The 57,671-nt window shown below is 35.2% G+C and carries 56 protein-coding genes (1 of these 56 only partly in view); 27 read left to right on the top strand and 29 right to left on the bottom strand.

Going from position 1 to position 57,671, the window contains the following annotated elements; translation table 11 throughout:
- Positions 1–115 precede the first annotated feature (115 nt).
- The 3 genes from BUB25_RS12255 to BUB25_RS12245 all read right to left on the bottom strand — a co-directional run bounded on the left by BUB25_RS12255 (position 116) and on the right by BUB25_RS12245 (position 2,428).
- Entirely contained in the window at positions 116–961 is an 846-nt protein-coding gene (locus BUB25_RS12255) for a hypothetical protein (protein WP_072944750.1), read from the bottom strand.
- Positions 962–978: 17 nt separating this feature from the next.
- Complete coding sequence (gene kdsA / locus BUB25_RS12250; RefSeq protein WP_072944748.1) at positions 979–1,797, bottom strand: 3-deoxy-8-phosphooctulonate synthase; 819 nt, start codon at positions 1,795–1,797, stop codon at positions 979–981.
- 178 nt (positions 1,798–1,975) lie between these two features.
- The gene (locus tag BUB25_RS12245) at positions 1,976–2,428 is read right to left on the bottom strand and encodes a 2-dehydro-3-deoxyphosphooctonate aldolase (protein WP_072944839.1); all 453 of its coding nucleotides are present in this window, start codon (positions 2,426–2,428) and stop codon (positions 1,976–1,978) included.
- Between the two features lie 403 nt (positions 2,429–2,831).
- Between BUB25_RS12245 and BUB25_RS12240 the strand changes: the two genes are divergently transcribed.
- Positions 2,832–4,721: a peptidase U32 family protein gene (locus BUB25_RS12240; RefSeq protein WP_072944837.1), complete on the top strand. Its 1,890-nt coding sequence runs from the start codon at positions 2,832–2,834 to the stop codon at positions 4,719–4,721.
- An 84-nt stretch (positions 4,722–4,805) separates the two neighbouring features.
- Here BUB25_RS12240 and BUB25_RS12235 read toward each other — a convergent pair whose 3' ends face one another.
- The 4 genes from BUB25_RS12235 to BUB25_RS12220 all read right to left on the bottom strand — a co-directional run bounded on the left by BUB25_RS12235 (position 4,806) and on the right by BUB25_RS12220 (position 10,767).
- On the bottom strand, positions 4,806–4,991 hold the full coding sequence (locus tag BUB25_RS12235) for a YgaP family membrane protein (protein ID WP_072944746.1): 186 nt from the start codon (positions 4,989–4,991) through the stop codon (positions 4,806–4,808).
- 13 nt (positions 4,992–5,004) lie between these two features.
- Positions 5,005–8,226 (bottom strand): efflux RND transporter permease subunit, encoded by a 3,222-nt coding sequence (locus BUB25_RS12230; protein WP_072944744.1) that lies wholly within the window; start codon positions 8,224–8,226, stop codon positions 5,005–5,007.
- Positions 8,227–8,288: 62 nt separating this feature from the next.
- The gene (locus BUB25_RS12225) at positions 8,289–9,371 is read right to left on the bottom strand and encodes an efflux RND transporter periplasmic adaptor subunit (RefSeq protein ID WP_072944742.1); all 1,083 of its coding nucleotides are present in this window, start codon (positions 9,369–9,371) and stop codon (positions 8,289–8,291) included.
- A gap of 82 nt (positions 9,372–9,453) precedes the next feature.
- On the bottom strand, positions 9,454–10,767 hold the full coding sequence (locus tag BUB25_RS12220; RefSeq protein ID WP_072944740.1) for a TolC family protein: 1,314 nt from the start codon (positions 10,765–10,767) through the stop codon (positions 9,454–9,456).
- Between the two features lie 235 nt (positions 10,768–11,002).
- Here BUB25_RS12220 and BUB25_RS12215 point away from each other — a divergent pair, with 235 nt between their 5' ends.
- Positions 11,003–11,560: a YeeE/YedE family protein gene (locus tag BUB25_RS12215; protein WP_072944835.1), complete on the top strand. Its 558-nt coding sequence runs from the start codon at positions 11,003–11,005 to the stop codon at positions 11,558–11,560.
- Between the two features lie 3 nt (positions 11,561–11,563).
- On the top strand, positions 11,564–11,977 hold the full coding sequence (locus BUB25_RS12210; RefSeq protein ID WP_072944738.1) for a DUF6691 family protein: 414 nt from the start codon (positions 11,564–11,566) through the stop codon (positions 11,975–11,977).
- 50 nt (positions 11,978–12,027) lie between these two features.
- On the opposite strand, the gene BUB25_RS12205 is transcribed toward BUB25_RS12210, so the two are convergent.
- The 8 genes from BUB25_RS12205 to BUB25_RS12170 all read right to left on the bottom strand — a co-directional run bounded on the left by BUB25_RS12205 (position 12,028) and on the right by BUB25_RS12170 (position 18,718).
- Positions 12,028–12,699, bottom strand: a complete 672-nt coding sequence (locus BUB25_RS12205; RefSeq protein WP_072944736.1) for a lysoplasmalogenase — start codon at positions 12,697–12,699, stop codon at positions 12,028–12,030.
- Between the two features lie 33 nt (positions 12,700–12,732).
- Complete coding sequence (locus BUB25_RS12200) at positions 12,733–14,004, bottom strand: sterol desaturase family protein (RefSeq protein WP_072944734.1); 1,272 nt, start codon at positions 14,002–14,004, stop codon at positions 12,733–12,735.
- Between the two features lie 95 nt (positions 14,005–14,099).
- Positions 14,100–14,375 (bottom strand): ATP-dependent Clp protease adaptor ClpS, encoded by a 276-nt coding sequence (locus tag BUB25_RS12195; RefSeq protein WP_072944732.1) that lies wholly within the window; start codon positions 14,373–14,375, stop codon positions 14,100–14,102.
- 190 nt (positions 14,376–14,565) lie between these two features.
- A complete protein-coding gene (gene prmA / locus BUB25_RS12190; RefSeq protein ID WP_072944730.1) occupies positions 14,566–15,399 on the bottom strand; it encodes a 50S ribosomal protein L11 methyltransferase in 834 nt (277 codons plus the stop codon).
- A gap of 106 nt (positions 15,400–15,505) precedes the next feature.
- A complete protein-coding gene (gene tpiA / locus BUB25_RS12185) occupies positions 15,506–16,258 on the bottom strand; it encodes a triose-phosphate isomerase (RefSeq protein WP_072944728.1) in 753 nt (250 codons plus the stop codon).
- Positions 16,259–16,297: 39 nt separating this feature from the next.
- Positions 16,298–16,798 (bottom strand): TlpA family protein disulfide reductase, encoded by a 501-nt coding sequence (locus tag BUB25_RS12180; protein WP_072944726.1) that lies wholly within the window; start codon positions 16,796–16,798, stop codon positions 16,298–16,300.
- 261 nt (positions 16,799–17,059) lie between these two features.
- A complete protein-coding gene (locus BUB25_RS12175; RefSeq protein ID WP_072944724.1) occupies positions 17,060–18,160 on the bottom strand; it encodes a BT_3928 family protein in 1,101 nt (366 codons plus the stop codon).
- 15 nt (positions 18,161–18,175) lie between these two features.
- Positions 18,176–18,718, bottom strand: coding sequence for a DUF1599 domain-containing protein (locus BUB25_RS12170; protein ID WP_072944722.1), 543 nt, complete (start codon positions 18,716–18,718; stop codon positions 18,176–18,178).
- Between the two features lie 163 nt (positions 18,719–18,881).
- Here BUB25_RS12170 and folP point away from each other — a divergent pair, with 163 nt between their 5' ends.
- Both folP and BUB25_RS12160 read left to right on the top strand, forming a co-directional pair.
- Complete coding sequence (folP, locus tag BUB25_RS12165; protein WP_072944720.1) at positions 18,882–19,706, top strand: dihydropteroate synthase; 825 nt, start codon at positions 18,882–18,884, stop codon at positions 19,704–19,706.
- A 1-nt stretch (position 19,707) separates the two neighbouring features.
- The gene (locus tag BUB25_RS12160) at positions 19,708–20,340 is read left to right on the top strand and encodes a hypothetical protein (RefSeq protein WP_072944718.1); all 633 of its coding nucleotides are present in this window, start codon (positions 19,708–19,710) and stop codon (positions 20,338–20,340) included.
- Between the two features lie 73 nt (positions 20,341–20,413).
- Here the strand turns inward: BUB25_RS12160 and rlmH are convergent, their stop codons facing one another.
- The 3 genes from rlmH to BUB25_RS12145 form a co-directional block, all read right to left on the bottom strand.
- Positions 20,414–20,887: a 23S rRNA (pseudouridine(1915)-N(3))-methyltransferase RlmH gene (gene rlmH, locus BUB25_RS12155; RefSeq protein ID WP_072944716.1), complete on the bottom strand. Its 474-nt coding sequence runs from the start codon at positions 20,885–20,887 to the stop codon at positions 20,414–20,416.
- A 4-nt stretch (positions 20,888–20,891) separates the two neighbouring features.
- Positions 20,892–22,310, bottom strand: coding sequence for an amidohydrolase family protein (locus BUB25_RS12150; protein ID WP_072944714.1), 1,419 nt, complete (start codon positions 22,308–22,310; stop codon positions 20,892–20,894).
- Positions 22,311–22,582: 272 nt separating this feature from the next.
- Positions 22,583–25,576 carry an endo-alpha-N-acetylgalactosaminidase family protein gene (locus tag BUB25_RS12145; protein WP_072944712.1) on the bottom strand — a complete coding sequence of 998 codons (2,994 nt, stop codon included), beginning with the start codon at positions 25,574–25,576 and terminating at the stop codon, positions 22,583–22,585.
- A gap of 279 nt (positions 25,577–25,855) precedes the next feature.
- On the opposite strand from BUB25_RS12145, the gene nadC reads away from it, so the two are divergent.
- The 4 genes from nadC to priA all read left to right on the top strand — a co-directional run bounded on the left by nadC (position 25,856) and on the right by priA (position 30,794).
- On the top strand, positions 25,856–26,713 hold the full coding sequence (gene nadC, locus BUB25_RS12140) for a carboxylating nicotinate-nucleotide diphosphorylase (protein ID WP_072944710.1): 858 nt from the start codon (positions 25,856–25,858) through the stop codon (positions 26,711–26,713).
- A gap of 18 nt (positions 26,714–26,731) precedes the next feature.
- The gene (locus tag BUB25_RS12135; RefSeq protein ID WP_072944708.1) at positions 26,732–27,658 is read left to right on the top strand and encodes a YihY/virulence factor BrkB family protein; all 927 of its coding nucleotides are present in this window, start codon (positions 26,732–26,734) and stop codon (positions 27,656–27,658) included.
- A 152-nt stretch (positions 27,659–27,810) separates the two neighbouring features.
- Positions 27,811–28,242: a DUF2147 domain-containing protein gene (locus BUB25_RS12130; protein WP_072944706.1), complete on the top strand. Its 432-nt coding sequence runs from the start codon at positions 27,811–27,813 to the stop codon at positions 28,240–28,242.
- Between the two features lie 101 nt (positions 28,243–28,343).
- Positions 28,344–30,794, top strand: a complete 2,451-nt coding sequence (priA, locus tag BUB25_RS12125) for a replication restart helicase PriA (protein ID WP_072944704.1) — start codon at positions 28,344–28,346, stop codon at positions 30,792–30,794.
- A gap of 12 nt (positions 30,795–30,806) precedes the next feature.
- Here priA and BUB25_RS12120 read toward each other — a convergent pair whose 3' ends face one another.
- Complete coding sequence (locus BUB25_RS12120) at positions 30,807–31,502, bottom strand: LytR/AlgR family response regulator transcription factor (RefSeq protein WP_072944702.1); 696 nt, start codon at positions 31,500–31,502, stop codon at positions 30,807–30,809.
- A 166-nt stretch (positions 31,503–31,668) separates the two neighbouring features.
- On the opposite strand from BUB25_RS12120, the gene rpsF reads away from it, so the two are divergent.
- From rpsF to BUB25_RS12090, 6 genes are all read left to right on the top strand, one after another.
- On the top strand, positions 31,669–32,010 hold the full coding sequence (rpsF, locus tag BUB25_RS12115; RefSeq protein WP_072944700.1) for a 30S ribosomal protein S6: 342 nt from the start codon (positions 31,669–31,671) through the stop codon (positions 32,008–32,010).
- A gap of 5 nt (positions 32,011–32,015) precedes the next feature.
- Positions 32,016–32,312 (top strand): 30S ribosomal protein S18, encoded by a 297-nt coding sequence (rpsR, locus tag BUB25_RS12110; protein ID WP_007138295.1) that lies wholly within the window; start codon positions 32,016–32,018, stop codon positions 32,310–32,312.
- Positions 32,313–32,378: 66 nt separating this feature from the next.
- Positions 32,379–32,816 (top strand): 50S ribosomal protein L9, encoded by a 438-nt coding sequence (gene rplI / locus BUB25_RS12105; protein WP_072944697.1) that lies wholly within the window; start codon positions 32,379–32,381, stop codon positions 32,814–32,816.
- Positions 32,817–32,997: 181 nt separating this feature from the next.
- A complete protein-coding gene (locus tag BUB25_RS12100; protein ID WP_072944695.1) occupies positions 32,998–33,471 on the top strand; it encodes a DUF6495 family protein in 474 nt (157 codons plus the stop codon).
- 73 nt (positions 33,472–33,544) lie between these two features.
- Positions 33,545–35,542 carry an NAD-dependent DNA ligase LigA gene (gene ligA, locus BUB25_RS12095; protein WP_072944692.1) on the top strand — a complete coding sequence of 666 codons (1,998 nt, stop codon included), beginning with the start codon at positions 33,545–33,547 and terminating at the stop codon, positions 35,540–35,542.
- Between the two features lie 17 nt (positions 35,543–35,559).
- The gene (locus BUB25_RS12090) at positions 35,560–36,273 is read left to right on the top strand and encodes a hypothetical protein (RefSeq protein WP_072944690.1); all 714 of its coding nucleotides are present in this window, start codon (positions 35,560–35,562) and stop codon (positions 36,271–36,273) included.
- Here the strand turns inward: BUB25_RS12090 and BUB25_RS12085 are convergent.
- Both BUB25_RS12085 and BUB25_RS12080 read right to left on the bottom strand, forming a co-directional pair.
- Entirely contained in the window at positions 36,259–37,170 is a 912-nt protein-coding gene (locus tag BUB25_RS12085; RefSeq protein WP_072944688.1) for a bifunctional metallophosphatase/5'-nucleotidase, read from the bottom strand. The genes BUB25_RS12090 and BUB25_RS12085 overlap by 15 nt on opposite strands.
- Before the next feature lie 160 nt (positions 37,171–37,330).
- Positions 37,331–38,110 carry a 5'-nucleotidase C-terminal domain-containing protein gene (locus BUB25_RS12080; RefSeq protein WP_072944686.1) on the bottom strand — a complete coding sequence of 260 codons (780 nt, stop codon included), beginning with the start codon at positions 38,108–38,110 and terminating at the stop codon, positions 37,331–37,333.
- A gap of 47 nt (positions 38,111–38,157) precedes the next feature.
- Here BUB25_RS12080 and BUB25_RS12075 point away from each other — a divergent pair, with 47 nt between their 5' ends.
- The 12 genes from BUB25_RS12075 (at position 38,158) to BUB25_RS12020 (ending at position 50,022) form a co-directional block, all read left to right on the top strand.
- The gene (locus BUB25_RS12075) at positions 38,158–38,679 is read left to right on the top strand and encodes a DUF6913 domain-containing protein (protein ID WP_072944684.1); all 522 of its coding nucleotides are present in this window, start codon (positions 38,158–38,160) and stop codon (positions 38,677–38,679) included.
- Between the two features lie 5 nt (positions 38,680–38,684).
- Positions 38,685–39,572: a 4-hydroxy-tetrahydrodipicolinate synthase gene (dapA, locus tag BUB25_RS12070; RefSeq protein WP_072944682.1), complete on the top strand. Its 888-nt coding sequence runs from the start codon at positions 38,685–38,687 to the stop codon at positions 39,570–39,572.
- Between the two features lie 130 nt (positions 39,573–39,702).
- A complete protein-coding gene (locus tag BUB25_RS12065) occupies positions 39,703–40,497 on the top strand; it encodes an outer membrane protein assembly factor BamD (RefSeq protein WP_072944680.1) in 795 nt (264 codons plus the stop codon).
- A gap of 8 nt (positions 40,498–40,505) precedes the next feature.
- Entirely contained in the window at positions 40,506–40,823 is a 318-nt protein-coding gene (locus tag BUB25_RS12060; RefSeq protein ID WP_026709525.1) for a DNA-directed RNA polymerase subunit omega, read from the top strand.
- A gap of 7 nt (positions 40,824–40,830) precedes the next feature.
- Complete coding sequence (gene coaBC, locus BUB25_RS12055) at positions 40,831–42,042, top strand: bifunctional phosphopantothenoylcysteine decarboxylase/phosphopantothenate--cysteine ligase CoaBC (RefSeq protein WP_072944678.1); 1,212 nt, start codon at positions 40,831–40,833, stop codon at positions 42,040–42,042.
- Positions 42,035–42,919 (top strand): type IX secretion system protein PorD, encoded by an 885-nt coding sequence (porD, locus tag BUB25_RS12050; protein ID WP_072944676.1) that lies wholly within the window; start codon positions 42,035–42,037, stop codon positions 42,917–42,919. Before coaBC ends, porD begins: the two co-directional genes overlap by 8 nt.
- 55 nt (positions 42,920–42,974) lie before the next feature.
- Positions 42,975–44,627 carry a DNA repair protein RecN gene (recN, locus tag BUB25_RS12045; protein WP_072944674.1) on the top strand — a complete coding sequence of 551 codons (1,653 nt, stop codon included), beginning with the start codon at positions 42,975–42,977 and terminating at the stop codon, positions 44,625–44,627.
- A gap of 104 nt (positions 44,628–44,731) precedes the next feature.
- On the top strand, positions 44,732–45,922 hold the full coding sequence (fabV, locus tag BUB25_RS12040) for an enoyl-ACP reductase FabV (protein WP_072944672.1): 1,191 nt from the start codon (positions 44,732–44,734) through the stop codon (positions 45,920–45,922).
- Between the two features lie 146 nt (positions 45,923–46,068).
- A complete protein-coding gene (locus BUB25_RS12035) occupies positions 46,069–47,067 on the top strand; it encodes a glycosyltransferase family 2 protein (protein ID WP_072944670.1) in 999 nt (332 codons plus the stop codon).
- A 1-nt stretch (position 47,068) separates the two neighbouring features.
- Complete coding sequence (gene coaE, locus BUB25_RS12030) at positions 47,069–47,665, top strand: dephospho-CoA kinase (RefSeq protein WP_072944668.1); 597 nt, start codon at positions 47,069–47,071, stop codon at positions 47,663–47,665.
- A gap of 59 nt (positions 47,666–47,724) precedes the next feature.
- Positions 47,725–49,308, top strand: coding sequence for a sensor histidine kinase (locus BUB25_RS12025; protein ID WP_072944666.1), 1,584 nt, complete (start codon positions 47,725–47,727; stop codon positions 49,306–49,308).
- A gap of 3 nt (positions 49,309–49,311) precedes the next feature.
- Positions 49,312–50,022: a response regulator transcription factor gene (locus tag BUB25_RS12020; protein ID WP_072944664.1), complete on the top strand. Its 711-nt coding sequence runs from the start codon at positions 49,312–49,314 to the stop codon at positions 50,020–50,022.
- Positions 50,023–50,067: 45 nt separating this feature from the next.
- Here BUB25_RS12020 and BUB25_RS12015 read toward each other — a convergent pair whose 3' ends face one another.
- From BUB25_RS12015 to BUB25_RS11980, 8 genes are all read right to left on the bottom strand, one after another.
- The gene (locus BUB25_RS12015) at positions 50,068–50,808 is read right to left on the bottom strand and encodes an acyl-[acyl-carrier-protein] thioesterase (RefSeq protein WP_072944832.1); all 741 of its coding nucleotides are present in this window, start codon (positions 50,806–50,808) and stop codon (positions 50,068–50,070) included.
- A 34-nt stretch (positions 50,809–50,842) separates the two neighbouring features.
- Positions 50,843–51,772 (bottom strand): tRNA (adenosine(37)-N6)-dimethylallyltransferase MiaA, encoded by a 930-nt coding sequence (gene miaA, locus BUB25_RS12010; RefSeq protein ID WP_072944662.1) that lies wholly within the window; start codon positions 51,770–51,772, stop codon positions 50,843–50,845.
- Position 51,773: 1 nt separating this feature from the next.
- On the bottom strand, positions 51,774–52,610 hold the full coding sequence (locus BUB25_RS12005) for an ion transporter (RefSeq protein ID WP_072944660.1): 837 nt from the start codon (positions 52,608–52,610) through the stop codon (positions 51,774–51,776).
- Positions 52,611–52,638: 28 nt separating this feature from the next.
- Positions 52,639–54,000 (bottom strand): exonuclease domain-containing protein, encoded by a 1,362-nt coding sequence (locus tag BUB25_RS12000; protein WP_072944658.1) that lies wholly within the window; start codon positions 53,998–54,000, stop codon positions 52,639–52,641.
- A gap of 75 nt (positions 54,001–54,075) precedes the next feature.
- Positions 54,076–54,732, bottom strand: a complete 657-nt coding sequence (locus BUB25_RS11995; RefSeq protein ID WP_072944656.1) for a YggS family pyridoxal phosphate-dependent enzyme — start codon at positions 54,730–54,732, stop codon at positions 54,076–54,078.
- A gap of 30 nt (positions 54,733–54,762) precedes the next feature.
- Positions 54,763–55,980 carry a DUF1015 domain-containing protein gene (locus tag BUB25_RS11990; RefSeq protein WP_072944654.1) on the bottom strand — a complete coding sequence of 406 codons (1,218 nt, stop codon included), beginning with the start codon at positions 55,978–55,980 and terminating at the stop codon, positions 54,763–54,765.
- Positions 55,981–56,059: 79 nt separating this feature from the next.
- The gene (locus BUB25_RS11985) at positions 56,060–56,947 is read right to left on the bottom strand and encodes a 3-hydroxyacyl-CoA dehydrogenase family protein (RefSeq protein ID WP_072944651.1); all 888 of its coding nucleotides are present in this window, start codon (positions 56,945–56,947) and stop codon (positions 56,060–56,062) included.
- Positions 56,948–57,006: 59 nt separating this feature from the next.
- Positions 57,007–57,671, bottom strand: partial view of a Gfo/Idh/MocA family protein gene (locus tag BUB25_RS11980; protein ID WP_072944649.1) — the 3' portion only. The gene runs 301 nt beyond the window's last position; only the last 665 of its 966 coding nucleotides appear in the window; its start codon lies beyond the right edge, outside the window; its stop codon occupies positions 57,007–57,009.

The following is a 57,671-nucleotide window of genomic DNA, read 5'->3' as shown; positions in this document are numbered from 1 at the left end:
TGACATTGCGCTAATAACAATGAAAAAACTGATTTAAATTTCGAACTAAAAAGAAGGAGGCTGCATATAAAATACAGCCTCCTCATTTTTAGATTGTTCCATTTTGTTAGTTAACTTAGATTCTAAAGATTCCGCCAAAAGCAATTATTCTTTGGAAAAAGAAGAAATCTTGGGAAGCACTATCATCATTACTTTGTGTTGTTCGGATATCTGGCATATTGATGTACCCGCCTTTAAGTTCTCCTTGAATATAGAAGTGTTTAAAGAAGGTAATGTTCAGACCCGTTTTCAACGAGGCTCCATAACCCGAGATATGAAAATCATCATGACGCTCTTTTCCTAAAAGTGTAGTATTTGTTTTGGGGTACAATACACCAAATCCAACTCCTTCAGTCAGGTTTATTTGAATTTTGTCGGTGTTTTCAATTTTAAACAGTGAAGAAATATCATCATGTCTTGAAAATTCAGTATTCACATAGTTCAAGCCATCCGTGTGCTCATACATTAAAAAATCAGCTGTCATCACGGTAGGAGTATGGTTGTAAATTCCATCAAAAGAACTTCCGGTATTAATTGTACCAGTGACATTTGCCGTTTGGTTTTGAGTCATCACATATTTCATGTGATCTACGCCAATAGCAATGCTATAATGGTCGTTAATGAAATAGCCCATTCTAAAATTGGTTTGGGGAATAGTCATTCTAGCAGGATTTACATAGTCGATATGCCATCCCTTCGGTTTGTCTTGTGCCATCATGTTTTCTACGGTAAAATTATAATCTTTACCCTTGAAAGTTACATCCGACTTAGAATAGCTTTCTCTGTTTCCTCCCCATGAAACAAAGAATTTTCCTTTATTGTGAGCGGTATATTTCTCTTGTATTTTGATTTCTTCTTGGGCATTGGCTCCATTGGAAAAAAGCAACACCAAGAATGCGGAATATAAAAGTATATTTTTCAATGAACGGGATATAAAAATTAAAAAGAATTTACTGTTTTTCTAATGGCAACCAGTTTAGTCATTAAAGCTTCAAAGTAATCCAAGTGTAGCATATTAGCTCCATCACTTTTTGCATTAGCAGGGTCAAAATGGGTTTCTATGAAAATTCCATCAACGCCCACGGCAATACCAGCTTTGGCGATGGTTTCAATCATATCAGGTCTACCACCGGTGACACCAGCAGTTTGATTAGGTTGCTGCAAAGAGTGCGTAACATCAAGTACCGTACTTGCATATTGTTGCATAGTAGGAATTCCTCTAAAGTCAACAATCATGTCTTGGTATCCAAACATTGTTCCGCGATCGGTAACCATCACATTTTGATTATTGCAATCCAAAACTTTTTGAACAGCATGTTTCATGCTTTCCGGACTCATAAATTGGCCTTTTTTCAGGTTAACTGTTTTTCCGGTATTGGCTGCTGCTACAACTAAATCGGTTTGACGAACCAGAAATGCAGGAATTTGTAAAATGTCTACATATTGGGCTGCCATAGCCGCATCTTCATTAGTGTGGATATCAGTTACGGTAGGAACCCCAAAGGTTTCCGAAACTTTTCTTAAAATTTTCAGCGCTTTTTCGTCTCCAATTCCAGAGAAACTGTCTATTCTAGAACGATTGGCTTTCTTAAATGAACCTTTGAAAACAAATGGAATTTGTAGATTGTCAGTGATGCCAACCAGTTTTTCAGCAATACGCATCGCCATTTCTTCACCTTCTATTGCGCAAGGTCCTGCTAGTAAAAAGAAGTTACCGCTATCGGTATGTTTAATTTGTGGAATATCGTGTATGTTCATAATAGTATTTTATTGAATTGGCAAAGTTAAGAATGAATTACGACTTTGGAATGATGATTTAGGATTTATTTAAGCAATTTCCTTGCTTCCCGGCAACGGTCAGGACGCTAACTGCTTTTTCTTTATTAAGGAAAAAAAAGATTTTACAGCTATCAGGGATAAGGTATTGGGCTTCAATTTATATTTTTTTCAAACTTAGCCCCATTGGCACCATCAAAAGACCTTTTTCGTAAATATTCATGTAGAGTAATAGAGGCTTTTTTTGTCCTTCCCATTTTATTTCATAGACATCGAGAAATCCGGCACCCAGTTCGGTTTTCTTAGTAGGAAAAGGACAACAGCTTTCTAATTTTTTGAAAGTGATTTTTTCGCCATTAGGTCCTGCCAAAGCATTTAAAAAGCGTTCTTGATTTATGGATTCATCTCGGGTATTTTGATAAAAGACATTGATAGGATAATCCTTGTCATAACCGTATTTCTTGTCCTTGCTGTATGCTGTAATCACAAAGGTATTGTCCTTGGTGAGTTTAGGAATTGGTGCATTATCATCAATATTCATAATAGTAGACTTGGTACTCACGCAGGAAACGCTAACAAATACTAAGGCAATACAAGCAATAATTTTTTTCATATTTTCAGTTGATTTTGAACGATTCAATACAGGATATTGATGGGCTTGATTTTAATTACAAATATAATCAGAACTTTAAAGCGGTTCACTATACTAACTTACTTTTTGTTGTAGCAATTATGGCTCTTTTGTTTTGAAATAGATTCTTATTGAAGGTTTTTTGAAACTTTTGTCCTGGATTTAGCTCTGATTACAGGGGTTTAAATACTAATTTCAAACATTATTCCGTCTTTTTCTGAAGTATTTAGTAATTTTGGGCGCTTAAATATTCGAATAAAAAAAATAGTAGTGTAATTTCCTGCTAAAAAAGCAGAATTGTATTGGTTCGCAAAGATCAAAAACAATCCGTAAATCTCAGTTGATGGTTATCAGGAAACTGTCAAAGGACCATAAAAATCCAATTATGAAAAAGAAAATAGAAATCCTTGCTCCAGCCAAAAATTTGGTTCAGGGAATTGCCGCTATCAATGCGGGTGCAGATGCCGTTTATATTGGAGCACCACAATTTGGAGCGCGTACTAATGCAACTAATTCTGTTGAAGATATTGCAGAAATGGTTAAATATGCACACTTGTTCAAAGCGCAAGTTTTTGTGGTTATTAACACCATTTTGTATGACAATGAATTAGAGGCTTGTAAGAAATTAATCTATCAGTTATACGATATTGGAGTTGATGCGCTTATTGTGCAAGACATGGCCATTATGGAAATGGATTTGCCTCCAATAGTGATTCACGCGAGTACACAAGCAAACAACCGTGATCCTAAACACGTTAAATTCTTGAAGGATATCGGGATGCAACGCGTGGTTTTGGCCAGAGAATTGAATTTAGACCAAGTAAGAGATATTGCCGCAGCTACTGATGTAGAATTAGAATTCTTTGTTTCAGGAGCACTTTGTGTGTCTTTTAGTGGAAACTGCTATATGAGTATTGCAGGAGGGGAACGCAGTGCCAACAGAGGTTCATGTGCCCAAAACTGCCGTTTGCCCTACAACTTGATTGATGGTAACGGAACCACCTTATTGACCGAAAGTCATTTGCTTTCGATAAAAGATTTGGATTTAAGTGACCAATTACCGAGTTTGATCGAGGCTGGAATTACTTCATTCAAAATTGAAGGTCGATTAAAAGATATTGTTTATGTAAAAAATAATACTTCTTTTCTAAGAAAGAAACTAGATGCTTTTTTAGAAAATAATGATAGTTTCCAGAAAGCGTCTTCGGGTAGAACCTTTTATAATTTCGAACCAGAAATGGACAGAAGCTTCAACAGAGGCTACACTGATTATTTTGTAAACCAACGTAAGGAGAAAATAGGAAACTGGGAAAGTCCAAAATCCCAAGGACAGTTAATAGGTAAAATAACCGAAATCAAGGCCAATGGTTATGTGATAGAAAATCACGATAAATTGAACAATGGAGATGGTTTGTATTTTATCAACGAAGAAGGTGTTGCTGATGGCGTTCAAATCAATATTATTGTAAATGATATTGTGGTGCCAAATACCTTTAAAAATATTGCGGTAGGAACGGTTATTTATCGAAATTCGGATGCAGAATTCAACCGAATTGTAGAAAAAGAAAACGCTGCGGTTCGAAAAATTGGTGTAAGTCTTCAATTTACGGAAATTCAGGATGGGTTTCAGTTAACTGCTATTGATGAAGACGGACACCGAAGTATATCAACTTTGATTACTGAAAAAGAGGCAGCTAAAAGTGAAGAATCTGTAATTCCAAATATCACCAAGAATTTGGCTAAAACAGGTAACACACCGTTTATTGTAGATGACATTCAAGTGGAATTTACTAACAATTGGTTTTTGCCAATTTCTAAAGTAAACGAAGTACGAAGAACGGTCTTAGAACAGTTGATTGACATTCGAATCCAGGAGTACCATAGGGAAGAATTTCAAATCACAAAATCAGATATTCCTTATCCTACGGAGAAATTAGATTTCACCTTCAATGTTTCGAACAAATTAGCCCGAGCTTTTTATAAAAGACATGGCGTAACCGAGATCGAAAAAGCATTTGAACTGCAATGGGATCCGGGGAAAGCTAGGGTAATGACCACCAAATATTGTGTGAAATACGAATTGGGTAAATGTGCCCGATTCCAGAGAGCGACTATGGGTGAAAAAGTGGTTGAACCCTTGACACTAAAGCACGGTGAAAACGAGTACAAACTGAAATTCAACTGTAAACCCTGCGAAATGGAAATTTGGGAAAAAGATGCCGAATTAGAGTTTGAAGACGAAGACGAACAACTGGGTTTGGTCAAAAAAAGATAAGATCACTACACTAAAATATTTATAAAAAGAGGCTGTCCGAAAAAGGGCAGCCTCTTTAGTTTGGTATGTATAATATGACTAAACTTAGTCTTTTATATTCAGTTTTTTCAGGATGTCTTCCAGCAAGCACCATTTGGTAATGGAGGATTGGAATAAATTGACACCTACAAAGGCGGTCATCCACAGCCAATTTTGGTCTACATAAACGGCCAAAAGCAAGCTGATCATTATAAATATTCCGGCTACTGCTCTTACAATTCTATTTTTCATAATTTCTATTTATTTATTCTTGATTGGTTTGATCTTCTTGGGTTGTTGTTGCCCATTTTTTTCGTTCGCTGATGTAATAAATCAGAGGCACTACTAGCAAAGTCAATAAGGTAGAAACGATAGCTCCAAATACCAGAGAAATGGCTAATCCTTGAAATAAAGGATCAAAAAGGATAATCGATGCTCCAATAACCACAGCTCCGGTAGTCAATAGAATGGGAGAGGTTCTCACTGCTCCAGCCTCAATAATGGCTTGTTTTATAGGAATGCCATCCTGAAGGCGGATTTCTATAAAGTCAATCAGCAAGACCGAGTTTCGGACCATTACACCCGCCAAAGCGATCATCCCAATAAATGAGGTTGCGGTGAAATAAGCACCCAATAACCAGTGTCCAAACACAATTCCAATGAGTGATAACGGAATCGCCAGCATCATTACAATTGGTGTTTTGAAGTTTTGAAACCAACCCACAATCAGCATATAAATAATCACGATTGCCACCATAAAGGCAACACCTAAATCACGAAATACCTCTAGGGTTATCTGCCATTCACCGTCCCATTTTACGGTAAAATTGCTTTCGTCTGTGGGTTGCTCCATATAAAGTTCGTTTACTTTATAGCCTTTTGGCACTTTCATCTTATCCAGTTTTTCGCTCATTCCCAGAATCGCATATACAGGGCTTTCTAATGCACCAGCCATATCGGCGGTTACATAAACCACGCGTTTTTGGTCTTTTCGGTAAATGGTTTTCTGCAAAGTATCCTGTTTTACTTTGACCAAATCACTCACAGGGAGCATGTTGCCCTGACTTCCTTTAATTTTTAAATTCTGAATGTCCTGCAAACTGGTTTTGTCTTTGTCGTCAAGCGAAAGCACAATTCCCACATTGTCAGTTGAATTTTCGTCATACAAGTTAGAAATCGGATATTCTTTCAGCAAATAAGTCAAATTCCCCACCACTTGTTGAGGTGCAATTCCGTTAAGCATTGCTTTTTCTTTGTCAATTTCCAGTTTGTATTCCGTTTGATGGTCTTCAACCATCCAATCGATATCGACTACATCTGAGGTTGTTTCTAAGATGGTTTTTATCTGTTTGGCCACTTTTATCTGTTCGTTGTAATCAGGACCATAAACTTCGGCAACTAGCGTAGAAAGTACCGGTGGTCCAGGTGGCACTTCAATCAGTTTTACATTTGCCCCGTATTTCTTAGCAATCTTTTGAACTTCGGGACGCAGGGCTTTGGCAATCGCATGACTTTGAATGTCACGGTCTTCCTTGTGTTGCAAATTTACCTGAATATCTGCCATATTGCTCCCGCCTCGCATATCATAATGACGCACCAGGCCGTTGAAAGTAATAGGTGCTGAGGTTCCAATGTAATTTTGGTAATTGACTACTTCGGGCTGTACCGACAGGTATTGTGCAATTTCTTTGGTTACGGCAGCTGTTCGTTCTAAGGTTGTTCCTTCAGGCATATCGATAACTACTTGAAATTCATTTTTATTATCAAAAGGCAGCATTTTTACCACCACTGTTTTGTTGAAAAACATCAAAACAGAACCAAGTAATAATAAAACGGTCACCGCCAGAAGGGCTCTTCTTTTGGAACTGCTTTCCAAAAACGGACGCTCCAGTTTATTGTATATTCTATAAATAAGGCTAGTTTCCAGTCCTTCGGCTTCTTTGTGTTGTTGCTCGTCTTTTTCTTGAAGCAAATGATAACCCAAATAAGGGGTCACGGTCAATGCCACAAACAATGATAACAGCATCGCAATCGAAGCCCCAATAGGCATCGGACTCATATACGGCCCCATCATTCCGGATACGAAGGCCATAGGCAGTATCGCTGCGATTACGGTAAAAGTGGCTAGTATCGTTGGGTTTCCCACTTCGTTTATGGCATAAATAGCCGCTTGCTTGAAAGGCAGTCGTTTCATCTTGAAATGACGGTGCATGTTTTCGGCAATGATAATACTGTCATCGACCACAATTCCCACCACAAAAACCAAGGCAAAAAGTGTAATCCTGTTTAAGGTGTAGTCCAATAAATAATAACTAAACAAGGTAAGTGCAAATGTCAGCGGTACGGAGAAAAACACTACTAATCCACCACGCCATCCCATGGCAAGCATCACCAGAATGGTAACAGCTATTATGGCAACGCCCAAATGTAACAGTAATTCTCCCACCTTATCCGAGGCTGTTTCGCCATAATTTCGGGTTACTTCAACATGAACATCTGTTGGAATTAAATTCTTTTTTAGCTGCTCAATCTTAGTGATGATTTTTTCCGAGATTTTCATCGCATCAGCTCCTTTTACTTTACCTACGGCAATAGTCACGGCAGGATATTCTGATTTTGCGGTTTCAAATTTTTCGTTGGCTTTGCCATATCCAAAAGAAACATAACTTCTGGCTGTTGCAGGACCGTCCTGTACTTTGGCTACTTGTTTTAAGTAAACCGGAAGGTTTTTATTGATACCCACGACTAAGTTCTCGACATCTTCAGCATTCGATAAAAATTGGCCTGTTGTCACTAAATATTCTTGGTCATTTTGTACAAAACTCCCAGATTGCGAACTGCCGTTGTTGGCTTGAATCATTTGCATAATTCCCAAGGCATCGATAGCATTTTCGGCCATTTTGTCCTTGTCTAAGATTACCTTCAGCTCGCGAGTGCTGCCACCAATTTCTTTAGTAATAGCCACATCTTTCACCTTTTCGATTTCTGATGTTACTTCTTCGGCAATTTGTCGCAATTGGAAATCATCTTGCGTTTCGCTCCAAAGTGTAATTCCCAGCATGGGTACATCATCTATAGAACGGGTTTTAACAATGGGTTTGTAAACACCTTTTGGAAACATATCTTCGTGTTTCGCCAGCTCGTCATATAATTTTACGTACGAACGCTCCACATCCTGACCTACATAGAACTGGACAATCAGCATTGCCTGACCGTTCATTGCCATGGTATGCACGTGTTCTACGCCTTTGATATTCGAAATGATTTTTTCCAAAGGTTTGGCTACGCGACTTTCAACTTCTGTGGGACTTGCTCCCGGATAACCCACCAGCACATCGGCCATAGGGACATTAATTTGCGGTTCTTCCTCTCTGGGAATCAGAAACGAACTGTATACACCAATGATCATCAAAGCAGCCATCAATAAAATGGTAAGTTTCGAATTGATGAAAAAATGGGCTATTTTACCTGAAATACCTTCTTGCATAATTTTATTTTTTAAGTTTTAAAGTCTCAGGTTATCCCCCAAAACCGCACACTATTTACTGATCACTTAATACTAACTAAAGCGCCATTGTATAACTTCCCTTCAGCCGAAACGATATAATTTTCGTTAGCCGATAAACCCGATAGTATTTCGACTTGATTGCCGATGTTTTTTCCGGTACGTAACCATCTTAAAATAGCAGTATTTCCTGTTCCGATGGTATAGATTCCAGTGAGCTGCCCTTGTTTGATTAATGCCGATTGCGGAACCCAAACCATTTCATTTGTTGGTGTTGTTGCTTTATTGGTAACGGGAAACTGCACGTTTACAAACATTCCTGATAATACCGTACTATCCGTTTTATCCAGATTGATTTTTACCAAATATTGTCCGCCTGTATTGGTGGCCGAAAGGCTCAGTTCGCTCACTTTTCCAGTTAGTTTTGTATTAGAAGATTTTACCAAAATATTTACCGGCATTCCTTTTTGTATCGAAGCAATATCATTTTCTGAAACCATTGCTGTTACCTGTAATTTTGAAGCAGCTTCGATGCTTAACAATGGCATTCCGGGATTAGCCATATCGCCTTCTTTTACAAAAGTATTGGTCACCACTCCTGAGAAAGGTGCCGTAATATTCGAATAAGAGAATTGGGCAGCTATTTCATTTCGCATTTGTCTGGCACCTTCAAGTCCGGCTTTGGCCATTTCATAACGAGCGGTCATGTCGTCGAGTTCTTTTTGGGATGCACTTTGTTGTTTGAATAAATTGACAAAACGCTCATAATCTTTTTTGGCATTAGTATAAGCAGCTGTGGCTTGTAGAATGCTGGCATCGACTTGTGCTTTTTTGGCTAACAAATCGGTGTTGTTGATGCTGACTAATAATTGTCCCGCAGTCACTTTTTGCCCCAGTTGCACCGGGATTTTAGTAACATAACCCATCATTCGTGTACTGATAGTAGCACTGTTTTCGGCCGTTATTTTTCCGCTGGCCGTTACAAATTGGCTGTCGTTGTTTTGAGTTGTCCCACTTACTTTTACGGGGATAGCAACTTCCTTAGCAGAGGCTTCTTTTTTTTCTCCATTACAGGAAGATAAAAAGGCAAGGGCTACAGCTAGGATTGGGATAAATATTTTTTTCATTTTTGTTGTTTTAAGGTTTTTCTTTAAAATCAGCTAACTTTTTTATGAGCTCGCAGTTATATTAGATTAAGAAATGGAATAACTATTTGGTTAAAAACTGTAAATATTCTTTGGTGAAATTGTATTCGAAAACGGCTTGCAGGAATTCCAATTCTTTTTGGGACATTTGGGTTTCAGATTGCAATAGATCTGTTGTTTTTTCGAGTCCTTGAGTAAATCGATTGCTTCGTATTCTATAGGCTTCCTGTGATTGTTCCAAAGCCAGTTTAGACAAATTCACTTTGTTTTCGGCATCTTTTAGCTGGCGATTGGTTTTACTCAGCTCCAGTTGGCTTTTGGCTTTGTATTCTTGGTTTTCAAGTGTTGCTTTCTGGAAATCGGCTTTGGCCTTTTCCATTTTCCCAATGGATTTGTAGCCATCAAAGACATTCCATGACAATTGGGCTCCTACTAAATAGCCTTTGGCATTGGTTCCAAATAAAGTATGATCATACAATTCATAACTTCCAAAAGCATTCAATCTGGGTAAGAAATTCATTTTGGTCGATTGCAACATTTTTCTGTAAGCTTCGGATGATTTATCCATTGCCTGAATGTCCTTTCTGTTATTCGAAAGCAGGGTAGGGGCATTTTCAATAGCAATTGTGTTTTCTAATGATTCGACTGGTTTATAGATTTTGTTACTCATTTCTTCATTCAAAAGAAATCCCAAATAATCCGAGGCATTTTGAACATTACTTTTGGCATATTGCCATTGATTTTTAATTTCATTGACACGAAGTTGCATCGAAAGCAGGTCTGTTTTTTGGAGAATTCCCTGCTCGAAATAATTTTTAATCAGTTTCATGTTGGCATCGGCTGTAGCAGAGGCTTTTTCTAAAACACTCACTGCTTTATAAGCCAATTGCAGTTCCATGAAAGCTTTGTTGACTTCGAGTTCCAGGTATTCTTTGCTGCGTTCCGTTCGCAAAGCAAAAGCATCCATTTTGGCTTTGGCAGCCTGACGTGCGTAGAATCCGTCCATATTGATTAAGGGCTGTAATACCTCAATTTTAGTGGCAAAATTTTGCGTTTTCACAGGATTGTTCAATAAGGCTGGATTAAAATCGGAAGCTGTCAGGATTTCCTGATTCAGTTTAGACCCAAAAGCCATCAACGGATTGGTGGTTGAAATTGCGGTATGAGATGCTGTAATATTGGGTAAGAATAATGAATTGGACTGGCGGTAATCCGCCTGAGCCGATTTGTAATCCTGTTGAGCCATTTTAATTTGTCTGTTTCTTTCGGAAGCTTTTTGCCAAATTTCTTTTTTAGAAATCGGTAAAGTATCCTGACCAAAGCCAAGGATGGGAAAAGAAAGCGTTCCCAGTAGCAGTATAAAATTTAGTTTCTTCATAATTTTTCTAATTGATGAAGCAAAGGTAGACGGACACAAAAGCATACACAGTAACATATGTCACACTCGAAGTATATTCTGAATTTTGATTTTTTTTTGAAGTGTTTAGATGTTTTCTAGGGTTAAGATTGTGATGGATTTTTCTCATTTTAGAGAAGACATAACAGGACTAAGTCCCCAAAGAACCAAGGATTGTTTAAAAAGGTTCTTATATTTGCCCCAAAAAATATGTAATATGGATTTTATTTTTCAAACATGGGCATGGTATGTCTCTGGTTTTTTGATTGGCGTAATTATGCTATCATTGATTTATTTTGGTAAGACCTTCGGGATGTCCTCTAATTTGCGATCACTATGTTCTATGGCAGGATTAGGGAAAAGAGTAGGTTTTTTTGATTTTGATTGGAAAGCGCAACGCTGGAACTTGGTAGTGGTTTTAGGAGCGATGTTAGGTGGTTTTGTGGCTGTTCATTTTATGGCAGATGCTTCAAATGTTAGCATTAACCCTAAAACAATTGAGCAGCTAGCCCAATTGGGAATTGATGCGCCAAATGGTAAATTAATGCCGGATGCCCTTTTTGGAAGTCAGATTTTTGAGTCGCCAAAACATATCATTCTCTTACTTATTGGAGGAATTTTAATTGGTTTTGGTTCTCGTTATGCCGGTGGCTGTACTTCGGGACATGCTATTTCAGGCTTGAGTAATTTGCAAATTCCTTCTTTGAAAGCCGTAATTGGTTTTTTTATCGGCGGCTTGATTATGGCTCATTTTTTATTACCCTTAATTTTTTAAAACATGAAAGTATTAAAATATTTACTAGTTGGTTTTGTTTTTGGAGTTGTACTTACAAAATCTGAAGCGGTTTCTTGGTATCGAATTTATGAAATGTTCCAGTTTCAGTCCTTCCACATGTATGGAATCATTATGGTTGCCATTCTTACGGGAGTTATTGGAATCCAAATTATAAAAAGGAAAAATATAAAAGATATTGACGGTGCTCCTATTGAGATCCAGGATAAAGAAAAAGGTTCTGCTCGTTATTGGATCGGTGGATTGTTTTTTGGATTAGGCTGGGCGTTGGTTGGTTCTTGTCCAGGACCAATTTTCATATTGCTGGGTGCCGGTTTTTGGAGTGTAGGCATAGTGCTTTTGGGCGCTTTAGTAGGAACTTTTATTTATGGATTATTCCAAAATAAATTGCCACATTAAAAAGCATAAAAAATTAAAATTACAAATAGCATTTTCTAAAAAAGAGAATGCTATTTTTTTTGATTTAATTTTAAAATACCGTTCACAATTAAAAATTGGGCTGCGAGATAAGTAACCATAATCAGGAACGAACTCATAGCAATAGGCTCATGGAACTTATCAAATGCCAGTATGCTATCAGAACTTACAAAAATAATAGCGCCCAGTAAAACGTAACTATTTGCGGGTTTTGTCCAGCTTAGAAAACCTTTGAAGGCAAACAATAACATCGTAGAAAGCACTATGGCATAAACCAAAACGGGAAGCTGTAAATCTCCAAGACTTGGTAATAAAATGGTAAGCATCACAAACAAATAGACAATAATTAAGGTCACGCCAATCCAATAAAAGGCTTTGTTTCTTTTGTTTTTTTCTTTTAGTTGCTTGTTAAATAAAAGAATGTAAACAATATGTGAAATCAAAAATGCAATTAATCCTGATATGAAAAACAATTCATCACGCTCTGCAAAAAGTAAAATAATATCTCCAATCCAAGAAAAGAACAAGGCTGTTAATAAGAATTTTTTGGATAAAAAATCATTATAAAAATAGACTGCAAACAGTAAAAACGGAATCAAAAACGGTTTTAAAAACCAGGCAACATCTTCCATTCCTATGAGAATGATAAGTAGGTAAATGAAACCAAAACCGATATAACTGAGTAAAAAAGTATTCGTTTTCATAGGTGCGAAATTGATGATTTTTTAGAAAGGATTTTAGGAATTGACAAGCATTTCTTTTTTAGTTTTAAATTCGAAAACAACAAAATAGACAGTCATTAGCAATGACATTAAAAGATAACTAGCAATGACGTAATTGACAGCTGGAAAGTGGTCGTTAAGCCCAAACCAATTGCCATAATGGTAAAGAATACCCATTCCAAAAAGGAATCGAAGGCTTTCCCAAAAAAGAGAAAAATTTCGGCAATCCATCAGTTCTGAATAGCTGTAGATGGTAATGAAAAGAAACAATCCATAAATAAATATATCCGGCAGACCAATTGCCGCGATATTGTTGAATAAAAAGCTGACAAATAATAAGGTAATCAAAACTTGGGCTACAGACCAAGATATTAATTTGGTTGAATTTTCAGTACCGTATTTATTAAAATTATATACATCTGTGATCTTATTTACGGGATATTTTTCTTCAAAATTTTCAGGACGCCAGCCTGTTGGTTTAAACCAAATAGTAAATTTATCCTTCCAGTTTTCTGCCCGCCATGCATCAGAAATTAATAAGCTCAAATGCTGAAAATTGATTCGGATGGGATTCCAGGTCTGGGCCGGTCTCGTAATTCCAAAAACGGCTGGTGCAGTCTCTAATTCTTCCTGAAAAGTACCAAACCATTTGTCCCAAAAAATAAATATCTGGGAATGATTTTTATCAATGTATTCCGGATTGATGGCGTGATGGACTCTATGATGCGATGGTGTAACCAAAATATGTTCCAGAAAACCCATTTTTTTAATGTGTTTGGTATGATACCAAAACTGCAAAAACAATTGGATAGGAAGCGTAATGGCAATGACTACTGCCGGAACGCCAAGAATGGCTGCCGGAATAAGTAAAAAGGTAAACAGATTTACAAAACTGGAAACCGTCTGCCTCAGAGCACAAGCCAGATTGAATTCTTCGCTGCTATGATGAATGGCGTGTTTATTCCAGAAAAAATTGATTTGATGTGCTAATCGATGGGTCCAATAGCCATAAAAATCAATGATAATAAAAGCAACCAGATAAGTAAAGATGCTGGTTTCCATATGAAAAACGGCTACTTTAGAAAGCATCCATTCATAGGAAATAAAAGTCAGACTGAGTCCCAAAACATCTTTTACGGCATTAGTCATTCCTGAGCTGATGCTGGAAACACTATCCATCAATGGCACATTATCTTCTTTAATGTAGATTCCATATGCTTTTTCTATCACTATTAGTAACAGAAAAATGGGCATAGCGATAATTAGTATTTTACCATATTCTTCCATAAAAAAACATTCTATTTATTCAAATATAGAATAAAATAGAATGTTTTGTGAATTATTTGGAATAAAAAATAATTTGTAAAGTGCGTTTTTGCGGATTAAATAATCTCAGCACTCAATCCTGCTTCGAGCAATTGGATGCATTGCGGTTTCAATTTGTCCAAAGGACCGGTTTTCACCGTACATTTCCCGTTGTAATGTACAATTAACGAGCATTGTTCCGCTTGCTCAGGAGTATGATCGCATACCCGCATTAAGGTGTCAATTACATGGTCAAAAGTATTCACATCATCATTGTAAACTATGATTTCGTTGTTTATAGATGTTACTTCTTTTACGCTGACTCTCTCTCTTATTTTTACTTTAGTGCTCATTTTTAATTAATTTTGGGGTTAAATAAAAATACAGTTGACTCTTCGTTTTTTAAAAATACAAAACACAAACTTTTGTATTGATTCAAAAGGGAATTTATGGTCTTCATTAATGCATTTAATTTTTCGAAAGTAACTAGGATTGTCTTTTAAGGTCTTTCTTGTTGATTTGTAATTGCTTACAATAGTGATACTAATTTACGAATTTTAAGGAAACCCAGTTATTCCTTTCAAATTTTTTAACATAAGTTAAGCCTTTTTCAACACAAGAAGCTTCGATAAATGGAATATCTTCTACATAAAAACCGCTTAAAAGCAGAATTCCTTTTGGATTCAAGCAATCGACATAACTTTGCATATCATTCAACAAAATGTTTCTGTTGATGTTGGCAATAATCAAATCGTATTTTTTGTCTTTCAATAAAGAAGCTTCGCCTTCATAAACGCTAATGTGCTTGCAGTTGTTGCGCTCAGCATTCTCAATCGAATTCAGATAACACCAGTTGTCGATATCAATGGCATCAATAGGTTGAGCTCCTTTCATTTCGGCAAGAATAGCCAAAATTGCCGTTCCGCATCCCATATCGAGTGTTTTCATGCCTCGAACATCGATTTCCAATAAATGCTGGATCATCATGTGAGTGGTCTCGTGGTGTCCTGTTCCAAAACTCATTTTAGGCTCGATTACGATATCGAATTCTGCATCAGTTTTAGGGTGAAAAGGAGCACGAACATGACAGTTTCCATCTACATCGATAGGTTCAAAATTCTTCTCCCATTCCTCATTCCAGTTGACTTGATCGATTTCTTCGAAAGTATAATCAATTTTAAATTCTTCGGATTTCAAAATATGGATGTTTTCCAAAATGGCTTCGTCCCACAAATCTTTTTGAACAAAAGCCGAAATACCGGTTTCAGTTTCTGTAAAACTTTCAAAAGCGGTTTCGCCTAATTCGGCTATTAATATCTCTGAACCCAGTTCTTTTGGTTCTATGTTGAAATGATAACCAATATAAATATTTGACATGTTTATTTTTTTTGCAAAGGTAGTATTTCTCTTTTATGGAATATTATAAAAATAAAAAAAGCGGTAAATACTATTTTACCGCTTTTTTATATATTTATTCGGATTGTTAGATTGCATTGACAATAGCGGCAAAATCATCTGCTTTTAGGGCAGCACCACCAATAAGACCACCGTCTACATCAGCTTTAGAGAAAATTTCTTTGGCATTTTCCGGTTTTACGCTTCCACCATAAAGGATTGATACTTCTTCAGCCACTTCTTTACCATAGTTTTTACGTACAATTTCTCTGATGAATTCATGCATTTCTTGAGCTTGTTCAGGAGAAGCAGTTTCTCCCGTTCCAATTGCCCAAACTGGTTCGTAGGCCAAAACAATATTTCCCCAGTCAGATTCTTTAGTATGAAATAATCCGTCTTTTAATTGGTTTTCCACTACATTGAAATGATTGGCAGATTGACGGTCTTTCAATTCTTCTCCAAAACAAAAAATAACAGTCATGTCATGTTCTAAGGCGGTATCTACTTTACTGGCAATTAAAGCATCAGTTTCATTGAAAATAGCTCTGCGTTCTGAATGTCCAAGGATTACAGTGTTTACACCTACATTTTGTAACATGTCAGCCGAAATTTCGCCAGTATAAGCACCTGCTTCTGCTTGATGCATATTTTGGGCAGCAACGTTTATGTTTGTGAATTCTAAGTGCGCTACCGCTGAGGCCAAATTAACGAAAGTAGGAGCTACGATTACTTGTGTTTCTGTATCTGTAGGTATTTTGGCTATCAATTCGTTCAATAAATCTTCAGTTTGTTCCGCATTTTTATGCATTTTCCAGTTTCCTGCTACTATCTTTTTTCTCATTTTCAGTTCGGTTATATTTAGATATTCTTTATTAGTTTTTTATTTTAATTTAGATAGGGTCTCATTGATTTTGTCAAAATCAGTTTCTATGGCGCGGTAAAGCACAATTTTACCTTTTTTGTCTACAATGATGTATCTCGGAATCCAATCGACATCGATAGCCTTGGCAAATACGCCTTTCATTTGGTCGTTTGCCATAAAATGATCTCCTTCGATCTGGTATTTTTCGATTCCTGCTCTCCATTTGTCAGCCGTTTTATCCATAGAGATAAATAAATAAGAGACATCAGGATTATTAGCTTGCAGTTCTTTTACTTTCGGCATTGCTTTTACACAATCACCACACCAGGAAGCCCAAACTTCGATCACTAAAGTTTTTCCTTTGTATTTTTTTAATATATCTTTAAATGCAACTTGACCATTATCAAGGGCTAATAATTTTTCGGACAATGCTTCTTTAGAAAAAGCAGTTTTTTGAGCATTTGTGTTGGAACAAGAAAATGTTGTTAAAACGACCAGTAAAGCGATTAATTTTTTCATTTTTAGTATAATTTCAGTAAAGTTAAACAAACAAATGGAATGGGATAAAGCTATTTAATGATTTTTGAAAGCAGAATTTGAAAATCAAAAAATGATAACGTTATAGTTAATAAATTAAGGAGTGTGTTTTGATTTTGGAACTGTTTTATGTCTTTTGGGATTCAGATAGCATTTAGATAAAAGAAAGATCTTTTCCCTTTTTTGTTTCTAAAAAAAGGTTTCAAGTTTCAACTATTTCGAAACTTGAAACCTTTTCTGTTTTTACAATTTCAAATCTTTGATGTCGTTGTAATGCACTTTTTGTTTTATGGTTCCTTTTTCAAGAAGTACAATGCTAGGATTGGATCTTTCAATTGTTTTTAAAGTGATGGCATCGCAGCTGTAGAAATCAAATGTAAGACCGTATTTTTTCTTTGTTTTTTCAATTTCTTCTTCTGAGGAATTGGTCATACCTATTACTTTATATCCTTTGGCCTTGGCTTCTTGGTTTAATTTTTCCATTTTCGACATACCGTCTTTTTCGGAAAGTGTCAAATCATAAGCGACTACCATTAATAATTTAGGTTCCAATAATAACTCGTCTTTATAATCAGAACCGTCTTTTACCATTGTGAAATCATGAATGGGAGGAACGTAGCCTTCGCTAATGACTTTGTCTTTACGGTCTACAAAGGTGGCTCCTTCAGGAATATTCATTAAATCTTTTTCAGAAAATTCTTTGTTTACTCCGTTCACATTGTAAATAAAGAGCATTTCCACGACCGATTTTGGCGCGCCTTCAGGAATTTCCATTCCTTTTTGGATATTGGAACCTACTTTATACGGTCTGAAATCAATTAGAGGCAAATGATTAAGAACCCAAACGGCCATAAACATGCATAAAATGATGGTTATGTAAGCGATTAGATTTTGAACCTTATTTTGAAATAATGGTTTTACCAATTTTTGATTAAGGAATAAAATAATAATGAAGAACAATAGAATAATATCCTTAGTAAAGGATTGCCAAGGAGTTAATTTCAAGGCGTCACCAAAACAACCGCAGTCTTTTACCACATCAAAGTAAGCGGAATAGAAGGTCAAAAAGGTGAACAGAACAATTAAAATTAATAAGCTCCATATTGTAATTTTAGACTTGTAACCAATTAATAACATAACCCCTAAAACCACTTCCAGAATCACTAAAAACAAGGCTAAAGCCAAAGAAAACGGAACTAAAAACGGCAGGTTGAAAACGGGTTCACTAAAATATTCGGCCAGTTTATAGGAGAATCCTACCGGATCATTTAGTTTTATTAATCCCGAAATAATAAACAGTAATCCAACGAACAATCGCGAAAATTGGGTAATTATATTTTTCATGTTTATTTTAAATTTTTATTTAGTAAATCCCATTAATATCAATGCAAAAATGGAGTAATTAATCATGTCTTGGTAATTGGCATCTATGCCTTCAGAAACGATTGTTTTTCCTTTATTGTCTTCTATTTGTTTGACACGAAGCAGTTTTTGCAGAATCAGATCAGTTAGAGAACTTACGCGCATTTCGCGCCAAGCTTCGCCATAATCATGATTTTTGGCTTCCATCAAGTCTTTGGTCAGCTTTATTTTGGCATCATACAATTCAGTTGCTTTTTCGACGTTCAAATCCGGTTGATCTGCTACGCCAAGTTCCAATTGAATCAAAGCCATAATCGAATAGTTGATGATTCCAATGAATTCGCCAGACTCGTCTTCGTCTACTTTTCTGATTTCATTTTCTTGAAGGCTTCTGATTCTTTGTGCTTTTATGAAAATTTGATCCGTCAGCGAAGGCAATCTCAATATGCGCCAAGCACTGCCATAATCTTTCATTTTATTGATAAAAAGGGAACGACAAGTCGTTATTACATTATCATATTCTTGAGAAGTATTATTCATTATTGATGTATATTTGTCTAAAATTTCTTCAAAAATAGCATATTTTTTTTGGAAAGAAAGTGGAAGTTCAAAGATTGTTGAATATAGCCGTTTTCGAGCTTACAGCGTTTAGAAAACGATTGCTGATCAAGAAACGATAAATAAGCCTAAAGAATAAAAAAGAATGACAATTAACTGCAAAGGACAATTAATCAATTTGTCAATTCCTAAAATAATGGGAATTTTGAATGTGACGCCCAACTCCTTTTTTGATGGAGGGAAATACAATCTCGAGAATGAAATCTTAGCCCGAGTAGAAAAAATGTTAGCCGAGGGCGCTACTTTTATAGATATAGGCGCTTATTCGAGCAAACCCAGCGCTGAGTTTGTTTCTGAAAAAGAAGAAATAGAGCGGATTGTTCCTGTGGTTCAATTGATCTTGAAAAATTTTCCCGAAGCCTTGCTGTCAATTGATACTTTTAGGAGCGAAGTGGCCAAAGCCTGCATTGAAAATGGAGCAGCGTTAATTAACGATATTGCGGCAGGAAATCTGGATGACAAGATGTTTGAAGTGATTGCCAAGTACAATGTTCCTTACATTATGATGCACATGCGCGGTACTCCGCAAACAATGCAAAGCATGACTCATTATGATGATATCATCAAAGAAATGCTTTTTTATTTTTCTGAAAAAATCAATAAAGCAAGAAGTCTTGGCATTAATGATTTGATTATCGATCCCGGTTTTGGTTTTGCCAAAACTCTAGAACAGAATTTTGAAGTGATGCAAAAAATGGAATTGTTTCAAATGTTGGAATTACCCTTGCTGGTTGGAATATCAAGAAAATCGATGATATATAAAGTTTTAAATTCCAATCCCGAAGAAGCCTTGAACGGGACAACTTTTTTAAATACTATTGCTTTGACTAAAGGTGCATCAATTCTTAGAGTTCACGATGTGAAAGAAGCGGTGGAATGTGTTCAATTGTGGAATAAAATGAATGTGTAAAATGAAATATTTAAGTTTAGCGATTGTTTTTTTATTGTTTTCTTGCGGAAATAAAGAGGATATATTATTAGCAAAATCCGATAGAACTGTTGTCAGTGAGGTGGTGGATCATTCGCCAATCTATATTTTTTTCAGAACAAAAGACAAAGATACCTTGGCAGAAGTCAACAGGAATAACAGCATCATTACAACCAATTGGATTCTAAATATTGATAAGCGTCTGCCTTTGCGAATCGTGATTCCTGAAGTCATTAAATTGCAAGAGAAAAAGCGAAAAGAGAAAGCCCATAAAAATGAAAAGGCCGAAAATTATTATGCCTATGCTGATAGTATTGGAAAGAATCTGGCCTTCATTCCTTTTACGAATGTGTATTATAAAACGGGAAAACCGAAGTTCGGAGTAGTTATCTTTTTTGATAAAAACAATGAAATTTTGGTAAATAATATTTCAGTAAAAAGAGAAAAAATTCAAAATTATTTAGACAGCTTATCAACTGACAAATCAAATAAATTCTTTTTTTGCTTTGCTGAAAATTTGCCCTACGAAAATTATATTCAAGATAAAATTTTAATCGAAACTTTAAAATTTCCGATGCCGGAATTGAATTTGACTAACGAAGAATTTATCTATTAAGAGATAGTTTTGTATTTCGCAATGACTGAATACTGCTCCCGAAAGCTTTCGGGACTGAACGCTGAACACTTTTTTACTGATGATGATACGGTTCATTTCTTAAAATGGTAAACCCGCGATACAATTGTTCGATAAAAAACAATCGCACCATTTGGTGGGAGAATGTCATCAGCGAAAGTGAAATTTTTCCTTGTGCTTTGGCGTAAACCGTATCCGAGAATCCATAAGGGCCGCCAATAACAAATACGAGGGTTTTGATTCCTGAATTCATCTTCTTTTGTAATTCTTCGGAGAAACCTACGCTGGAGAAATTTTTGCCGTTTTCGTCCAATAAAATAAGTTGGTCGGTAGGCGTTATTTTTGCTAAAATCAATTCGCCTTCTTTTTCTTTTTGTTGGCTTTCGGATAAGTTTTTTACATTCTTGATGTCAGGAATAATTTCCAAATCAAATTTGATATAAAAAGACAAGCGTTTGGTATAATCATCTATTAACGACTGCAGTGCTTTATTGTCGGTTTTGCCTATGGCGATGAGCTTGATGTTCATTGGATTATTTTAAAGGGAAATTAGCTTCAAAAGTCTTAAAACGGGAATCCAAATCTTTCAATAGTTGTTTTTTGACTGATTTGTCTTTGATAAAACTATAGTTGATGCTGTTGTAAACGTATTTTTTGATCTCTTCATAAGTTACGTCTTTGTATCTCTTGGCCAATAAAACATATTGTTCGGTCATGTTAGTTCTTAATATTCCGGCATCATCGGTACTGATGACAATAGGAACATTAAAAGCTCTGTACAAAGAGATAGGGTGACGGTTTTCTTTTACCTTCAAAATGAATTCATTGCTGACCAAATTAATTTCTACCGGAATGTCATTCTTTGCCATATGGCGCAACAATTCGTAAGATTTATTTTCGTAAGCGATATCTACTCCGTGACCAATGCGGTTTGCGCCGGCCGTATGAACCGCTTCATGAATGTGCCAAGTTAAATCTTCGGGCTGTACCAGTCCCAAGGTTAGTTCGCCGGCATGCATCGCATATTTTACATTTGGAAAACGACCGCTGCAGTATTTAAACATCAGCATGTGCAACCAATAATCTTTCATCGAAGTTTCGCCATCTTCCGGAGACACGATATTTACGCCTGCCATAAGCGGACTGGTATCGGCCGAGATGAAGGCAATCATTAAGTTTTTAAATAAATCTACCGGTTCCATAAATCGCAACACAAAATTTTGATAACGCATCGTAAAACGGGCGTCGTCAATCTTTAGTTCCTGATGCATTTTGCTAACAAAATTGTCATTAAAATCTTCGGCGTATTTTGCGGCTTCTCTTTTCAATAAAGTGGCGTAAAGAGAATCAAGAAGCGCTTTGATGCCTTTTTCATCTTTTTTAGCGGCTAATTCTCTTAATTTTATATTGAAGTCAGATAAGTCAGTAGTATTAATGTCGCAAGGAATTGTCGATAGTTGGGTTTCAATATAGCTCAGATTTTCGCTAATAGCCCTGTTTTTTAGTTCCAATAATCCTTCTCCAAAATGCCCTTCAATTGCGGGACTAAATTTTCCAAAAGATTCAAAAAACAATTTGTCTGAAGGATAGCTCACATGATTGTAATCTTTCACAGACCATTTTTCCATTATTTGCTGTTTGTAAAAATCAAGTTGACCTTTATTTCGCAGGCTGGAAAAAAGCTCCCAGTTTCCGCTCGATGGTTTTTCCTTGAGCACTTCCATAGTTGCGGTATTCAGGTAAAAATCGTCATTGATGGCATCTTGCAAGATAGGTTCGGCATAGATGGAACCGCTAAAATGATGGTGTAAGTCGCCACCTTTTGGCATTTGCGAAAAAAAAGCCGTCAGAGCTGCTTCGTTGTCTCTGATTTTTTCCAAATATAGGCTGGGAGATTGGGCGTAACCCAGATGCAGTACTGCTGAAAAAAGAAGCGTATAAATTATTCTCATAATGTCTTTTTTATCAAAAAGGTATTTTTCAAAGCGGTTTCAACTTTTCAATTGGGTTGCTGTTTTCAGTAAACAAAATCTGAAATAATTCTTCAAAAGTTGGCATTTGAATTAAATTGGGAGTAAATGTAATAGAAAATACAGACTAAAAAAAATCTTGATTTGGGATAAAAAAAAGCAAGCTCATCAGAACGAGCTTGCTTTTAAGGTTTAAAGAACAAAGTGTGTAAGTTCCTTTATTTATGTGATGATTTTTTTAAATGGTCACTCAATTAATTCTCCATGATAACTAAATCATCTAAAACAAAGTCAGATTGTTCACCGTTCAGTTTTTCGATTCCGAACCATGAATTTCCACTTTCAGATCCCAGGAAACTGAAAGAAGTTTGGGTTGGCGTGTTTGCTGCATTGATAGCAACAGCTATTTTGCTAACGGTTCCGTCACCCATTACTAAGGCATAATCGGCACCGGATGCTTCATAGTTAAAAGTTACAGTATAGGTTTTACCGGCTTTGAATCGAACGGTTTGCGGAATCGTTTGAAGCAAAAGTCCCTGTTCTTCGCCGTGGGCTTTCAGTGACCATTTTCCGTTGATTACATCGTCAATTGGTTTTTCATTCCATCCTTTTTGGGTATAAGGAGCATGCAATTCGGCTAAATGGGTTCTAGGGTCATTTACGCCTCCCGAAGGCCCTTTGATAAAAGGATACAATCCGTCAGGAATATTTTCAAAGTTTTCCGCAAAAAATACATTTGCCGGTTTAGCAGTTTGGGATATCGGAGCCACACGAATATCGTCAAACAGAACTTGTGAAGTCCCTGCTTCTGCACGAAGGAATAAATTCGCAGTGGTTTGTCCTTGAGGAACTTTAAAAAATACATACATACGTTGCATGTTGGTATCGTGCTTCGAATCGGCTGAAATATAGTTTTTCCACAAAGAGTTGTTGGCATAAGTGCTTACTTCCTGTCCTCCGTAATTGTTAACGCCCAGATAGGCTCTTCGGTCAGAACTTGTGGAAACATATACAGAAGCATAGTAAGTACCGGCCGTTAATCCGCTAATGGTTTGACTTATCGTTACCGGAGTTGTACCGTTAATTTCAAGTTCGTATTGACCAATTTTACTGCGAACCACAGCGGCTCCGTTGCCATCTACTTTCCAGTTTTTTAAGTTTCCGCTGTTGAACCCCGGATCTTTTATAAAAGTTCCTTCTCCAAAATTGGCCACGATATTGGAAGCAGTTTTCTTTTTGTATAAAACATAAGGTGTTTTTGGATCAGCTTCTATTATAAGTTGACCGTTTTTTAACTCAATTTCCTGTACAAATTCTCTTCCTTGATCGTTGAGTTTATACAATTGAACCGTTTTTAAATTCCCCCAACTTTTTGGTAATTCCCAAGTGGTTGTTCCTCCGGCTTTATTCCAATGATATAATTTTTCTTCGGTATAAGGATTCCAAGGTAAAAGGTAGCTATCGCCATTTAGTACCGTTCTGCCGTCTTTGTTAATGGTTCTTTTGCCTGAAATTAAACTTACGTTTACATTTTTGTCAAGAGAAATGGCGTTTTCTTCCCATTTAAGGATTGGAAAATGTTGCAAATATTTTGTTGGTAATCCAGTGCCGAAAGTCATTTCGATGGTATTATCGATATTGTTTCTTCCTTGCCAACCTTCAAAGTCATCCATTTCAGTCCCGCCTAACAAAGGATGTCTGGCAATCCAAGTGTCTTTTTGGTGATTGCGAATGAATCGCACAATTTGACTGTTGAATCCTTTGATGTCTTTTCCTCCGTAATTGTAATCAACGGCCCAGTGATTCCAAATAGCGTCGTACTCGTGATCATTAGGGAATTCGGTTGTCAATGTCAAGCCCAAAGAATGTATTTCTCGGCCTAATTTTCGGCTGTCCCAACTTCCTTTGGCATACCAAACATCGCAATAGATAAAAGCCAATGAAGGCACCTGATCCTTTAGTGATTTAAGTCTAAGCATCCTGTTATTGGAACTGGCATCATAGCGTTTGTTGATATAATAGGAAGGATCAAGCCAATCCCAACCTTTTTTTGTTTTGTCTATCAATGAGTCGTTAAAAGCCTCGGCTTCAGGATAGGATTCCGTTGCGTTGATATGTACGCCCATAAAAGCATTGTACTTAATGGCTTGCTTGCAAAGCATCTCCATGTCTTTGGCGCCGCCTTGCCTTTTTCCAATGTCTCCATAATCAGGATGTTTGGAGTCATGTCCTTCGGATCCGTATCCTTTTAGGATTACATATTGGCCTAAACCATCGGTGTTGAGAAAAATCCTTTTGGTTTCGTCCAATGTTTTGGTAAAAGGATTGGTTGCCTGGCTGCCAAAGTTCATTGGAATGCGCTGTACAACCCAATCTTTGATTTTATCACTGCCCAAAGGGTTGTTCATGATAGTTCTAAAAGCGATTGCTCCGTCCTGCCAGTCTACTTTTTGGTCTCCGTTTGCGTCATTAGTAATAACAATTTTGGCCACAGGAAGCGGATCTGTAGTTTTCATTCCTTTGGCACGGTAAATCCAGGAACCACTCCATATTCCGGTGCGGGCATAGTCTTTTGTTACAACAGTCTGTTTTTGAACTCTAGTGTCATCGTTTTTTTCGGTAACGGAATTGCTCCAGATACTTGCCGCTAATTGCGCTGTGTTGACAATACCATATAAATAATTTTTTGCGATGCTGTCTTTCGCCATTGCCGCTTTAAGCGGTAAAAATTCGTCTCCGGTTCCTTTTACGGCGGTGAACATTTTTGCCCCGGCAAAAGAAGCCTCTGCCTGAGAACTCCTTACAGAAACCAGATTATGGTTTGGGATTTCAAAAGTACTGACTTTGAAAGTGCCGTTTTCTGTGATTTGGGTTACATTAAATTCAACGATATTGGCAAGTACTTTAATCTGAATTTTTACCGAAACTTTGATTTCAGGAATTTCCAAGACATAGTTTGCCGTGTTTTTTTCTAGAGAAAATGTCGTTTTCGGCTTGTAAAGTGTCCCGTTAATGAGCACTTGTGATAATTGATCTTCTTGTCCGTAAAGAACGGCTCCGTTTGCAATCCAATTGTATTGAATTATTCTTGGAAAGGAAGAATCCAGAGTTACTTTAATCGTTTTTGACGCTATAGTTGGCTCCGCATTGCCGTTGTCGGCTCCCTTTTTGTTTGCCATGGCATGGGTTTGTAACGAAAGCAGCTGTAAAGTCAAAATTAAAAAAGCATGGCGAAAGAGTAATTTCATTTTAAAATAATTGATTTATGATTGGTTATTAGTTTTCGGATTGAATTTCTAATTTTTATGTTGGTATAACTAAAAACAAAAAGTCGAAAATAGAATATATTTTTCGAATAACAGGATAGTACCTACCAGTTTATGTTTTAAAAAAAATAAAAACCGATAGCTGAAAAATTAGCAGAGTCAGAGCCAGACAAAATAACTATTTCCCCAATCGATAAAGAAACAAATTTTCAATTCCACAAAATATGTGCTACTTTAGCGCTATATAAATTTCCTATAAAAATGATTAGTGAAGCACAATTTCAAAACGAATTAAAGATACTTATAGCAAATGCCATCCGTGAAGATGTGGGTGATGGCGATCATAGTTCGTTGGCTTGTATACCGATTTCGGCACAAGGAAAGGCAAAACTTTTAGTTAAAGACGAAGGGATTATTGCCGGTGTCGAATTTGCCAAAATGATATTCCATTATGTAGACCCAGATTTAATCATCGAAACTTTTATAGCAGACGGCAGTCCTGTAAAATTTGGCGATGTGGTGTTTCATGTATCGGGCAGTTCGCAGTCCATTCTTAAAGCGGAGCGCATGGTGTTGAACTCGATGCAGCGCATGTCGGCTATTGCTACTAAAACGAATAGTTATGTAAAATTGCTTGAAGGAACTCAAACTAAAATTTTGGATACCCGTAAAACAACTCCTGGTTTTCGCGTTGCCGAGAAATGGGCAGTGAAACTGGGCGGAGGGGAGAATCATCGCTTTGCCTTGTATGATATGGTAATGCTCAAAGACAATCATATCGATTTTGCCGGCGGAATCACTTTGGCCATCGCTAAAACCAAAGCTTATCTAAAAGAAAATAATCGGGATTTGAAAATTATCGTGGAAGCCAGAAATATGGATGAAGTCAAAGAAATTGTTGGCTGTGGCGGAGTGTACAGAATCCTGTTGGATAATTTTGATTATGAAATGACCAGAGAAGCCGTGGCTTTTATTGGTGACAAATCCTTAACGGAATCTTCGGGTAACATCAATGAAGAAACTCTGCGGAAGTATGCGGAATGTGGGGTGAATTACATATCATCGGGTGCTTTGACGCATTCAATTTATAACATGGATTTGAGTTTGAAAGCAATTTAGTCTACAACGGTACTATTTATGAGCCAAGAAATAGAGCAAAGAATAGAGAAAATCCCAATATTGCGTAGTTTAGTCCGTTTTTTAAAAAGGGTTAAATTAAGTTGGTTAGAGGGTTTGTCTCTCTATGATTTGTTAGAATTGTATGTTATCGGTATTGCCGAAGGAGCTTTGTCAAACCGGGCAGGAGCTATTGCTTTCAGTTTTTTTATGGCGTTATTTCCTTTTGCACTTTTTATTTTGAATCTGATTCCTTATATTCCCATAGAAGGCTTTCAGCAGGATTTTTTAAAATTTGTTTCCGAAGGAGTACCGCCTAATACGTATTATGCCATTGAGAATATTATCAATGATATTCTGCATAACAGTCATTCCGGTTTGCTTTCGTCCGGTTTTTTGCTGTCTATTTTTTTAATGGCTAACGGATTGAACTCCATTTTGGGAGGTTTTGAGACTTCACGGCACGTACTTGTGAAAAGAGGCTTTTTTCATCAATATTTTGTAGCAGTAGGTATGTCTCTGGTATTGTCTTTCTTACTGATTCTTACCGTAGCTATCATTGTTGTATTTGAGGTTTTTATCCAAAAATTAACTGCTCATGAGTTGCTCAGTGAACAAATTCCATTGATTGTTTTGAGTCGCTACGGCTTTCTAATTTTAATGATTTTAATCACTACATCGGTTCTTTTTAAGTTTGGAACCAAACACGATAAAAGCAGGTCTTTCATTTCAATAGGTTCCGTTTTTTCAACAATTTTCACTCTGATTATTTCCTATTTTTTTGGAATCTGGGTCATACGGTTTTCGCAATACAACCAGCTTTACGGTTCCATTGGGACATTGTTGATTGTTATGTTTTATATCTGGATCAATTGTATGATTTTATTACTGGGTTTTGAATTGAACGCCACGATAAACAACTTGAAAAGAAAAAAAAAGAATATTTGATAAAATTGAAAAGTTCTATATTTTTTATATTAAATTTGATAAAAATAAGGAGCTGTTAAGCTTCGCTGAATCTTGTATTTCCGGCTATATGTTGGTAGCTGTACTAAAGTTAGAGATGCTACTTAATAGAAGGTTTAAAAAAAAATAAAACCATGAAAAAAATCATTACCGTTGGATTGTTGTTAGTTACAACGCTATTTTATGCGCAAAATAAAAGTGTTCTCGGAAAGTGGAAAACTATTGATGACGAAACCGGTAAAGCCAAATCTATCGTAGAGATTTACGAAAAATCAGGAAAAATTTACGGTAAAGTGATTGATATTCTGGATTCAGAACATAAGAATGATCTTTGTAAAGATTGTCCTGGAGAAGATGCTAAGAAGCCTATACTTGGAATTACAGTTATAAAAGGATTATCTAAAGATGGCGCTGAATACGGCGGAGGGAAGATTTTGGATCCTAAGAACGGTAAAATGTACAAATGTTTTATTGCTCTTGAAGGCAATGATAAACTTAAAGTTAGAGGATATATTGGCTTTTCATTATTAGGAAGAACACAATACTGGTACAGACTAAAGAGCTAGTATTTGATGTTTGGAGTTCTTAGTTTTAGATTTGGGATCTGTATCCTAATTTGCCATTTAATCCAGCTGGCTAATGTGCTAGTTGCAACCTAAAGTTTATAATGCATTTTGTCGAAGTAATTTTACCTCTTTCTCTTGCCAAAACATTTACTTATAGTATTTCTGAAACAGAGTACTATTATATCAAAAAAGGAATGCGTCTTGCAGTTCCTTTTGGTAAAAGTAAAATCTATACCGCATTAGTAATTGAAGTTCATCAAAACAAGCCTACTTTATATGAAGCTAGGGAAATTCATCAGATTCTGGATGAAACACCCATTGTAACCGAAATTCAAATTGCCCACTGGCAATGGATTGCTTCCTATTATATGTGCGCCATTGGAGATGTATATCGCGGTGCAATGCCTAGTACGTTATTGTTGGAAAATGAAACTTTAATTTCTCAAAAAGCAGATGTTTTTGTGGATGAAAGTCTGCTTTCTGATGATGAATATCTGATTTATCAAGCCTTACAACTCCAGACTTCACTGAAAGTTCAGGAGATTATTTCTATTTTAAACAAGAAAAATATTTTTCCGGTTATCCAAAAACTGATAGACAAAAACATATTGGTTTTACAGGAAGAAATGCAAGAAAGCTATAAGCCAAAATTAGTACGATACGTCCGTTTGTATTCTAAATACCAATCAGATCAAGGGTTAGGAGAATTATTGGAAACACTTAAAAGCGCCAACAAGCAAAAGGAAATTGTGTTGTCTTATTTTCAATTAAGGGCTACAGATAAGAAGCCAGTTACAGTGAAAAAATTGGTAGAAGCTGCAAATTCGTCTTCGGCAATCGTAAGAGCATTAATAGATAAAGAAATATTTGAAGAATATTTTGTACAGCATGATCGAGTTGATTTTTCAGGAAAAAAAGGGGAAAAACAATTGCTATTGAGTGAAGCACAGCAACTAGCTTTTATGGAAATTAAAAATAGTTTTGCGCAAAAAGAGGTTTGTCTTTTACATGGAGTGACTTCGAGTGGGAAAACCGAGATTTACATCAAGTTGATAGAAGAATATCTCGCTACGGGAAAACAAGTTTTGTATCTGTTGCCTGAAATTGCGCTGACGACTCAATTAGTGGGGAGATTGAGTGCTTATTTTGGGAACAAAGTGGCTGTTTTCCACTCGAAATATAATAATAACGAACGAATTGAAGTCTGGAATCAGGTTTTGAAAAATTCCGAAAAGGCTCAAATTGTTATTGGAGCGCGATCAGCCTTGTTTTTGCCTTTTTCTAATTTAGGATTGCTAATTGTTGATGAGGAACACGAGCAAACTTTCAAACAAGTGGATCCTGCGCCACGCTATCATGCCCGAGATGCAGCGATTGTGTTGGCTAATTTCTATAAAGCAAAAGTTTTGTTGGGGTCCGCAACGCCAAGTATTGAGACTTTTTTTAACGCTAAATCTGAAAAGTACGGACTGGTTGAAATCACCAAGCGCTATGGTAATGTGATGATGCCGGAAATTGAATTGGTAGACTTAAAAGATAAGTATTTCCGAAAAAAAATGACCGGACATTTTAGTGATGTTTTAATAGAAGAAATCGGTAGTGCTTTGTCTTTGGGCGAACAAGTGATTTTATTTCAAAATAGGAGGGGTTATTCGCCTTTGTTAGAATGTATGACTTGTGGTCATGTTCCGCAATGCCAGCAATGTGATGTGAGTTTGACGTATCACAAACATAAAAATCAATTGCGTTGCCATTATTGTGGGTATTCTATTGCAAAACCTACGCATTGCCATAGTTGTTCAAGTGTTGATTTGACAACTAAAGGCTTTGGGACGGAACAGATTCAACAAGAATTAGTTACGCTTTTTCCTGCTCATAAAATAGGGAGAATGGATCAGGATACCACACGTGGTAAATTTGGTTTTGAAAAAATTATTGATAGTTTTAAAAATAAGGAAATCGATATTTTAGTGGGAACCCAAATGTTGGCCAAAGGATTGGATTTTGATAATGTAAGTTTAGTAGGTATAATGAATGCTGATAATATGTTGTTTCATCCGGATTTTAGGGCTTTTGAAAGAAGCTTTCAAATGATGACACAGGTCTCTGGGCGGTCTGGACGTTCGGAAAAAAGAGGAAAGGTAATTATACAAACGTATAATCCAAATCATAATACGATTCAGCAAGTTACGAATAACGATTATTTGGGAATGTATAAGGAACAGTTGTATGACAGGCAAATTTATAAATACCCGCCTTATTTCAGGATAATAAAAGTAACCTTAAAGCATCGTGATTTTGAAAAGCTTAAAGAAGGCGCTACTTGGTTGTACCAGGTGATGAGTCAAAATTTGAATATTCCGGTATTGGGGCCTGAGGAACCGGGGATCAATAGAATTAGGAATGAATACATAAGAACGATATTGATAAAAATTCCGCAAAGTTCTTCGGTGGCAGGTACAAAAAAAACTATTCAGAAAATGTTGAATAGTTTTGATGCTGTAGCTCAATATAGAGCTATAAAAGTTTCTGTAAATGTTGATTTTTATTAAAAAGTAGTTTTTTTACCCATAAGAAAGTGCTTTTACTAAATCTTCTTTTTTGTTTCTGCTTAATGGAATTTTAGTGATTCCTATTTCTGCAAATTTACTGTTGAAACGTTCCACTTTGTCAATATTAATTATATAAGACTTGTGTACTCTCACAAATTTCTTTTTTGATAAATCATTTTCAAATGATTTCATCGTAGAAAGAACCAGATTGCTATCGTCCTCAGTAACTACTCTTACGTAATCTCCAAAAGCTTCAATCCATTTGATTTTAGAAGTAAATACTTTTAATTTTTTCAAATTACTTTTGATAAAAATGTGTTCGCCTTCTTCTTCTCGATTGTCATTTTTATATAGGTATTGATCTACTGCTCTTCTGACAGAAGCATTGAATCGATCCAGAGCAATCGGTTTTTGAAGATAGTCTGTGGCATCATAATCAAAAGCTTTAAGGGCATACTCAGCTTTTGATGTAACAAAAATAATTTGGGGTTTGACTTTTAAACCATCCAAAAAATCAAAACCACTGATAACGGGCATTTCAATATCTAAGAAAATCAAATCGACAGTATGAATAGACATACAACTTTTTGCTTCAATAGCATTGGAAAAATCACCTATTAGATGTAAGTTTGGATGATTATTAACTAACTTTGCAATGATCATCCTTTGAATGGAACTGTCATCTACAACAACACAATTTAGTTTCATAATTACTACATTTAAGGATTTGGTAAAGTAAATATAGGGTGTAATTTTGAAAAAAACTAATTTTCATCGGTTTTTTTTGTTGTACAACGAATAAAGTGAGATTCTGCTTGCTAGTTCGGAAAAATTGCTTACTTTTGCAGCCAAAATAACAAATAAATACATATTTATGAATCATTATGAAACTGTTTTCATTTTAAATCCCGTTTTATCTGATGTTCAGGTGAAGGAAACAGTAAGCAAATTTGAAGATTTTCTTACTAGTAGAGGAGCAGAAATGGTATCGAAAGAGGATTGGGGTCTGAAAAAAATGGCTTACGAAATCCAAAACAAAAAATCTGGTTTTTACCATTTGTTCGAATTCAAAGTATCAGGAGAAGTTTTAATTGCTTTTGAAACTGAATTTAGACGTGACGAAAGAGTTATGCGTTTCTTAACTGTAAGTCTTGACAAACATGCTATCTCTTGGGCTGAAAGAAGAAGAGCGAAACTTAAATCTCAAAAAGCTTAATTATCATGGCAACATTACAACAATCTGCTTCAGGAAAAAAAGACGGAGATATCAGATATCTTACTCCTTTAAACATAGAAACTAACAAAACTAAAAAGTACTGTCGTTTCAAAAAATCAGGTATCAAATATATTGATTATAAAGATGCTGATTTCTTATTGAAATTTGTAAATGAACAAGGAAAGATTCTTCCTCGTCGTTTAACAGGAACTTCATTGAAATACCAAAGAAAAGTTTCAGTTGCTGTTAAAAGAGCTCGTCACTTAGCTTTAATGCCTTATGTGGCCGATTTATTAAAATAATTAAAAATTAACAGTTGTTGGTTTTCTGAAACATGAAACCTAACTTCTATTACAAAGGACAACAACATGGAATTGATTTTAAAACAAGACGTTCAAAATTTAGGTTTTAAAGACGATGTAGTAACTGTGAAAAACGGATACGGTCGTAATTACTTAATCCCACAAGGATTTGCTCAATTAGCTACTTCTTCTGCAAAGAAAGTATTAGCTGAAAACCTAAAGCAAAGAGCTCATAAAGAAGCTAAAGTGGTTGCAGATGCAAAAGCATTGGCAGAAGCTTTGAAAGCTATCGAGATTAAAATTGCTGCAAAAGCAGGTGGAGAGAAATTATTCGGTTCAATCACGAATATTGATATCGCTGAAGCTTTGGCAAAAGGTGGTCAAGTAATTGACAGAAAATTTATTACTTCTGGAATCGTTAAACGTACAGGAAAATATTCTGCAAGCGTGAGATTACACAGAGATGTAATAGTTGAATTAGCTTACGAGATTATCGCTGAATAATTGTAATTATTCGCAATTTTTAATAATAAAAAAGGCTGTCTCAAAAGGGACGGCCTTTTTTCTTTAAAAAAAAACAAAACCAATTTGATGCTATTGATTTTTCAAATAGGATAAGAAATACGAATAATGAACTATTGGGTTTTAAAATAATTCAATCCGAATTCCAAAACAGTAAAGTAATATGAAATACAGCAGATTAACAAAAGAACAATTTGAGGAATTAAGCCCTGAATTTACTAACTTTTTGGCTACTCAGGCTATTGATAAAGCGGAGTGGGATAAAATAAAAGCTGAGAAACCTGAGGTTGCAGAGCAAGAATTAGATGTTTTTTCCGATTTAATTTGGGAAGGCGTATTGTCAAGAGCGGAATATTTAGAACATTTTTCTAAAAACCATATTTTTTTGTTTCAAAGCTTTGATACGCATGTTCATTCTATAGTTTTGAAATCATTGGTTCCTGAGGTCGATTTTTTGACCAAAGAAGGCTTGCAATGGCTTAGTGATAATATGTTTACCGAAACTATCGAAATGAAGACCGGAAAAAAAATGTTTACCGAGGAACGGAATAGTTCTATTTTCGAATTGATACAGCAAGGGGCTTTTTTAAGTGACGGGCAATTATACAAACAAATAAATTCAATTATTGAATCTTAATTTCAATGATATTTATTTTAAATTGGCTATTTTAGTACTCTTTTTTAAATACTAAAGTAGCCAATTTATTTTTATGGATATTCAAAATACCATCCAAACATTAAGGGAAGAACTCAATCTTCATAATTATAATTATTACGTTTTGGATCATCCTGTTATATCAGATTATGAGTTTGATATAAAATTGAAACAACTTCAAGATTTAGAAAGTAAGTACCCAGAATATTTTGATTCTAACTCGCCTACCCAACGTGTGGGAGGAACAATTACAAAGAATTTTAAAACAATTCCTCATGAATATCGCATGTATTCATTGGATAATTCCTATTCTAAGGAAGATTTGGTAGAGTGGGAAAAACGCATTCAGAAAGTGTTGGGAGAAGTTCCCTTGGAATATACTTGCGAATTAAAATACGACGGTGCTTCAATCAGTATTACTTATGAGAACGGGAAATTAGTTCGCGCCATTACTCGTGGTGATGGTTTTCAAGGGGATGATGTGACTACTAATATCAAAACGATACGGTCAATTCCGTTGCAATTAAAAGGTAGTTTTCCCGATAAATTTGATGCTCGTGGCGAAATCATTTTGCCTTTTGCCGGTTTCGAAAAAATGAATCAGGAATTGATCGAAATTGGCGAAACGCCCTATTCTAATCCGAGGAATACAGCTTCAGGGAGTTTGAAGTTGCAAGATAGTGCTGAAGTGGCTAAAAGGCCTTTGGATTGTCTTTTGTATTTTTTGATAGGGAATAAATTGCCTTTTACTTCTCAATTTGAAGGATTAGAAGTAGCTAGAAAATGGGGCTTTAAGGTTCCTATTGAGGCTAAACTTGCTCATAATTTGCAGGAAGTCTTTGAATTTATAGACTATTGGGATGTTCATCGTCATGAATTGCCTTATGAAACAGATGGAGTGGTGGTAAAAGTGAATCGTTTGCAATATCAGGATGAATTGGGGTATACGGCTAAATCGCCTCGTTGGGCAATGGCTTATAAATTCAAATCAGAACAGGTTTCTACCAGGTTGAATTCGATTTCTTATCAGGTGGGAAGAACCGGAGCGATTACTCCGGTGGCTAATCTGGAAGCGGTGCAATTGGCTGGAACTATTGTAAAGCGGGCTTCTTTGCATAATGCTGACCAAATAGAAAAATTAGATATTCGTGTTGGGGATACTGTGTTTGTAGAAAAAGGTGGCGAGATCATTCCTAAAATCATAGCTGTTGATTTGACCAAGCGTCCAGAAGACTCAGAACCTACAAAATATATTACGCATTGTCCGGAATGTCATACTTTGTTGGTTCGTAACGAAGGTGAAGCCAATCATTACTGTCCTAATTTTTATGGTTGTCCGCCTCAGATTATCGGAAGAATTCAGCATTTTATTTCCAGAAAAGCTATGGATATCGAAGGGCTTGGCGGAGAAACAGTAGCTTTACTTTATAATAATCATTTGGTTCAGAATTATGCCGATTTATATGATTTGACTGTAGATCAAATACGGCCTTTGGAAAGAATGGCGCAAAAATCAGCCGAAAATTTAGTTAAAGGAGTCGAAAATTCGAAGAAAATTCCTTTTGAGCGCGTTTTGTATGCACTTGGAATCCGATATGTGGGTGAAACAGTTGCTAAGAAATTGGCTAAACATTATAAAAATATCGATGCATTGAGTCAGGCTACACTGATGGATTTAGTTCTGGTTGATGAAATTGGTGAACGAATTGCTCAAAGTGTAATTGAGTTTTTTGAAAATCAAGAAAACAGAAATATTATTGATAGATTGAAAGCATATGGTGTTCAATTTGAGATTGTGGAAAAGATCAATCCAAATGCAACAGATAGACTCGCTGGAAAAGTTTTTGTAGTTTCCGGTGTTTTTGAAAAATTCTCAAGGGATGATTTGAAAAAAGCTATCGAAGATAATGGTGGAAAGATAGGGAGTTCAATTTCTGCCAAAACAGATTATGTAGTAGCAGGTGATAATATGGGACCGGCAAAATTAGAAAAAGCAAGTAAACTTAATATTCCTATTATTTCTGAAATTGAATTTATGAAGTTACTGGAGTGAGTATAAAACCGTTGAATATGGTAATTAAGGATAAGACTAATTTAGGAAAATGGCTTACTGCGATGTTTTTTATCATTGTAGCGGTGGAACTTACTGCAGAGTTTTTTTCAAGTAGAGAATTGGTGTTTATTTTCAAGCCTTTATTGTCAATAGGGGTGATGGTGCTTTACTGGAATGCATCCAGAGTAAGAGAATCTATGTTTTTTCTAGTGCTTTGCTTGTCATTAATAACAAATCTCTTTTTTATTCCCAATACGGAAAGTTTTTTATTTATCGGATTAATCGTTTTTTTGGTGCATCGAATATTTTTAATTGCCTATGTTGTTCGGTTAATAAAGCTTAAAGATTTTATTCCCTTATTTATTGCTATTGTTCCTTTTTTGTTTGTTTTTTTCTATTTATTATCTATTTCCAATGGAATACAGCAGGAGAGTTATTGGGTTTTGATCATTCAAAACATATTAATTTCAATAATTGGAGGATTGGCTTTATCTGAATATGTGATGAATTATAATAGGATGAATTTCTGGCTATTAATTTTTGGATTGCTTTCTGTTACTCAATATTTTATTGTTTTTATCGAGAAATATTACCTTTCAAATTTAGCGCCAATAGCTTTTAGGCCATTGGCGATGGTATTGAATGCGGCTGTTTATTATGCTTTTTACCGCTTTGTTGTTGATGCCGAAAAAGCAAATGCTAACGAAGAAGTTGTACTAAACGACAATTGATCTTCCTTGGTGTGTTTTATTTTTATCAGAATCAAAAAACACATCGATTCTCCCCAAATTAATGCCATAGCATCCTACTTGATTTACTAGAACTTCTCTGTTGTCAAGGTTCTTAACTACCGTTGGTTTATCCAGAAAAGTATGGGTGTGTCCACCAATAATCATGTCTATGTCTTTGGTTGTTGCTGCCAATTTCAAGTCGCAAATTTTATTGGGTTCATTTTTATAGTTGTAACCAAGGTGCGAAAGACAAATTATTAGGTCGCATTTCTCTTCTTTTTTCAATATACGAACCATATCTTGAGCGGTTTCCACGGGATCATTGTATACTGTTTCCTCGTACATTTTCTTGTCGACTAATCCGTTAAGTTCTACTCCTAGACCAAATACGCCAACTTTAATTCCGTTTTTATTGAAAATTTTATAGGGTTTTACAAACGGAGCTAAAATGGTATTTTTGAAATCATAATTGGCCGAAATAAAATCAAAGCTGGCATGGGGTAGTTGTGCATGCAATCCTTGAAGACCATTGTCAAAGTCATGGTTTCCTATCGTTGAAGCATCATAGCCCATCATACTCATTAGTTTGAACTCCAGTTCTCCACCATAATAGTTAAAATAAGGAGTACCTTGAAAAATATCGCCGGCATCAAGCAGTAATATATTTGAGTTTTCTTTTCGAATAGCTTCAATTAATTGAGCTCTTTTTACAACACCTCCCATGTTCGGATTTCTGGGATGATCGGCTGGAAAAGGATCAATATAGCTATGGACGTCATTTGTGTGTAAAATAGTGAGTTGTTTTGTATCCAAAGATTTGAAACTACTCATTGATAAGCCCAGACCTACTAAAGTGGTTCCGGCTGCTGTTTTTTCTATAAAATCTCTTCTTTTCATCTTGTGTCTTTTTTATCCAATTTACTGTTGTGATTGACAAAGTATTAGGGAGCTATTTTTGCTTTTTTTTTTACAAATGAAATTCAGTAAAATCTTTTTTGAATTAAATTTTGCAAAAAGAAAGTTTTCATTGCTGCTCAGGCGAGTTGTTTTTTTTAAACTATTCTACTATGATTCTAATATCATTCGGTGCTGGAATGGTGTCTACCTCTTTGAAGTAATCAATAAGAATATCTCGAAGTTTGTAATTTAGATCAAATTTCTGCACTCCTTTGGCAAAGAAAGTCATATTATCTCCTCCATTAGATAAATAGTCATTAGTTGCTACATAGTATATTTTCTCTTTGTCAAGTGCTTTTCCTTGTATCATGATGCTTTTGGCGGCATTATTTTTATCAATGGTAAAGCTCATACCGGATAGGGGATGTGGTTTTTTTTCGGCAATAAAATAATCAACCAGTTCTTTAATTTGTTCCCCTTTCAAAGCAATAACTACTAGGCTGTTTTCAAAAGGCATAATTTCAAAAGCATTACGGGCAGTTATATTTCCTTTTGGAAGTACAGAGCGAATTCCGCCACTATTTAGTAGGCAAATGTCAATATTTTTATTTTCTCTACTTTTGAATACGCGATTTCCTAAATCGAGCGTTACATCAGAAAGGAGATTACCAATTTTAGTTTGCCATGTTCCTGTTCTTTTGTCAAGCGTTTCGGGACAATAGGCTAGTACGCTATTTAGATCTTTATTGATGTGTTCTCGGTATGGTTTGATAAAATTCTCAATTTCAGAAGGTTGTTGTAAGGTGTCGCTAATAGGAATAAGCTTACCTTCAATCTGGCTAACATGAAGAATTTGTTTGTTACAGGAAAGAGCAAAAAAAAGTGTTAAGAATATAACAAAAAGTTTTAAAAAACCGCTATACTTTTTTAGATTTACCATTTATAATGAGACTTTATTAATTAATTTTGTTAACCGGTAAAATTAGTATGTTTTTAAATTATATAAAAGGTTTTTTCTTAAAAAGAAAATTAAAAAATATTTTTTATGATGTAAAAAGTACTAGACTTGTCAGTGCCATAAAAACCGTGGGATTACTGGTTGATGAAAGCTATTTTTTGAAGAGAGAAGCTTTGGTAAAAGAGTTGGTAAGCAATGGGATTATAGAGGAAAATATTAAGATAATAATTTACAAAGATAAGTTAAGTAAAAGTCAAAAAGATTCGGGAGTTTTTTTTAGCTCCAAAGAGTTAACTTGGAATGCAGAGATAACAAGTGTTGCGGTAAATGATTTTATCAAAGAAGAATTTGATTTGTTGATTAGTTATTATGAGGTTCAGAAGCCGATATTAAAGTTAATTACCCATCGTTCTAATGCAAAATTCAAAGCGGGTTTTGCGACCATAGATAAAAGATTGAATCATTTGATTATTAGTGCTCACACGGAAGATTACCGCGTTTTTACTAGTGAATTGTTCCGGTATTTAAAGAAAATTAAACAAAATAGATAATAAACATGCAATCATTAATTGGTACGGGTGTTGCTTTGGTAACGCCATTTAAAAAAGATTTTTCAATAGATACCGAAGCCTTAGAGAGGATCATTAATTATTCTGTCGATGGTGGAATTGAATATCTTGTAGTTCTTGGCACAACAGCAGAGAATGCTACTTTGTCGCAAGAGGAAAAAGAATTGGTTATCAAAACGGTAATCGATGTCAATAAAGGAAGGTTGCCATTAGTGTTGGGAGTTGGAGGGAATAATACTCTTAAGGTTGTTGAGGAACTTAAAACAAGAGATTTATCTCAGTTTGTTGCTATTCTTTCAGTTTCTCCATATTATAATAAGCCTACGCAGGAGGGAATTTATCAGCATTTTAAAGCGGTAGCAGAAGCTTCGCCTATTCCGGTAATTTTATATAATGTTCCAGGAAGAACATCCAGTAATATGTTGCCAAAAACGGTTTTACGCTTGGCTAATGATTTTAAAAATGTCGTTGCAATCAAAGAAGCGGCGGGCGATATCGTTCAAGCGATGCAATTGTTGAAAGACAAGCCTGAAGGATTTCTAGTGATTTCTGGCGATGATATGATTGCTTTGCCAATGGTTTTGGCAGGAGGGGCAGGTGTTATATCAGTAATTGGGCAAGGTTTTCCAAAGGAATTTTCTGAAATGATCCGATTAGGCTTGAATAGAAAAGTAGATGAAGCATTTAAAACACAATACTTATTAGCTGATAGTATTGATATGATTTTTGAGCAAGGTAATCCGGCAGGAATTAAAGAGGTTTTTCAATCGCTAGGAATTGCCGATAATACCGTGCGTTTGCCTTTAGTTAGTGTAGATGAATCTTTGTCTTCCAGAATTCATGAATTTGTTAAAAAAATCAACAAATTTGCATAAAATTATAGGTCTTTTTTTAACTAAAGAAATATTTTGTAGTAGCTGAATTAATAACTAAATTTGCCACCGAAACTTCGGTATGATTTTTTGTAGGTTATCAGTAACCCGTAGATCAAGAAAATAAATAAATATGAAAAAAATTATATCTCTATTGCTTGTTTTGGTTGTTTTTGTGTCTTGTGGTGAATATCAAAAAGCATTGAAAAACGAAGATGTTGCCGCTAAATTTCAGATGGGAACCTCATTATATGAAGCAGGGAAGTATTCAAAGGCAATTCGCCTTTTTGAACAAATAGCTCCAGCTTATAGAGGAAAACCTCAGGCAGAAAAGTTGTTTTATATGTTTGCACAATCCTATTATAAGACCAAACAATATTATTTAGCAGGTTATCAGTTTGAAAGTTTTGTGTCAGGATATCCTAAAAGTGAGAAAATAGAAGAAGCAGCCTATCTTGGTGCCAAAAGTTATTCTATGCTTTCTCCAGTATATAGCTTAGATCAAACGGATACTTTTAAAGGGATAGAAAAATTGCAGTCTTTTATTGATAGATTTCCTAATTCTCAATACTTGGCTGAAGCGAATGAAGCGGTAAAAGTATTGTCGCAAAAAATCGAGAAAAAGGTTTTTGAAAATGCCAAAGGATACCATACCATTTCTGATTATAAAGCAGCCTTGGTTGCTTTAGATAATTTTATTGCAGATTATCCGGGAACACCATACAAAGAAGAAGCCTTGTTTTATAGATTTGATTCGGCTTATTTACTAGCCATTAATAGTATTCCTTCTAAAATGGAAGAACGATTGAATGTTGCTAAAACGGCATATTCAAATTTGATAAAGTTTGATGCCAATACAAAATACAAAGAGAAAGCGGACGAAATGTTAGTTCGTGTTGAAAAAGATTTACAAAATTTTACTAAATAAATAAAGTCATGGATTTAAAAAAGACGAATGCTCCAGTAAATACAATAACTTACAATAAAACAGTTATTGAAGAGCCTACTGGTAATGTATATGAAGCGATAACCATTATGGCTAAAAGAGCAAACCAAATTAACTCTGAAATCAAAAAAGAATTGACTGAGAAATTGGAAGAATTTGCTACATACAATGACAGTCTTGAAGAAGTTTTTGAAAATAAAGAACAGATAGAAGTTTCAAAGTTTTATGAAAAATTGCCAAAACCACATGCGTTAGCAGTTCAAGAATGGTTAGACGGTAAAATCTATCATAGAGATTCAAACAAATAATACTACAATGTCAGTTTTAAGCGGTAAGAAAATTTTGCTGGGAATTTCTGGCGGAATTGCCGCCTATAAAACAGCCTCATTAGTACGACTTTTCATAAAAGCAGGTGCACATGTCCAAGTGATCATGACACCTGCTTCTAAGGATTTTGTAACGCCACTTACCTTATCTACCCTTTCTAAAAATCCGGTACATTCTACTTTTTTCAATCAAGATGAAGAGAATGAACAATGGAACAACCATGTCGAGCTAGGGCTTTGGGCTGATATGATGATTATCGCACCCGCTACGGCAAATACCCTGTCTAAAATGGCAAACGGTAATTGCGACAACCTTCTTATAGCAACTTATTTATCGGCTAAATGTCCTGTCTATTTTGCTCCGGCAATGGATTTGGACATGTATAAACATCCTTCTACAATAGCAAGTTTTAAAGCTTTACAAGAATTTGGAAATACCATAATTCCGGCTGAAAGCGGTGAATTGGCCAGCGGTCTTTCCGGCGAAGGAAGAATGGCTGAACCCGAAAATATAATTGCTTTTTTGGAAGCTGATTTAGAAAGTAAATTACCTCTAAAAGGAAAAAAAATATTAATTACTGCCGGTCCCACATACGAAGCAATAGATCCTGTGCGTTTTATAGGAAATCATTCTTCGGGTAAGATGGGCTTTGATATTGCAATTAGTGCGGCAAACTTAGGCGCCAAGGTAATCTTGGTGGCTGGGCCTACAAGTTTAAAAGTAAGTCACTCTTTGATCGAAGTTATTAATGTGGTTTCGGCTCAGGAAATGTTTGAAGCTTGTCATCAGTATTTTGACGAAGTTGATGTAGCAATTGCAGCAGCAGCGGTTGCTGATTATAGACCCAAGAATGTGGCGGCTCAAAAAATTAAAAAAGCGGCTGATAATTTTGTTATTGAGCTCGAAAAAACCAAAGATATCTTGGCTTCGTTGGGGGAAAAGAAGAAAAATCAGTTTTTAATTGGGTTTGCTTTGGAGACAGAGAATGAAATTGAGAATGCTAAGGCTAAAATCCAGAAAAAAAACTTAGATTTGATAGTTTTAAATTCTTTACAGGATGAAGGTGCGGGTTTTGGAAAACTTACAAATAAGGTTACCTTTATTGACAAGGATTTTAATATTGAACCTAAGGAACTAAAATCTAAAGAAGCGGTTGCTGATGATATTTTAAATAAAGTAATAGCCCATTTTAATGAATAAGATATTTACCTTTTTATTACTATTTGTAATTGGACTTACACAAGCCCAGCAACTAAATTGTACAGTAACGGTAAATTCTCAAAAATTAAGTAATGCCAATCAACAAGTATTTAAAACCTTAGAAACTTCGTTGAATGAATTCGTCAATAAAACGGCTTGGACTAATCAAAGTTATAGTCAAAACGAAAAGATAAATTGCTCGATGTATATCACCATTTTATCAAATAGTTCAGATCAATTTTCGGCTTCTATTCAGGTACAATCTTCAAGGCCTATTTATAATTCTTCTTATGCTACGCCTGTATTGAATTACAATGACAAAGATTTTAATTTTCGATATACTGAATTCGAGAATTTAGTTTTTAATCCTACTGTTTTTGAATCTAATCTTGTTTCGGTAATTTCTTTCTATAGCTATATTATTTTAGGTATGGATGAAGATACGTTTACGCTTGAAGGAGGAGATCCAAATTTTGAAATAGCACAAAATATTGCCAATGTGGCTCAGCAAGGTGGTTCTAAAGGTTGGAGTCAGATTGATGGAAACCAAAACCGTTATTTCCTTATCAACGACATGCTTTCTCCTACTTTTTCTGCCGTACGTAAAACTACATTTGATTATCATTCCGGTTTAGATGCCATGTCCAAAGACTTAAAAGGAGCTAAAGAGAAAATCAAAACTTCTTTGTTGAATTTAGGTAAACTGAATTCTTCAAAGCCTAACGCTTTTTTAACTCGTGTCTTTTTGGATGCCAAATCAGACGAAATTCTTTCCATCTTTTCAGGAGGACCCAGTATTACCGTTTCGGATTTAATAGATAGTTTGAATAAAACATCTCCTCTGAATTCCAGTAAATGGGAATTGATTAAATATTAAATTAATCTACTGGTTTTTTCAATAAATTTACATCTTCATAATAAACATACAATAAATGATAACCACTCTATCGATAAAAAACTATGCCTTAATAGAAAAATTAAGCATAGATTTCTCAAAAGGATTTTCAATTATTACAGGAGAAACCGGTGCTGGAAAATCAATTATTTTAGGAGCTTTAGGATTGGTTTTGGGAAAAAGAGCCGACTTGACTTCCCTAAAAAATAAAGAAGAAAAGTGTATCATCGAAGCACAGTTTGAAATTTCCAAATATAATTTAGAAGCATTTTTTGAAGCAAATGATTTAGATTACGAAGAGGATACTATCATTAGACGGGAAATTCTTCCTTCCGGAAAATCGAGAGCTTTTATTAATGATAGTCCTGTAAATCTTCAGGAACTTCAGGAGTTAGGACTTTTTCTGATTGATATTCATTCGCAACAGCAAACACAAGAGCTTTCTGATGAAAATGTACAGTTTGAAATTATAGATGCTATCGCTGATGTGCAAGGAGATATGGTAGCTTATCAATCGGTTTTAAAAAGTTATAAATCAGATAAAACCAAATTGAATTCCTTAATTAAAAAGCAAAGTGAATCTGCAAAAGAGCAGGAGTACAACACTTTTGTCTTAAATGAATTGATTGAAGCGCAATTGAAATCCGGTGAACAGGAAATTCTGGAAGCTGATTTTGAGAAATTGAATAATGTTGAGATCATCAAAGAAGCTATTGATAAATCTTTGGCTATTGCCAATGAAGAACAGATAGGGGTTTCGCACAATCTAAAAGAGATTAAAGCAGCCTTGCAAAAGATTGCTTCGTTTTCGCCGGAATATTCCTCTCAATTAGAAAGAATAACGAGTTTACAAATTGAATTTGAAGATATTGCCGATGAGTTAAATCGATGTTCAGAGAAGCTGATCAATGATCCGGAGCAATTGGATTTAATTAGTCAAAAGCTACAGCTTATTTTTAATTTACAGAAAAAGCATCAGGTTTCGTCTGTTGATGAATTATTGGAAATTCAAGCCAAATTAGAAGATTCGGTTTTTGAATTGGGTAATTTAGATGACGAAATTGCAGAATTGACTACTTCCATTGAGCAAAAATCCGAACAATTAGATGGATTGGCAGATGCAATTCATAAAAAGAGATTGGATTCGATTCCAATATTATCTCAAAAACTGATTAGTATCTTAGAAACCTTAGGAATGCCTAATGTTCGTTTTAATATTGAAGTTAAAAAGACAGCAACTTATTTTGCAAATGGAAAAGATGAATTGCAATTCTTGTTTTCGGCTAATAAAGGAACTGATTTTGGATTGCTTAAAAAGGTGGCTTCTGGCGGAGAAATGTCCAGAATCATGTTGGCCGTTAAAGCAATATTAGCACAATATTCTAAATTACCGACTTTGATTTTTGACGAAATCGACACGGGAGTTTCAGGTGAAATTGCCATTAAAATGGGAGAAATCATGAAGGAGATGAGCCAGAAAATGCAAATTTTTGCTATTACGCATTTACCTCAAATTGCAGCCAAGGGTGATGCTCATTTTAAAGTCTTTAAATCCACTGTTGGGGAAGATACTCAATCGGAATTGAAATTATTATCAGAGGAAGAAAGAGTTGTCGAAATTGCTCAAATGCTGTCGGGAACTATCGTTTCTGATTCGGCCTTAAATCACGCAAAAGCCTTGTTGAACTAAAAAAATGCCCTATATTTGTCCATTGAAATGATAGATTTTACTTTATAAAAACAATTGTTTTTTTACTTTTTTACATTAAAAAAAATATAAAATATTTTTAGATTATGATCATAGAACCTAGAATGAGAGGATTTATTTGTTTGACAGCCCACCCAAAAGGATGCGAACAAAATGTTAAAAATCAAATTGAATATATAAAATCCAAAGGCGCTATTGAAGGTGCTAAAAAGGTATTAGTAATTGGAGCTTCAACCGGATTTGGTTTGGCATCCAGAATAACGAGTGCTTTTGGTTCAGGTGCAGCAACTATTGGTGTATTTTTTGAAAAACCACCTTTGGAGGGTAAAACAGCTTCACCGGGATGGTACAATTCTGCTGCTTTTGAAAATGAAGCGCATAAAGCAGGTTTGTATGCTAAGAGTATCAATGGAGATGCTTTTTCAAATGAAGTGAAGCAACAAACATTAGATCTTATTAAAAAAGACTTAGGTCAAGTAGATTTGGTAATCTATAGTTTGGCTTCTCCTGTGCGTTTACACCCAGTTACTGGAGTTTTGCATCGTTCAGTGTTGAAACCTATTGGTAGTACTTTTACAAATAAAACAGTAGATTTTCATTCGGGAAAAGTTTCAGAAGTTTCTATTGAACCTTGCAGTGGTGACGATATTGAAAACACGATTGCAGTAATGGGCGGTGAAGATTGGGCTATGTGGATTGATGCTTTGAAAGCAGAGAATTTATTAGCTCCTGGAGCTACAACAGTTGCTTATTCTTATATTGGGCCATCATTGACTGAGGCAGTTTATAGAAAAGGAACTATCGGTCGCGCCAAAGACCATCTGGAAGCGACTGCTTTTACTATCACGGATAGCTTAGAAGATATTAATGGTAAAGCCTATGTTTCTGTAAATAAAGCATTAGTAACGCAAGCAAGTTCGGCTATTCCGGTTATTCCATTGTATATTTCTTTATTGTATAAAATCATGAAGGAAGAAGGAATTCACGAGGGATGTATTGAGCAAATCCAGCGTTTATACCAACAAAGATTGTACACCGGTTCTGATGTTCCTACAGATGAAAAAGGTAGAATTCGTATTGATGATTGGGAAATGCGCGCCGATGTTCAGGAAAAAGTGGCTAAATTATGGGAGCAGGCTGTTACTGAAAATTTAGAAGAAATTGGAGATTTAGAAGGTTACAGAAAAGATTTTTACAACCTTTTTGGTTTTGATTTCGAAGGAGTAGATTATAAAGCGGATACTAATGAAATGGTAAATGTTTCCAGTATTGCTTAAGTCAAAAAAGTAATAAAATAAATACTGAAATAATTCAAATATTTCTTAAAACCACCAACTATTTATTGGTGGTTTTTTTGTGGATTAAAGTTTATCTTTGTTAAAATTTCGTCCTTAATCGTATAATTAATACCTCATTCAAGAATATGTTTTTTTCTTTGATTATCCCAGTTTATAACCGTCCCGATGAAGTGGATGAGCTTTTAGAAAGTCTTTCAAAATCAGATTATAAAGAAAATTTTGAAATTGTAATTGTAGAGGATGGTTCCTCTGTCAAATGTGAGGACGTGGTGCGGAAATATGAAAGTAAATTGTCTATTTCGTATTATTTCAAAGAGAATTCCGGTCCGGGAGATTCCAGAAATTTTGGGATGAAAAAAGCCAAAGGGGATTACTTTATTATTTTCGATTCTGATTGTATCATTCCTTCGCAATATTTGACGGAAGTTGATAAGGCGTTAAAAGAGAATTATGTAGATTGTTTTGGAGGGCCTGATAAGGCTTTGGATAGCTTTTCGGATATTCAAAAAGCAATCAATTTTGCAATGACGTCTTTCTTGACTACAGGTGGAATTCGAGGTGGTTCTGAAAAAATTGACAAGTTTCAGCCTCGAAGTTTTAATATGGGAATTTCCAGAAAAGCTTTTGAAGCTTCAAACGGTTTTGGTAATATCCATCCTGGAGAAGATCCTGATTTATCAATTCGATTATGGAACTTAGGTTTTGAAACGAAGCTTTTTTCAAAAGCATTTGTATATCATAAAAGGAGAATTGACTGGGATAAATTTTCGATTCAGGTAAATAAATTTGGCAAAGCAAGACCAATATTGAATAGTTGGTACCCCAAATACAATAAACTAACTTTCTTTTTTCCATCATTTTTTATATTGGGATTTGCTCTAGCGGTATTATTATTGGTTTTCACCATTGATTTCTTATTAAAATGCTATTTAATCTACTTTTTGGTACTGTTTTTGGTGTCTTCTTATCAGAACAAGAGTGTTAAAATTGGTTATCTGTCTGTGATTGCAGTTTGGAAACAATTTTATGGTTATGGAACCGGTTTTATGGAATCATTTGTTAAAATTATTATTTTGAAGCAAAAACCTCAAACCGCGTTTCCGGAATTATTTTTCAAAATTTAATATGACTAAAATTATTGGCTTAACAGGTGGTATCGGAAGTGGGAAAACCACAATTGCAAATCATTTTAAATCTTTGGGTATCCCAGTCTATATAGCAGATGAGGAAGCAAGAAAGCTGATGCAGTCAGATGAAATTGTCAAGGCAATCAAAGAAACATTTGGATCTGATTTTTTTGAAAAAGATGTGTTAAATAGAGCAAAACTTGCCGAAGCGGTTTTTAATGATCCAGATAAGTTAAAAGAATTGAATGCGATTGTTCATCCAGCGGTAAAAAAACATTTTAAGCAATGGCTTTTGGAACATAATAATTTTCCAGCTGTGATTTATGAAGCGGCTATTTTATTCGAAAGTGGGAGCTACAAGGATTTTGATCTTATAATTACTGTTACGGCGCCAATAGAAACAAGGATACAAAGGGTTATAGCAAGAGATAAAACCTCGCGTGAGCAGGTTTTAAAAAGAATGGAAGCCCAATGGACTGATGAACAACGTATTTCTAAGAGTCATTTTGTTATTGAAAATGACAGTATTGAAAATAGTATTAAAGAAATAGAAAGAATTCTTAAAATTTTGAAGATTAGACAAAACGAGTCTTAAATGTTAATCTTTGGTTAATATATTATCATTCATACTGTTAAAATGTTAATTTTGTCCTGATGAATAATTTTTTTTTTAGATTACTTGTTTTATTGATGAGCCTTTCTTTGATAGGTATAATTCTTGTGCAGGTATATTGGTTTGATTCTTCATTTAAAAATAATGACGAACAATTTAAATTTCATGTAAAACAGGTTATAGGAAATGTAGCCGATAAGCTTCAAAAGAAAGAGGCTTATAGTTTTTATGATAAGTATAATAAACTAAAAGACAGTACAGGAAAAGATCCTAAAAAAGAGGATTTGCTGGAGTTTTATTATGTTCAAAGGAATACTAAAACAAATAAAACGATTGTATATTCTAACAGTATTATCGCTGAAGATTATGATATTTCGTCTTCATTGTTTAATAAAAAATTTAACAATGAAAGGTTTAAAAATTTTAGTTCTAAGAGAGTAACCGAAATTTATAACAACAACACGATTGATAAATCTAATCTGCAACAAAGTTTACTGCCTGATATTACAATAGAAAAATCAGGAAATTTAGATGTTTTAGACAAAGTTCAGTATGAAATTTCGTATAAGGATATTGCCTCCGCGACCCCTCTTGAAGATAGGGTTTCAAATGAAGTCCTGCAAAAGTTGTTAAAGAATGAGCTGGAGGAATATGGAGTTAAAACGAAGTTTGAATTTGCAGTGTATAGCAATGGTTTAGCAACAAAAATTAAATCGAAAGATTTTGTTTATGATAAAGAAGCAACTTATCCCATTCAGATTTTTGCAGATAATGAGGGGAACAGTAAGTACCAGTTATTAGTAACATTTCCGCACAAAAAAAAGTTCTTATTGTCGGAATTAGTGAGCATAACGGTTCTTTCAATTATTTTCACGTTAATTATTATCATTGCCTATTCAAGTGCTTTAAATCAATTGATACGACAACGGCATATTTCTGAAATTAAAAACGATTTCATAAATAATATGACCCATGAGTTTAAAACGCCTATTGCCACAATAAATTTAGCATTGGACGCGATAAAAAACCCAAAAATAATTGAAGATAAGGAAAAGGTGTTTAAGTACTTGCAGATGATTCGAGACGAAAATAAACGAATGCATGCTCAGGTTGAAAATGTTTTAAGAATTTCGAAATTAGAGAAAAAAGAGCTTGATATAGATAAGGAATCAAGTGACTTAGAAGAAATAATCAATGATGCTATTGAGCATGTTAATTTAATTTTAGAGGACAGACAAGGTAGAATTACAACTCATTTTAATGCAGCCAGAACTACGGTTTTGATAAATGAAGTGCATTTTACAAATGTTATTGTGAATGTCTTAGAAAATGCTATTAAATATTCTCCTGATGTTCCACAAATTGATGTTTATACTGAAAATATTAAGGATATGATCCTTATTAAAGTGAAAGATCAAGGTTTAGGAATGAGTAAAGTAGCTCAAAAAAGAGTGTTTGAGAAATTCTACAGGGAGCATACCGGTGATTTACATAATGTGAAAGGACATGGTTTAGGTTTAGCTTATGTAAAAAGAATTGTAGAAGACCACAATGGTCAAGTATATGTAGAAAGTGAAAAAGGAAAGGGAAGTACCTTCATAATTAAAATACCACTAATAAATTAGAATATGGAAAATTTAAATAAAAAAATACTTTTAGTAGAGGATGATCTGAATTTTGGCGCTGTGCTAAAAGATTATTTAATGTTAAATGATTTTGATGTCACTCTTGCCAAAAATGGTATGGAAGGTTTTGAGAAATTCAAAAAAGATTCATACGATTTATGTATTTTGGATGTGATGATGCCGTATAAAGATGGATATACTTTAGCGAAAGAAATAAGAGAGAAAAATAGCGAAGTACCTATTATCTTTTTGACTGCAAAATCGATGAAAGAGGATGTTTTAAAAGGATATAAAGCGGGTGCCGATGATTATTTGAACAAGCCTTTTGATTCAGAAGTTTTGCTGATGAAAATTAAAGCCATTATTCAAAGAAAATCTTCGGATTCTAAAACCGAACAGGTACAACACGAATTTAATATTGGTAAGTTTCACCTAAACTCAAAATTGAGATTCCTTTCTTTTGATGGTCAGGAACCAATTAAGTTATCTCCAAAAGAGAATGAATTATTGAAAATGTTAATTCTACACGAGAATGATTTAATGCCAAGAGAATTAGCTTTGACAAAAATATGGAGAGATGATAACTATTTTACTTCCAGAAGTATGGATGTGTATATCGCCAAACTTAGAAAATACCTAAAACTGGATGAGGATGTAGAAATCCTTAACATTCATGGTGAAGGTTTCAGATTAGTAGTTAAGAATAAAGTATAAGAATAATAAAAAGGCTCCGAGAAATCGGAGCCTTTTTTATAGTTTTTATTTCCAATTGAGTTGCAAAGCAAAACAGTTTTTATCGTCCTTGGTAATGCTAAATACAGCCGATTCTTCGGAAATATTTTCATGTAACACCACTTTATCTTGTAACGAAAGTTCCTTCATAAAATTCATTTCAAAACTTTTCAGTTTTTGTGCCAAAATCATCTTTGGATGCACATGATCCATACACCATTCCAGGTATTTTACATTATTAACATGATTTACGATATCCAAATCGGATAAAAAAACTGTTTTTTCAAAAACAATTTCTTTTTCGGGATTTATTGTTATTTTTGAAAAACTTTCTTGCGTCGCTTTAGTATCAGGATATAATTTAAAATGCTGATAAGGCAAAGCCAAGGGTTCCGGACGACGTTTTTTAGTATTGAAAACAGCCCAAAATGTTTCGGAGCCTACTATTTTATCACCATTGAGATACATTTCCAAAGCACGTACCGAGCGGGAATTTTCTAAACTGATAATCCAGGTTTTTACCGTTACGATATCTCGCCATTTTGGTAATGCAGTAATTTCTACTCGCATTCTACTCAAAACCCAAGCCTGGTCAAACTCCTGCATATCTGTAAAACTGATTCCACCCAGATCAGAATGTGCTGCAGCAGTCAATTGTAAAATGTTACATAGATCAGTGTATTTTAAGTAGCCATTTGGCATACATTGTGTAAAATTGATTTCCCAATCTTTGCTTAAAATAGAGGTGAAATTTGAAGCTATAGGCATGGTGAATTTTGAATTAGAATTAACGATTTTAGCTTTAGAATTGGGCCTGTTTTTTTGAATTAATATACGATATGATTTCCTCATAAGGAGTTTCAAAATCAAACCATTTTGTGTTTTCATCTCTTTTGAACCAAGTGAGCTGGCGTTTGGCAAAACGTCGGGTATTTTTCTTGATTTCTTCGATGGCAAATTCCAAAGAGAATTCACCGTTAAAATAGCTGAATAATTCTCTGTAGCCCACGGTTTGCAGAGCGTTTAGCTCTTTATTTGGAAATAGAGTTTTGGCTTCATTGAGTAAACCTTCATTGAACATGATTTCCACACGTTGGTTTATTCTATTGTACATGATGCTTCTTTCGGCTTCCAGGCCAATAAGGATAGGAATGAAGCTACGTTCATTCTTTTTTTGGTTCAAAAAAGAGGAATAAGGCTTGCCTGAGCCAAGGCAAACTTCTACAAATCGCATCATTCGTTGCGGATTTTGCAAGGTTTGTGGATTTTCGAGTTTTATTTTTTCGAAATAATCAGAATCCAACGTTTCTAATTGCTCTTGTAAATAAGTAATTCCGAGTTTTTCATAATTGGCATTTACAAGTTCACGAACTGACGGGTTTATTTCCGGGAATTCATCAAATCCTTTCAAAACGGCATTTACATACAAGCCGGAGCCTCCTACCAGAACAACATAATCATTGGTCAAGAATAATTCCTCGATTTTAGCGATGGCTTCTTTTTCGAAATCACCAACAGTATAGTTTTCAAGAATGGATTTATTTTGTATAAAATGATGTGGAACGGCCGCTAATTCGGCAGAACTGGGAACCGCAGTACCAATGGTCATCTCCTTGAAAAATTGTCTGCTGTCGCAAGATACAATCTCACAATTATAATGCTTGGCCAATAGGATACTCAGCGAAGTTTTTCCAATAGCCGTTGGTCCGATTACAGTAATTAGGTATTTCATTTTATTTTTTTTCTAATGAATGTCCACAATGGTGACAAAAATTGGCATTATCAGGATAATCTTCTGCACCACATTCGTTGCATGGATTATGGTTGCTTGACGATTGATGGTTTACTCTTTTTGCGATTTCGGCCGTAACAATCCCAGTTGGAACAGCTATGATTCCGTATCCTAATATCATAACAAAAGATGCAATAAATTGCCCTAGCGGTGTTTGAGGCGAAATGTCTCCATAGCCTACTGTGGTTAGAGTTACAATTGTCCAATAGATTGCGGCCGGGATACTGGTAAAACCATTTTCTTTACCTTCTACAACATACATTATCGATCCAATAATTATCGTACTGATAAGGACAAAATAGATAAAAACTACAATTTTGCCTTTACTGGCCTCAATGGCTTGTTTTAATTGCAAGGACTGGCTTGTAAACTGCGGATGGTTTAATATTTTGAATAATCGCAACAATCGCAAAGATCGAATAACCGCCAGAATACTGGTTCCCATGACGAAAATTGACAAATACATAGGGAGAATCGCCAGTAAATCAATAATACCGTAAAAACTGGTGATGTATCTCCAGGGTTTGTTGATGGAAATTATTCTTAAAATATATTCTATAGTAAATAAACCGGTAATGATCCATTCCAGAAATAGTAGATAATGATGATACTTTTGGTCAAATTCTGCAACAGTTTCCAACATTATCAAAAGGACACTCAATAAAATAATCCCCAGAAGGATTAAATCGAATAATCGCCCCGCTTTGGTACTTGTTCCATAGATTACTATGTTTACTTTTTGCCTAAAACTGGCATATTTTGATTTTAATTCAGGCATGAGCAATGGAGATTTTTTAGATGTCCTATTAGAAATTTATAATTTTAAAACCTTTATTTTTTCTAAGATAAGCTTGAATTGTTTTACGAGTGTCGCGGCTATTTTGCATCGGAATAATGATGTTTTTCAAGATTTCTATCTGATGTATTTGATAATTTAAATCAAAGAAAGCATATCCTTTGTATTCGCCATTTTCCACTAGAATTGCACTTCGTTCATTTATGTTTCGGCCTCGATCAACGATAACCATGCTTTTATTTTCAAAACTGTTTTTAGAAATAAAGTCGGTTACTCTAAGATTGTACTCTGTTGGGGATACCGAACCTACGCAAGCGCCGTCACATTCGTTAATACTATATTGAAAGCAATGGGTTTTGGTTTCATATAATCCGGTTAGTTTTTGGCATAATTTGAAATCAGAAGAAATATGAGATAAGGCATTTTTACCTTCCTGCAGGGTAAGATAAGAGGTGATTTCCTTTTTTCTACCGTCTGCTTTTTGAAGTTTTAGAGTCAAATAGCCTTCGGTATTTTTTTCAGAATAGATGGCCCAGGAATAATTATTCTTACGCGACATCCTGTTGTAAATGGGTCTATTAATTTTTATTTCCTCCATTTCTTTCAGTACGCCTATTAATTCACTACCTGTTTCTTCATAGGTTACGGTAAAGACTTCGGTTTGGATTTTTTTGGCACTGTGGGTGATTCCTGTAAAATGCTGATTGACCCTTTTTTTTATGTTTTTGCTTTTGCCAATAAAAATGATTTTACCTTCTTGGTTATGAATGTAATACACTCCTGTTTTTGAAGGAAGGTTTTCAATGATACTAAATAATTTTGGCGCAATTCCTTTTTGAACTTCTGTTTTAATGAGTTCTTTAACGATCTCTTTTTCGAGGTCTTTGTCCAGAAGCATCTTGAATAGTTTTACCGTTGCCATAGCATCACCGCTGGCACGATGCCTGTCAGCCATAGGAATTCCCAAGGCACGTACTAGTTTTCCTAAACTATGAGAAGCTTGTTCTGGTAATAATTTTTTAGACAATTCAACCGTACAAAGCGTTTTTAGATTAAAATCATAGCCTAGGCGTCTAAATTCTGTTCTTAAAATACGATAATCAAAATCGGCATTATGCGCCACAAGCACGCAGTCATTTGTGATCTCGATGATGCGCTTGGCCACCTCAAAAAATTTAGGTGCCGATCGGAGCATGGCATTATTTATACCAGTCAATTTAACAACAAAAGGCTGAATTGGAATTTCTGGATTGACTAAACTGATAAATTGGTCCACGATTTCATGACCATCAAATTTATAAATGGCAATTTCGGTAATCCCTTCTTCATTGAATTGACCTCCCGTGGTTTCTATGTCTAATATTGCGTACAAGTTTCTTGTTTAAAGTTAGGTTGTGGAACAGTAGAAATCATCATTGATCATAAATCAATCACATTCCTTAGTTTTTTATCTTGTTCCAAAGATACTACTTCCTATGCGAACCATCGTACTGCCACATTCAATAGCAATTTGATAATCTCCGGACATTCCCATGGATAATATAGAGAAGCCTTGCAATGTCTCTCTATCGCGTAATTTATCAAAAATAGATTTCAGATGCGAAAATTCTTTTTTAATTTGTTCCTTATTATCTGTAAAAGTAGCCATTCCCATTAATCCTACAATTCGAATGTTTTTCATTTGCTGAAATTCATTGGAAGCAAGCAGAACATCTAACTCATTTTCGTCAAGGCCAAATTTCGTTTCCTCTTCAGCAATATGTATTTGTAGCAAGCAGTCAATAACTCGGCTGTTTTTCAGGGCTTGTTTATTGATTTCTTGTAATAATTTCAAACTGTCTACACCGTGAATCAGGCTCACAAATTGTGCCATAAATTTGACCTTATTGGTTTGAACATGGCCTATCATGTGCCATTGGATATCTTTTGGCATCAGTTCCCATTTCTCAGCCATTTCTTGGATTTTGTTTTCACCAAAAATACGTTGACCTGCATCATAGGCTTCCATCAAATCAGGAATGGGTTTAGTTTTAGAAACGGCAACGAGTGTCACATTTTCTGCCAAAGAGGATTGTATTGTGTTTAAATTTGTTGCTATTGACATGCTGTTTTTTTTTAGATCTTTTAGTGGGATTTAAAATTCATAAATAACGATTCCACTTCGGAATTTTGGTTCAATATAAGTGCTTTTTGGTGGCATAATTAAATTGGCATCAGCCAAAGCTTTTATCTCTTCTATATTAGAAGGAAAAAGAAAAAAGCCAACTTCAAATTCGCCTTCGTCAACAATCGTTTTTAGTTCCAGAATCGATTGCTTGCCGGACATGTATTCTATGCGCTCATCATTGCGTAAATCTTTGATGGACAGCAGTGGTGAAAGTATGGTTTTGTATAAAATTTGCGCGTCAAGACTCTCTAATACGGTTTTGAAATCCTGTTTTTCATTCCTTAAAACTAAACTATAAAATTCATTGTCAAGATACATTCCGAATTGATGCTTCTCAGTAGGTTGAAAAGGCAGTTGTTTTTTGTTTTCTATTAGGTAATTGACGCTTACTTCTTTCAAAAAAGCCTCCTTTGTCATACCGTTCAAATCTTTTATCAAACGATTGTATTCGTACACTTTTACGTTGTTTTCGGAAATCAGATAGCTCAGTAAATAATCCTGACTGGTATTTTTGGTATTTTCGTTTTCTTGGGCTAATAATTGAACCGCTTCAGATCGATGATGACCGTCAGCGATATAAAGATTTTCTGTTTTTAAAATATTTTGAATCCAGTCTATTTCTATTGCATCATCAATTTTCCATAAATAATTGATTTCTTTCTTAGTGGTCGAAAATTCAAAATCAGCTAATTTTTGGGTACGTTCAAAGATCCAGTTCTCAATATTTTTATTGTTGGCATAAGTCATCAAAACAGGCTCTGTATTGAATTCAGAATATTGCATGTATTCTTTGAGTACTCGAACTCTAAAAGCCAATGTTTCCTCGTGTTTTTTGATGATGTTATTGCGGTAATCATCAATGCTGGTGCCCACAATAATTCCTGTAAAAGATTGGTTTTTAGTAACTATTTTATGAATGTAAATAGCTGGTTTTTCATCTTTTACTAAAATGTTCTCAGACTTGAAATCTTGGTATTTTTGATGTACTTGTCGGTATCTTTTTTCAAAGGAAACTTTTTCCTGATTAGTGTATGCTGGTTTTATAACATGTAAAAACGACAACGGATTGAAATCCAGTTGGGCCGCTAACTCAGCAGGAGCATATTCCTCGTAAGAGCGGCAAGTGACAAGGCAAACTTTATCTCGAGTAGGGCGAACAGCTTTGAAAGGGATTATTTTTGCCATGGTTGAGTTAAATTTCAAAAAATTAAAAAGTCAAATGACTAAAGAAGATTCTTTAGTCATTTGACTTTAAAAAAGAAAACTATATAAATTGTTTAGAAACTTTTTCTGCTTTTTTGCTTTCGGAATAGTCATAGAAACCTTCGCCAGATTTCACACCTAATTTTCCAGCACGGACCATATTTACTAATAGGGGACAAGGGGCATATTTGGGGTTTTTGAAACCGTCATACATCACGTTTAGTATCGCTAAACATACATCAAGACCAATAAAATCAGCCAGTTGTAAAGGACCCATCGGGTGACCCATTCCTAATTTCATCACGGTGTCAATTTCATATACACCCGCCACGCCGTTATATAGAGTTTCGATCGCCTCATTGATCATGGGCATCAAAATCCTATTGGCAACAAAACCGGGATAATCATTCACTTCAACAGGCGTTTTACCTAATTTTTCGGATAAGTTCATGATGATTTTCGTCACTTCATCACTGGTGTTATAACCGCGAATGATTTCGACCAATTTCATGATAGGCACCGGATTCATAAAGTGCATTCCAATAACGCGTTCCGGATGTGAAACAACTGCTCCTATTTGTGTGATAGAAATAGAAGAAGTATTGGTGGCAAGGATGGTGTTATGATCACAAGCATCATTTAATTGCTTGAAAATACTCAGTTTCAAATCTACGTTTTCAGTTGCCGCTTCGACCACTAAATCAGCTCCTACAACGCCATCTTTGATGTCAGTGTAAGTGATGATATTTGTAATGGTTTTCATTTTATCGTCCTCGTTGATGCTTCCTTTTGCGACCATTCGGTCTAAATTGGCGGCAATAGTTGCCATTCCTTTGTCTAAAGACTTTTCGGAAACATCAATTAATTTTACGGTAAAACCACTCTGGGCAAAAGTATGGGCAATTCCGTTCCCCATTGTTCCTGCACCTATTACTGCAATTATTTTCATTTAGTTTATTATTTTAATTTTAAAGTTGTCTCGTTTAACTTTTAAATACGGAAATTGTTTTATTTCTTAAAACAATCAATGATTTGATAGGCAACTTTCAATGCTTCTGTTGCTTGTTCTAAAGTCACAATTGGAGTGGTATTGTTGTTGATTGCATCGGCAAAGGTGTCTAATTCTTCCAAGATGGCGTTGTTTTGCTCCACCTCAGGATTAGAGAAATAGATTTGTTTTTTTACACCTTCGGCATTCTGTAAAATCATGTCAAAATCACCTGGAATTTCAGGAGCATCTTTCATTTTTACCACTTCACATTTTTTCTCCAAAAAGTCAACCGATATGTAAGCATCTCTTTGAAAAAAACGTGTTTTGCGCATGTTTTTCATCGAAATTCGGCTGGCGGTCAAATTAGCCACACAGCCATTTTCAAATTCGATTCGGGCATTGGCAATATCCGGAGTTTCACTAATAACTGACACACCACTTGCGCTTACGTTTTTTACTTTTGATTTTACTACGCTAAGAATAACATCAATGTCATGAATCATTAGGTCTAAAACTACGGGAACATCCGTTCCGCGTGGGTTGAATTCAGCCAAACGATGGGTTTCTATAAACATGGGATTTTCGATCATGTTTTTGGTAGCTATAAAGGCAGGATTAAATCTTTCAACATGGCCTACTTGCCCTTTTACATTGTATTCATTGGCCAAAGCAATAATTTCTT

Origin of the sequence: Flavobacterium granuli, assembly GCF_900129705.1 — a bacterium.
GTDB lineage: Bacteria > Bacteroidota > Bacteroidia > Flavobacteriales > Flavobacteriaceae > Flavobacterium > Flavobacterium granuli.
Note: the sequence above shows the minus strand (reverse complement) of the source record. Positions and strands in the feature narration are given on the sequence as shown.

Bases quoted from the DNA above. Each gene is read 5' to 3' on its own strand.
- BUB25_RS12215 (WP_072944835.1), top strand. From the start codon at position 11,003: ATGGATTTTATTTTTCAAACATGGGCATGGTATGTCTCTGGTTTTTTG.
- coaBC (WP_072944678.1), top strand. From the start codon at position 40,831: ATGTCAGTTTTAAGCGGTAAGAAAATTTTGCTGGGAATTTCTGGCGGA.
- BUB25_RS12020 (WP_072944664.1), top strand. From the start codon at position 49,312: ATGGAAAATTTAAATAAAAAAATACTTTTAGTAGAGGATGATCTGAAT.
- prmA (WP_072944730.1), bottom strand. From the start codon at position 15,399: ATGTCAAATATTTATATTGGTTATCATTTCAACATAGAACCAAAAGAA.
- BUB25_RS12170 (WP_072944722.1), bottom strand. From the start codon at position 18,718: ATGAATAATACTTCTCAAGAATATGATAATGTAATAACGACTTGTCGT.
- rpsR (WP_007138295.1), top strand. From the start codon at position 32,016: ATGGCAACATTACAACAATCTGCTTCAGGAAAAAAAGACGGAGATATC.
- ligA (WP_072944692.1), top strand. From the start codon at position 33,545: ATGGATATTCAAAATACCATCCAAACATTAAGGGAAGAACTCAATCTT.
- BUB25_RS12235 (WP_072944746.1), bottom strand. From the start codon at position 4,991: ATGAAAAATAGAATTGTAAGAGCAGTAGCCGGAATATTTATAATGATC.
- BUB25_RS12130 (WP_072944706.1), top strand. From the start codon at position 27,811: ATGAAAAAAATCATTACCGTTGGATTGTTGTTAGTTACAACGCTATTT.
- BUB25_RS12120 (WP_072944702.1), bottom strand. From the start codon at position 31,502: ATGAAACTAAATTGTGTTGTTGTAGATGACAGTTCCATTCAAAGGATG.
- BUB25_RS12205 (WP_072944736.1), bottom strand. From the start codon at position 12,699: ATGAAAACGAATACTTTTTTACTCAGTTATATCGGTTTTGGTTTCATT.
- BUB25_RS12240 (WP_072944837.1), top strand. From the start codon at position 2,832: ATGAAAAAGAAAATAGAAATCCTTGCTCCAGCCAAAAATTTGGTTCAG.
- BUB25_RS12145 (WP_072944712.1), bottom strand. From the start codon at position 25,576: ATGAAATTACTCTTTCGCCATGCTTTTTTAATTTTGACTTTACAGCTG.
- BUB25_RS12075 (WP_072944684.1), top strand. From the start codon at position 38,158: ATGTTTTTAAATTATATAAAAGGTTTTTTCTTAAAAAGAAAATTAAAA.
- BUB25_RS12210 (WP_072944738.1), top strand. From the start codon at position 11,564: ATGAAAGTATTAAAATATTTACTAGTTGGTTTTGTTTTTGGAGTTGTA.
- nadC (WP_072944710.1), top strand. From the start codon at position 25,856: ATGATTAGTGAAGCACAATTTCAAAACGAATTAAAGATACTTATAGCA.
- rlmH (WP_072944716.1), bottom strand. From the start codon at position 20,887: ATGAACATCAAGCTCATCGCCATAGGCAAAACCGACAATAAAGCACTG.
- BUB25_RS12200 (WP_072944734.1), bottom strand. From the start codon at position 14,004: ATGGAAGAATATGGTAAAATACTAATTATCGCTATGCCCATTTTTCTG.
- BUB25_RS12180 (WP_072944726.1), bottom strand. From the start codon at position 16,798: ATGAAAAAATTAATCGCTTTACTGGTCGTTTTAACAACATTTTCTTGT.
- BUB25_RS12175 (WP_072944724.1), bottom strand. From the start codon at position 18,160: ATGAAAAATATAATTACCCAATTTTCGCGATTGTTCGTTGGATTACTG.
- BUB25_RS12065 (WP_072944680.1), top strand. From the start codon at position 39,703: ATGAAAAAAATTATATCTCTATTGCTTGTTTTGGTTGTTTTTGTGTCT.
- coaE (WP_072944668.1), top strand. From the start codon at position 47,069: ATGACTAAAATTATTGGCTTAACAGGTGGTATCGGAAGTGGGAAAACC.
- BUB25_RS12005 (WP_072944660.1), bottom strand. From the start codon at position 52,610: ATGCCTGAATTAAAATCAAAATATGCCAGTTTTAGGCAAAAAGTAAAC.
- BUB25_RS12060 (WP_026709525.1), top strand. From the start codon at position 40,506: ATGGATTTAAAAAAGACGAATGCTCCAGTAAATACAATAACTTACAAT.
- BUB25_RS12220 (WP_072944740.1), bottom strand. From the start codon at position 10,767: ATGAAGAAACTAAATTTTATACTGCTACTGGGAACGCTTTCTTTTCCC.
- kdsA (WP_072944748.1), bottom strand. From the start codon at position 1,797: ATGAACATACACGATATTCCACAAATTAAACATACCGATAGCGGTAAC.
- rpsF (WP_072944700.1), top strand. From the start codon at position 31,669: ATGAATCATTATGAAACTGTTTTCATTTTAAATCCCGTTTTATCTGAT.
- porD (WP_072944676.1), top strand. From the start codon at position 42,035: ATGAATAAGATATTTACCTTTTTATTACTATTTGTAATTGGACTTACA.
- dapA (WP_072944682.1), top strand. From the start codon at position 38,685: ATGCAATCATTAATTGGTACGGGTGTTGCTTTGGTAACGCCATTTAAA.
- BUB25_RS12150 (WP_072944714.1), bottom strand. From the start codon at position 22,310: ATGAGAATAATTTATACGCTTCTTTTTTCAGCAGTACTGCATCTGGGT.
- BUB25_RS12015 (WP_072944832.1), bottom strand. From the start codon at position 50,808: ATGCCTATAGCTTCAAATTTCACCTCTATTTTAAGCAAAGATTGGGAA.
- folP (WP_072944720.1), top strand. From the start codon at position 18,882: ATGACAATTAACTGCAAAGGACAATTAATCAATTTGTCAATTCCTAAA.
- BUB25_RS12225 (WP_072944742.1), bottom strand. From the start codon at position 9,371: ATGAAAAAAATATTTATCCCAATCCTAGCTGTAGCCCTTGCCTTTTTA.
- priA (WP_072944704.1), top strand. From the start codon at position 28,344: ATGCATTTTGTCGAAGTAATTTTACCTCTTTCTCTTGCCAAAACATTT.
- recN (WP_072944674.1), top strand. From the start codon at position 42,975: ATGATAACCACTCTATCGATAAAAAACTATGCCTTAATAGAAAAATTA.
- BUB25_RS12025 (WP_072944666.1), top strand. From the start codon at position 47,725: ATGAATAATTTTTTTTTTAGATTACTTGTTTTATTGATGAGCCTTTCT.
- rplI (WP_072944697.1), top strand. From the start codon at position 32,379: ATGGAATTGATTTTAAAACAAGACGTTCAAAATTTAGGTTTTAAAGAC.
- BUB25_RS12080 (WP_072944686.1), bottom strand. From the start codon at position 38,110: ATGGTAAATCTAAAAAAGTATAGCGGTTTTTTAAAACTTTTTGTTATA.
- BUB25_RS11985 (WP_072944651.1), bottom strand. From the start codon at position 56,947: ATGAAAATAATTGCAGTAATAGGTGCAGGAACAATGGGGAACGGAATT.
- BUB25_RS12245 (WP_072944839.1), bottom strand. From the start codon at position 2,428: ATGAAAAAAATTATTGCTTGTATTGCCTTAGTATTTGTTAGCGTTTCC.
- BUB25_RS11990 (WP_072944654.1), bottom strand. From the start codon at position 55,980: ATGGCAAAAATAATCCCTTTCAAAGCTGTTCGCCCTACTCGAGATAAA.
- BUB25_RS12035 (WP_072944670.1), top strand. From the start codon at position 46,069: ATGTTTTTTTCTTTGATTATCCCAGTTTATAACCGTCCCGATGAAGTG.
- BUB25_RS12100 (WP_072944695.1), top strand. From the start codon at position 32,998: ATGAAATACAGCAGATTAACAAAAGAACAATTTGAGGAATTAAGCCCT.
- miaA (WP_072944662.1), bottom strand. From the start codon at position 51,772: ATGAAATACCTAATTACTGTAATCGGACCAACGGCTATTGGAAAAACT.
- BUB25_RS11995 (WP_072944656.1), bottom strand. From the start codon at position 54,732: ATGTCAATAGCAACAAATTTAAACACAATACAATCCTCTTTGGCAGAA.
- tpiA (WP_072944728.1), bottom strand. From the start codon at position 16,258: ATGAGAAAAAAGATAGTAGCAGGAAACTGGAAAATGCATAAAAATGCG.
- BUB25_RS12090 (WP_072944690.1), top strand. From the start codon at position 35,560: ATGGTAATTAAGGATAAGACTAATTTAGGAAAATGGCTTACTGCGATG.
- BUB25_RS12135 (WP_072944708.1), top strand. From the start codon at position 26,732: ATGAGCCAAGAAATAGAGCAAAGAATAGAGAAAATCCCAATATTGCGT.
- BUB25_RS12160 (WP_072944718.1), top strand. From the start codon at position 19,708: ATGAAATATTTAAGTTTAGCGATTGTTTTTTTATTGTTTTCTTGCGGA.
- fabV (WP_072944672.1), top strand. From the start codon at position 44,732: ATGATCATAGAACCTAGAATGAGAGGATTTATTTGTTTGACAGCCCAC.
- BUB25_RS12195 (WP_072944732.1), bottom strand. From the start codon at position 14,375: ATGAGCACTAAAGTAAAAATAAGAGAGAGAGTCAGCGTAAAAGAAGTA.
- BUB25_RS12230 (WP_072944744.1), bottom strand. From the start codon at position 8,226: ATGCAAGAAGGTATTTCAGGTAAAATAGCCCATTTTTTCATCAATTCG.
- BUB25_RS12085 (WP_072944688.1), bottom strand. From the start codon at position 37,170: ATGAAAAGAAGAGATTTTATAGAAAAAACAGCAGCCGGAACCACTTTA.